The organism is Hahella sp. CCB-MM4, from assembly GCF_002260525.1.
Classification (GTDB): Bacteria; Pseudomonadota; Gammaproteobacteria; order Pseudomonadales; family Oleiphilaceae; genus Hahella.
The window spans coordinates 57,672-115,342 of the sequence record NZ_MRYI01000011.1 but is presented as its reverse complement, the minus strand read 5'-3'; the positions used below and the strand labels follow the sequence as shown (position 1 = coordinate 115,342).

Sequence of the window (57,671 nt, the reverse complement as noted above, 5' to 3'; positions counted from 1 at the left end):
AGGGCATATCCGCCAGTAAGCTGTTTTTATTCGCCATGATGATTTCAATCGATGCCAGCTCAATGCATACCTGTTCAATGGATAGAAGGGTGATCCACTAGTGCCATCTCCCCTGGTGGTGCTGGGTGGCACCTTTGATCCTGTTCATCACGCACATCTGCGTACAGCTCTGGAAATTCAGCAGTTGTTGGGGCGCGACACAGAGGTGCAGTTGTTGCCCTGTGGCGATCCCCGTCATCGTGCGGCTCCCCATGCTTCAGCCCGGCATCGTCTGGAAATGCTCCGATTGGCTGTTTCCTTTGAGCCCGGTCTGGTCGTGAGCGACCGGGAAGTAAACCGTACTGGCGCTACCTACACTGTGGATACCCTGATAGAACTGCGGGAAGAGGAAGGGCCCGAACGGCCGATCATTTTTGTGATGGGCGGTGATGCTTTTCTGTCCTTGCCGAAATGGCATCGATGGGTGGAAATTATTCAACTAGCCCATATAATGGTTATTAACAGGCCGAATTGGTCAAATAATGGACAGGGTGAATTGAGCGAACTATTGCGAAGGCATACCGCAACTAACCTGAATGAACTTACCGAACTCCCAAGTGGGCGCATAGCTGAATGTGCGCTGACTCAACTGGACATATCCAGTACACAGGTCCGAGCCTTGATTAAGGACGGCCAATCTCCCCGATTTTTAATCCCCGATTTGGTGCTGGACTATATACGTTCACACCATCTGTATGGCAGCACTGATGCTTGATCGGCTGTCGACAACCCAACCACCCCCCTCTATGAGGCACTATGGAGACTGATACTCTGAAAGATATCGTCATTAAAGCTTTGGAAGATCTCAAAGCAAAAGACATTTCGGTTCTTGATGTTAAAGACCGAACCAGCGTCACTGACTACATGATTATTGCCAGTGGTACCTCTAACCGTCATGTGAAGTCTATTGCCGACAATCTGGTGACAGAAGTCAAAGCCAGTGGTGTTCGTCCTCTCGGATCTGAAGGCGGCGCTGCATCGGATTGGATTCTGGTGGATCTCGGCGATATCGTGGTGCACGTTATGTTACCTGCGGCCCGCGAATTCTATGACCTCGAGCGTTTCTGGCGGGATGCTCCCGTTGAGGAAAGCCTGACCGGCCAGATGCACTAGATCCCGCAGCCATGCGAATCCGCATACTGGCTGTGGGCAGTAAAATGCCCCGCTGGGTAGAGGACGGCAGTAGTGAGTATCTTAAAAGGATGCCCAGAGACATGCCGCTCTCAATCCAGGAGATTGCTATGGCCAAGCGTCAGAAAAACTCAGACCCTGAGAAGCTCAAGTCGGCTGAGGGTGAGAGCATCCTGGCGCAGCTATCCTCTGCTGACCATGTTGTCGCCCTGGAGGTCAAAGGTAAGCCGTGGACGACCCTTGAGTTGTCTCGGCAGCTTGATCGCTGGCGCATGTCAGGCAAGGATGTCGCCTTACTGGTGGGAGGGCCGGACGGCCTGAGTGAGGCCTGCCGCCAGCGGGCTGACCAGCAATGGTCGTTGTCTCCTTTGACATTGCCACACCCATTGGTGAGGGTCATTCTCGCTGAGCAGATATATCGGGCCTGGAGTGTTATACAGGGACATCCTTATCACCGTGAATAGGATGATGATCCGAGCCTGTAGAAAGCTTAATGATTAGGCAATGTGAGATACCTGAAAATTTGTCTACCATGCTTGCCGGTTCTGGCGGAAAATAAATGATTACAGTCGAGTTTCCTCATATTATTTGCCGGACCACTCATTATGTCGTATCAATTTCTATACGGTTAATATCAAGCTGATCCCATGGCCTCCAGAGAATTTAAGGATCACTATCGCGAGCAGCGAATATTCTTCAACCGGACCATCGTCGCGGGACTGGTTGTATTGCTGATGCTGCTGTCGCTGGCGGCTAGATATTATTACCTGCAAGTTGTTCAGCATGACGTCTTCAGCACATTATCTGATCGTAATAGGATGCAGTTGCAGCCGATTACACCTACCCGCGGATTGATATATGACCGCAACGGGGTGTTGCTGGCTGATAATCAGCCAACCTTTTCCCTGACGATTGTCAGGGAGCGGGTGAAGGATATGGAAGAGACGCTGGCCTTCCTGTCAGATCTGATTGAAATTGCACCCGAAGACATCGAGTCCTTTGAAAAGCGTCTGCATCAGCGCCGCCGTCCATATGAATCCGTCACACTGAAGACCAGACTGAATGAAGATGAGATCGCCAAGGTGGCGGTCAATCGTCATCTGCTTGCGGGGGTTGAAGTTGAAGCGGACCTGATTCGTTATTATCCCCAGGGAGAGGACTTTGCCCATATGCTCGGTTATGTCGGGCGTATCAGCGAACAGGAGCTGAAAAAAGTTGATCCCGCCAATTACAGCGGCACTCAGTATTACGGAAAACTGGGGGTTGAAGGCCACTACGAAGAGCTGCTGCATGGACAGGCCGGCTTCCAGACAGTGGAAACCGATGTGCGGGGAAGAGTGCTTCGGGTTCTTGAAAAAGTTGCCCCGACACCGGGAGCAGATATTTCGCTGAATATTGATACTGAGTTACAAAAGGTGGCGGTGAAAGCCCTCGACGGGCGTAAAGGTGCTGTGGTTGCGATAGATCCCAAGACCGGTGGCATTCTGGCTTTGGTCAGCACACCGAGCTTTGATCCCAACCTGTTTGTGACAGGTATTGATTCCAAAACCTATAAAGAATTGCAGAATTCGCCGGCTATCCCGCTGTTCAATAGAGCGCTGCGCGGTCAGTATCCTCCCGGTTCCACGATTAAACCATTTGTGGGTGTGGCTGGTCTGGATACGGAAAAAGTGAATACAGGGACCACAGTTTGGGATCCAGGTTACTACCAGTTGAAAGGTGACGAGCGCAAATATCGCGACTGGAAGAGGCAGGGACACGGCTGGGTGGATCTTAAGGCGGCCATTGCTCAATCCTGTGATGTATTTTTCTATGATCTGGGCTATCGCATGGGGGTCGATTCCATGCAGCAGTACCTCGCTCAGTTCGGTTTCGGTCAACTGACGGCCTACGATATTGATAATGCACGTGACGGCATTCTGCCCTCCAGAGAATGGAAGCGTGGAGTCAAAGGGCTTCCATGGTTTCCCGGTGATTCAATCAATATGTCCATCGGTCAGGGTTATATGCTGACAACCCCTCTGCAGCTGGCGACAGGTATGGCAGTATTGGCTAATCGAGGACACTGGGTTGCTCCCCGCCTGATTAAAACCATTAACGAAGTGGAAGTGACCGACGTGCCTTCCCCCCCGGACATGCAACTCCACCAGGAATGGTATTGGGATTATGTTATTAAAGCGATGGAAGAGGTCATGCACGGTCGGCATGGAACGGCCCGCGGCAGCGGGCGTGGTGCCGAGTATCGTATGGCCGGGAAAACCGGTACCGCTCAGGTTATCGGCATCAAACAGGGAGAACGATATGATGCTGACGCCATTGCTGAAGAGTATCGTGACCATGGTTTGTTCATTGGTTTTGCGCCGGTCAATAATCCCAAGATAGCCCTGGCGGTGGTGGTTGAAAACGGTGGTGGTGGCAGTAGTGCTGCGGCCCCTGTTGCCAGGAAAGTATTTGATGCCTATCTGGTAGGCGAATCCACTAAACTTCAGGCGGCCAAATAGCCCCTCCTGATGAATGATGAGTACCGGTTGATGGCAAAGGTGAGTGTTTAATCGATGGCAAATGGTGATTTTCTCCGACAACTGCCAGGTGCAGAAAGCCACTTCAGCCGCCGGCCCGGATTGTCGGATATCATTCATATTGATCTGCCGCTACTCGGTTTGCTTTTACTGTTGATCGGGTCCGGACTATTTGTTCTCTATAGCGGCAGCGGGCAGAACCTGGCGGACGTTAAAAAGCAGGGAATTCATTTCATTGTGGCGTTGACACTTATGGCCACAGTGGCGCAGGTGGACCCCGCTGTCTTGAGGCGGTGGGCGCCGTGGGTGTTTATGCTGGGCTTGATCGGTCTGGTTGCTGTTCTACTGGCAGGTGCTGATGCCAAGGGTGCGCAACGCTGGCTGAAGATTCCCGGTGTCGGGGTTCGTATTCAGCCGTCTGAGTTCATGAAAATAGCCGTACCCATGATGGTGTCCTGGTACCTGGCTGACCGGACTCTCCCCCCGAGCTTCAAGCACATTGTGGGGACTTTGATCATCGTGGCGATACCTGCCGCGCTGATTATCATTCAGCCGGACCTTGGAACCTCTATTTTGATCGCTGCGTCGGGTATTTTCGTCCTGCTTTTCGCCGGGCTCGGGCTTCGCTGGATTGTCGGATTCCTGGGGGCGGTGGCTGCGCTGGCTCCTATCATGTGGTTCTTCGGTATGAAGGAATATCAGAAGCAACGTGTTCTGACGATGCTGGATCCGGAGCAGGATCCTCTTGGAGCCGGGTGGAACATCATCCAATCCAAAACCGCCATCGGCTCCGGCGGGCTGGAAGGTAAAGGCTGGCTGAGTGGTACTCAGTCCCAATTGGACTTTCTGCCGGAAAGCCATACGGATTTTATTATCGCGGTCTTTGCCGAGGAATTTGGGTTCATCGGTGTCACTGTTCTGCTGACCTTGTACCTTTTGATCATTCTCCGGGGATTGCAAATCGCCATGAACGGGCAGGATACGTTCTCCCGCCTGTTGGCAGGTTCACTGACGATGACCTTTTTTGTTTATGTCTTCGTGAATATGGGGATGGTGAGCGGTATTCTCCCTGTTGTGGGGGTGCCTCTTCCTTTGGTCAGTTACGGCGGAACATCAGTATTGACCCTGATGGTATCCTTCGGGGTTCTGATGTCTATTCAAACACATAAGAAAATGCTGCCACGCTAGCCGCTGTAGGCTATCGAAATCGCAGTTGTTGCAGGAAAAGAATAAATTAATGAAACGAGTGAAGTGGTTGATCCCCGTGTGCTTTACGCTTTTAGGTGCCGGGGTGCAGGCCAGTGACGATCTGACCTACGATCAGCGTGAAGAGACGTTGCAGTTTATTGATGAAATGGTGGCAAAACACCAGTTCGATAAAGCAGAGCTGTCGCTGCTGTTCTCAAAAGCCGAAAAGAAGCAAAAAATCATTGAAGCCATCAGTCACCCGGCTGAGCGGGTGCTGGAATGGAAGGACTACCGAAAAATATTCCTTACCGATTCCCGAATTGCCGGCGGTGTGGAGTTTTACCGCACGCATCAGAAAGCGCTGCAGGCTGCAGAAGAAAGGTTTGGTGTACCGGCAGAAATTATCACGGCCGTTATCGGTGTCGAGACTCTGTATGGGGAGCATAAAGGTCGTTACAGGGTCGTGGATGCCCTGTCGACGCTGGCCTTTGACTATCCCCCCAGAGGCAAATTCTTTCGCAGTGAACTGGAGCAGTTCCTGCTGTTAGCCAGAGAGCAGGGTTTTGATCCTCTGTCATTAAATGGCTCATATGCGGGGGCGATGGGGTTCGGACAGTTTATTTCCAGCAGCTATCGTCGGTTTGCTATTGATTTCGATGGTGACAATAAAGCTGACCTTCTGGAGAGTCGCCAGGATGCGATCGGTAGTATCGCCAATTACCTGGCAAAGCATGGATGGACGCGGGGCACGGATATTGTCGTCCGCGCTCAAGTCGAAGAATCTAATGACGCTATCAAACTTCCCAAGACGCTCAAGCTGAACTCTGACGTTGGACTCATCAGAAAAAGTGGTGTGTCGTTTCAAAGCTCAGCGCAGGAGCGCGACAAAGCCCGTTTGTTGAAGTTGGAAGGGGCTAAGGGAAGAGAGTATTGGGTTGCCTTGAACAATTTTTATTCGATCACCCGCTATAATCATAGTGACTTGTATGCAATGGCCGTCTATCAGCTTGGTCAGGCCATCAGGCAGGCGGTAGAAGTGGAAAGCCCTCCGGCGGAAGAAGCTGAGGTAAGTTCGTGACGTTGATATTTGATGAATTGAAATCTGATAAAAAAGTATATTGCTTGCCAGTATGGGCGCTGTTGGTGGCTTTCATGTTGGTATTGTCTGGCTGCGGCAGTTCACCCTCTCGTTATCATTTGTCGCAGGATCGTGGGCCGGAAGATTCCACATTTAACCCCAGCTCGGTATCTGAGCCCAAGCCACGGGCAGAACCTAAAAGTCGGGGCGGAAATAAGTCTCCCTATCAGGTCTGGGGTAAAACGTATCATGTCATGGATAATGCGGACGGGTATGTGGCTGAGGGGGTCGCCTCCTGGTACGGCAAGAAATTTCATGGATATAAAACCTCCAATGGCGAAACCTATGACATGTATGGCTATTCTGCTGCCCACCGCAGTTTGCCGTTACCGACCTATGCGCGAATCACCAATCTGGAAAACGGTGCTCAGGTTATCGTCCGCGTGAACGATCGGGGGCCGTTTCATAGTGACAGAATCATAGATTTGTCATACGCCGCGGCCAAAAAACTGGGGTATGTCAACAAAGGTACGGCGCGGGTCCGCATAGAAGCTTACCCGTTTGCTGGCACTCCCACGATTGCCGATCAAATAGATTCCACGATGCCGTCCTCAACAGGTCAAACTCCGGTTGGTGCGGAGGGATTTTTCCTTCAGGTGGGGGCCTTCAGCAACGAAGTTACGGCCATCCGAACCTTGAATCGAGTGAGTGCTCTGTTGGATGCTCCGGTATTCGTGAGCCGGGGAGGGGCCGATACTCCGGTGTACCGGGTACGGGTAGGGCCCTTTGCTGATGAGAGAGACGCGAAACGATTCCTTGATATTCTGCAACGAGCGGCTTATCCGGATGCACTGATGATCAAACGGCCACTTTCCGAGGCCAACAGCTGAGATTTTGGGGAGAGGGTACACCTCTCTTTCATATTTTTGACGTATTACGCCATGCTAACGACGGCTGGCTTTGAGGCATTACGCCATGGTAATGATGGCTGGAGGTGAATTCGTAGTCACTTTCCGATACTATTCCTCGAACCACTAACCAGTTGAACATCGACAGGTTAATCACAGTCGTTATTCATCCCTAATTAAAAATCAAAGAGTCCAGAGTTTCCCATGTCGCAACCAAGGATGAAATTCTTTCTTGCCTTCGTTTTCAGCCTATTTACATGCCAGGTATTTGCCGAACAGCCGGCAATGATTCCTGCTCCGCCCCAGATCGCGGGTTCATCATATATATTGATGGACGCTGAGAGTGGCGCCATTATTGTGGAGCATAATGCCCACGAACAATTGCCTCCGGCCAGCCTGACCAAAATGATGACTTCCTATATCCTTGATTATGAAGTCAGCAAAGGGAACGTTGGATTTAAGGACGAGGTTCCGATCAGCGTTAATGCCTGGAAAACCGGCGGATCAAAAATGTTTGTCCGCGAAGGCACGACAGTTCCTCTGAAAGAGTTATTGAAGGGGATCGTTATTCAGTCGGGTAATGATGCCAGTGTCGCGGTCGCCGAATACCTGGCTGGCAGCGAAGATGCCTTTGCATCGATCATGAATCAGCATGCTGCGCGTTTGGGGATGAAAAACTCAAACTTCATGAATGCTACAGGGCTGCCACATGAGAATCATTTCTCGTCTGCCTACGATCTGGCGCTATTGGCTAATGCCATCATTAATGATTTTCCCGAGCAGTATCCTATCTATTCGGAAAAATACTTTACCTACAACAACATTCGTCAGCCTAACCGCAATTTGCTTTTATGGCGCGACAAGAGTGTAGACGGCTTGAAAACCGGTCATACCAATGAAGCCGGATACTGCCTTGTGTCGTCTGCGGTGCGCGATGGTATGCGCCTGATCAGTGTCGTCATGGGAACCAAGAGCGAAGAGGCCCGTGCCAGGGAAACCCTGAAGTTGCTCAACTATGGGTTCCGCTACTATGAGACTCATAAGCTATACGCTGCCGGTGAGAAGCTTATGGACAGCAAGCTTTGGGCAGGTGAGGCGGATGAGTTGCCGCTGGGGCTGGCCAAAAATATCGTGGTCACCATTCCCCGCGGGCAAAAAGGCGCTCTTGAAGCCTCTGTAGATGTGGATAAAGTGATTAAGGCACCCGTCCAGACCGGTGATGAACTGGGTCAGTTGAAGGTCAAACTTGGCGATACTTTACTGGTGGATGAGCCTGTGGTCGCTTTGCAGTCTGTTGAGGAAGCCGGTTTCTTCAAACGTATCTGGCACGCCATTGTCCTGTTTTTCCTGGGATTATTTGAGTAATCCGCAGCTATCCGGGTCCGCAGGTCGGACCCGGTATCTCCCTCGATTTGCCATACTTATGGCTTAATTTACAGTGTAAATTAGCTACTGAAGCCATCAGCGGTTAAAATAAGCCCTACCTGACAGACCCTCGTACTAATTTTGGGTCTAATTCCCAGACTGCATAACGTCGCGTAACGTGCGATTGTTATTCCTGTGACTGCTTGTGATGGATGGCAGTGACGGCTGGAAGTATCGAATCACTTGAAAATATCAAATAGGTTGCGCAGTGTCCGAAACGCCTAAAATCGAGTTCCCTTGTGACTATCCCCTTAAAGTCATTGGTCATGCCGAAACTGACTTCAAAGAAGTGGTTGCCGGTATCGTCAAGGAACACTATCCGGCGTTCATCGAGTCCTCCATCGAGGTGATAGACAGCCGCAATGGCCGGTTTGCCTCACTGAGGTTTACCATCGTGGCGGAGAGTGAAGATCATGTTAAGAACTTGTTTGTGGCCCTGAAGGCCCATAAATATGTGCAAATGGTTCTTTAACGCTCTGATCAGGATGAATCATGTCTGAAATCGAAATAGCCCCTCCACAGGATGTGATCGTCCGGCAGTTCGGCGTGATGCCGTATGAGCCGGTATGGAAGGCCATGCAGGCGTTTACCCAGGACCGGGATGATGACACGCTGGATGAGATCTGGTTGTTGCAACATGAACGGGTATTTACTCAGGGGCAGGCAGGCAAAGCAGAACATGTTCTGATGCCTGGGGATATTCCTGTGGTCAAAGTGGATCGTGGTGGTCAGGTCACATATCACGGACCGGGCCAACTAATGGCGTATTTACTGTTGCGTTTACCAAGGCTGAAAATAGGCGTCCGTGAGCTGGTTACTGCCATTGAGGAAACTACGGTTGAAACTTTGGCGGGCTACGGAATTAAAGCCTACCCCAAACCTGACGCACCAGGTGTGTACGTGGATGAAGCCAAAATTGCTTCTCTGGGATTGCGGATACGCCGTGGGTCCTCCTTTCATGGTCTGGCGTTGAACATCAATATGGACCTGGAACCTTTCCTGCGCATTAATCCCTGCGGATACGCCGGATTGCAAATGACACAGGTGTCAGATTTAAACCCGGCGGCAACTCTGCCGGATGTGGCGGCCCGTTGGCTTGAAATAATGAGTATGCGGCTGGGCTACCGGAATATTATTGAAAAAAGAGGTTTACCCGAATATGAGTGATGCCATGACTGACGGTTCACTGCCAAAGGCGTCAAAAGCGCCGGTTAAGAGGGTGGAACAGGGCGTTAAGCTGAGGGGCCATGATAAGGTGGCTCGCAACCCTGTAAAAATCATTGCAACTGATACCATGCCCCGCAAACCGGAGTGGATTCGGGTTCGTCTTTCCAGCTCACCTGCTGTGGAAGATATCAAGAAAAAACTGCGCAAGCTAAACCTGCATTCTGTCTGTGAAGAGGCTGCATGCCCCAACCTGAGTGAATGTTTCAGTCATGGTACTGCCACCTTTATGATCATGGGTGACATCTGTACCCGTCGTTGTCCTTTCTGCGATGTTGCTCACGGCCGCCCAAATCCTCTGGATGAGAATGAGCCGACTCATTTGGCTCAGGCAATAGGTGAGATGGGGCTGAAATATGTGGTCGTTACCTCTGTGGACCGGGACGATCTGCGCGATGGCGGGGCGGCTCATTTTGCCAAGTGCATCAGCGAATCACGTAAATACAGCCCAGAGCTGAAAATTGAAGTTCTGGTCCCGGATTTTCGTGGACGCATGGATGTTGCACTGGAGATTCTCAAGGATACTCCGCCGGATGTGTTCAACCACAATCTGGAAACGGTTCCCCGTCTTTATAAGAAAGCCCGGCCTGGAGCAGATTACGAGTGGTCCTTGTTGCTGTTGAAGCGATTCAAGGAATTCGCGCCTGACGTTCCAACCAAATCCGGCCTGATGCTCGGTCTTGGCGAGGAGATAGAAGAAGTGAAGCAGGTGATGCGTGATCTGCGTGATCATAATGTCGACATGCTGACCCTTGGGCAGTACCTCGCGCCTTCCAAGGATCACATTCCTGTGGACCGTTTTGTCACCCCTGATGAGTTCAAGGAATTGGCAGATTACGGGTACGAGATAGGGTTCAAGCAAGTGGCCAGTGGACCTTTGGTCCGTTCTTCCTATCATGCTGACAAACAGGCGGCGGGAGAAATCGTTAACTAGGTCTAACTGGATCACTTTGAGGCCGGTAATGTGCCTGCATTACCGGTCTAATTCCCTTATAATCTCTCCTCTGAATTTCTCCGATTTCTCGGAAATTAAGACTCCTTCTGAATCTTCAGGCTAAACAGCTCCATTGTTCTTTGTCAGCAGGTAACTGCGCAGAAGTTCTTCAGGAAGTCCACACTCACTGACTAACCTCAACGACCAATACATGGCAGACAAACCCAAACATCGCTCAGTTCAGCGTATTAAAACCGGAAGTTTCGAGCGCCGTCTTAGCCTGACTCGTGCCGGCGTCATGGCGGGCTCACGTTTAGCCGGCAATATGGCCGCCAACCTGTTTTCATCCAAAGACAAGAAAGAGCAGCGTAAGCGAGATGCGCTCTCCAGGCAGGCACATTACCTGGTGGAGGAGCTTGGACATCTGAAGGGAAGTGTGGTGAAAATTGGTCAGGTGATGGCCTTGTATGGTGAGCACTTCCTTCCCGTTGAAGTCACTGAGGCTCTACATACCCTTGAGGATAGAACGACGGCCTTGGAATGGCCGGTCATGAGGCAGGTGCTGGTGCGGGAGCTGGGAGAATCTCACCTTGCCGAGCTGGACATCGATCATGAACCCCTTGGGGCTGCATCACTGGGACAGGTACACAAAGCCGTACGTAAATCCGACGGCAGAGTCCTATGCATGAAGATTCAATATCCCGGGGTCGCGGATGCGATTGACAGTGATATCAATGCGGTAGCCACACTGTTAAAAATGGCCCGTATGGTCTCACTGGGCCGGGATTTCGATGATTGGTTGGATGAAGTCCGGACAATGATGCACCGGGAAGTGGATTACCAGCTTGAGCTTGAGACTACCCGTCGTTTTGGCGAAATGCTGAAAGGTGACGATCGCTACGTAGTGCCCGAAGTTTTTCCTGAATATTCTACCGGCCACGTGATTACCACTTCTTATGAAGAGGGTGTTGGCGTAGGTGATGCTACGGTCGTTGCTCTACCGTTGGAACGGCGCAATCATCTAGCCAAGGCTGCCTTGGAGCTATTCCTGCGTGAGCTGTTTGTCTGGAGTGAACTGCAGACAGATCCCAATTTTGGGAATTACCGAATTCGATTGGGCGAGGACAAGGACCGGATTGTGCTTCTGGATTTTGGTGCCGTTCAGAAATACCCACCGGAATTCATTGAGCCAGTCTGCCAGATGATCAAAGCTTCCTATGAGCAGGATCTTGATTCCGTGATTGAGGGGGCTATCCGGCTCAGGTTTATGCGCAGGGAGTGGCCGGATTATGTTCTGAAGGAGTTTGGTGAAGTCTGTATGGCGGTGCTGGAGCCATTGGGGCCGGAGAGCTTGCATGTCCCTTCCAACTCGCTGAATGACAAAGCGGAGTATTGCTGGAAGCGCAGTGACCTACCCACCCGGATTGCAAAACGTGCCACCAGATCGGCGATTAGTCGCTATTTCCAGATCCCACCCAAAGAATTTGTGTTTCTGAACCGTAAATTGGTGGGTGTATATACCTTTCTTTCGGTCCTCGATGCCGAGTTTAACGGCAGAGAAATATTGACTCAGTATTTGTATCCTGATGACAATGGTTCGGCTAAGCAGTAACAGCTGTGAACTTCACCGTTAAACCATTGAGTAGGAACTCCGGATATGCGCTATACAGGAAGCTGCCATTGCGGCGCCGTCAAATTCGAATTTGAGAGTGAAACAATCGAGAAGGGGCTGCGTTGCAACTGTTCAATCTGTCGTCGGAAAGGGGCTGTCATGTCGGCCTTTGTGATGCCGCCGGAGCAATTGAAAATTTCAGCGGATGATAATGCGTTAGCCAAGTATGAATTTGGAAGCTGTATCGCCAAACATTATTACTGTAACCATTGCGGCATTTATACCTTTCATCAAACCTTTCGGAAGCCGGGACATTACAGGGTTAACCTGGGTTGCCTGGAAGAATTGGATTCGACGGCTTTGCCTTTTGAAGTTTTTGATGGGGCTTCGTTATAAATTTAGGCTTCTTTGCTGATTGTCTGAATAGCAGCAGGCCTGCTTGAATGTCGGCCTGCACTCCCTGGTTCTCTTTCACCAGTCTGAAATAATTTTCTTTTACCTTCTCATTTGACACTCTAGATTCTGCGGTGAATTACCCGGTCTATGATGTTCCTCACGCTATTGCTGCCTGTTATGGGGTAGTCTTTGTTTCCAGTCCCGGTATTGATGCCGGGCTGCACGATGAAAGAACAAGAAAAAAGAACTAGAAAATTACGTACAAAAAAGATAACGAACTAAAAAAAACTAACGATTAAAAAGCCTTTGTTTATGTTGTTAATCCGATTGACCGCCACTATCGGTTTGCTGTCTATTCTCGCGCTCCAGACGGGCTGCGGGACCATTAATACATTAGGAAAACCTGAACACGTTGCTGCAAAAAACCTGAAGGAAGAGGGGTCATACTGTACCAGTCTGCCGCGGGTATACAGTGGTGTCAGTTATGATCTGTGTCGGATGTATGGTCGTCCTGCACCGGTTCATGCCTGGCAGGGAACCGAAGGTGCCGCTACTCTGTGGTTGGTAGACTTGGTCGTTTCAGGTGTTCTGGATACGCTGGCCCTGCCTTATACCATGTATGACCAGTCAAAATATGGGGATATTGAGCTACGTTCAGGTACTCAGTAATCTGCACTTATCTGCCAATTACCGCTTATGAAAAAGAGGAGCCGTATAGGCTCCTTTGTCGAGGAGTGAGTCGTTGCTGATAAATGCTCCTCAAAATCGTTTAAAGGGTTAATCCTATTGCGCATCCAGTAAAGCCTGGAGCTCTGGGATACAAGAGCCGCAGTTGGTGCCCGCATTCAGGCATTTTCCGATTGCTTCGACAGAATTGAGCTGTTGCTGCTGAATCGTGTTGCGTATGGTGTTTTCACCCACGCCAAAGCAGGCGCAGACTGTCTTACCAGTGTTCGCTGCTTGATTCATCGGAATACCCGCCAGCAGACTCAAGCGATCCTTGTCAGTCAGGTTTTCTGCGTCAAACATGCTGGCCAGCCAGGACCGTTCAGGTAACTGACTGTCGGGTGCAATAAACAGGCAGCCGGTGAGCTTCCCGTCAACAAAGGCCGCTGCACGATATTTACCTGCGGAAGGGTCAGAATATTCTTGCCACTCCTCATGAGGGACGCCCGACAACAAAAGCTTCCGACTCCAATGGCTGAAGTTTTCTATGGCGGCATCACCCGCCAGTTCATAACGATAGAACTGACGTCCGCGAATCTTCACCCAGTAAGCAATGCCTTCCACTTCTAATGGCTTGCGGGAAAATACAAAGCCATGCCAATTGGCAGCAAAGGCTTCGGCCTTAACCGGCGTATGCTTGCTTTCAGGTTGTCCGGAAAACGGATCAGTAACGGGGTTGATTAGCGGCCCCATACGCCCGGCGCTAGATAGCTGACCGGTCCAGTGCATGGGAACGAAGAGTTGTCCCGGTTGCTGTGTGTCAGTAATCTGTGCCCGGGCCAGCATCTTGCCGTAACTGGAACTGATTCTGATCAGGCTGTCCTGCTCCACATTGATGGCAGCAGCATCATCAGGATGAATTTCGCAGAACGGTTCAGCAATGTGTTGATTGAGTTGTGGTGCCAGTCCCGTTCGGGTCATAGTGTGCCACTGATCCCTGATGCGACCGGTATTGAGGCTTAGTGGATATTCCTCGGATAGCTCCCCCTTTGGCAGACTGGGGATGATGGGCAGCAGTCTGGCCTTGCGATTGGAGGTAAAATACTGGCCGTCAGCAAATAGGCGTGAGGTTCCTGTGGTTTCCTGTTTATACAAAGGCCATTGGAAAGGTTGCAGCTGATCATATTGCTGCGGGCTGATATCACTTAGTGCGGCAATGTTGAAGTCACGTAGCCTGTCATCCGGGGAGTTTTCAAACCCGGAGAGAGCGGCATGTTCGATAAAGATTTCATGGCTGGATTGAAAGTTAAAACCCTCTTTATATCCCATTCTCCGGCCCACTTCACAAAGTGCCCACCAGTCGGGACGGGCTTCACCCATTGGTGGAAGCAGGGCACGCTGACGGGAGATCCGTCTCTCAGAGTTGGTGACCGTTCCGTCTTTCTCTCCCCAGCCAAGGGCGGGGAGTAGAATATTGGCATACTCTGCCGTGTCAGTGTGGTGTATGCAGTCGGAAACGATCACCGTTGCGCAGCGGGACAAAGCCTGCGCCACGCGATTGGCATTGGGCAGGCTCACGGCTGGATTGGTCCCCATGATCCAGACCGCCTTTATGCGGCCTTCTGCCACGGCTTCAAATAAATCTACCGCTTTTAAACCGGCTTTCTGTGCGATGTTCGGAGCATTCCAGAAGCGACTGACACGTTCAATGTCTTCTGGCTCGAAGTCCATGTGCGCAGCCAATTGATTTGCCAGCCCTCCAACCTCCCGGCCACCCATGGCATTGGGTTGTCCCGTCAGGGAAAACGGGCCCATGCCTGGCTTTCCGATACGTCCGGTGGCCAGATGACAGTTGATGATTGCGTTGACTTTGTCTGAACCACTGCTTGATTGGTTAATGCCTTGTGAATACACGGAGACAGACTTTTCCGTGCGGCGGAACCAGTCGAATAACGTGGCCACTTCTGCTTCTTTCAAGCCACATTTCAATGCAACTGTCACAATGTCGCCGGCTGTCTCATTGGCTGCCTTGATCGCAGAGCCGAAGCCTTCTGTGTGTCGTTCCAGATATTCGTAATCGATGGATCCCAGTCGACTGAGATACGAGAGTAGTCCGTTAAACAGGAAGGCATCGGTTCCCGGCTTAACCGGCAGATACAAGTCGGCAATTTCGCAGGTGGCTGTCCGGCGGGGGTCGATCACCACCACTTTCATTTCCGGACGCAGTTTTTTGGCCGCTTTGATGCGCTGGAATACGATCGGGTGACACCAGGCAGTATTTGACCCTGTCAAAATGACCAGATCTGCCTGTTCAAGGTCTTCATAATTGCCGGGAACGGTGTCAGTACCAAAAGCACGTTTGTGGCCGACAACGGAGGAGGACATGCAAAGCCGGGAGTTAGTGTCCACATTGGCTGTGCCGATGAACCCTTTCATCAGCTTGTTGGCAACGTAGTAGTCTTCGGTTAACAGTTGTCCGGACAGATAGAATGCAACGGCGTCGGGGCCGTGTTCGTCGATCACAGCCATGAAGCGCTGTGCCACTTGGTCCAGGGCTGATTCCCAGGAAACCTGTTGGCCATCGACCAGAGGGTGAAGAAGCCGGTTCTCTGCTCCCAGGGTTTCAGCCAGCGCAGTTCCTTTGGAACAAAGCCTTCCGAAGTTAGCCGGGTGATCAGACTGGCCTTTAATTTTTACCTGGCGAGTATCGACATCCACCACTTCCGCCGTGATTCCGCAGCCTACTCCACAGTAAGCGCAGGTGGTGTGAATGTTGGAGGCACATTGAGCTGACATGATGTATCCGATTATTTACATATCTCACTTACGATATCAGAGCCTGCCTGACACTTTGCTTAGACGTCTTGTGTAAAACGCCTGAGGAAAGGGGAAGTGATGCGGCTGGGGCGGGGACCGCAACCGCACCACTTCCGGCGGGGGAACTGATTCAACCGGTTTTGCGTTCCTGCTCCAAAGAGAGGTAAACACGGTTGTTTTCCAATTTTACCGGGTAAGCCGGTGTGCAGCCGCTGTCGAAGCCCTGTGCTTCGCCGTCCAGCAGGCTGATAACCCAGTTGTGCAAGGGGCAGGTGACGCGTTCGCCGTGTACGATGCCTTGTGATAGCGCACCGCCTTTGTGAGGGCATTTGTCCCTGAGTGCAAACACCTTGTCCTCTTTGGTGCGGAATATGGCGATATCGCCATGGACAGACTCGACAACCCGCGAGCCCAGTCTGGGGATATCCTCCAGTTGCCCAATATCAATCCACTGTGTCATAACCAATACTCTTGACAGGGCCGGCTGAAACAGCCGGCCGTTGATATACCTGCGGTAGTGACTGCCAGGTACACTCCGCGTTTTCTTCAGCTCGTGGCTTATGCCTTGTTATATCCTGAATACTTTTTTCACCGGGGTTTTTGCCCCGGGTATTCCGTTCAGGTCGGAATATTCTGCTCAGACCCGGATTAACCGACTTGGGTCAATGGAATAAATTCCTGTTTTTCCACTTCGTGGCTGGCTCTCTCAGCCCATGGATCCACCTGGGCGTATTTTTGGGATTCGAGAAAGCGTGCATGGAAGGCTTTGCGCTGTTCGGGGTTTTCAACAATTTCCGATTTGATATAACTCAGTCCGACACGCTCCACCCACGGAGCGCTTCTTTCGTTATGTCTGCCTTGTTCCCGGTACATCTGCATGAAGGCGCCTGCATACTCCAGGACTTCCTCTTCGGTGGTGACTTTGCAGAGATAATCGCAGGCGCGGACTTTAATGCCGCCGTTTCCTGCCACATACAGCTCCCAGCCTGAGTCTACTGCCACGACACCAAAATCCTTGATGGTGGCCTCAGCACAGTTTCGAGGACAACCTGAAACCGCCATTTTGACTTTGGCCGGTGTCCAGGAGCCCCAGGTCATTTTTTCCAGTTTGATACCCATTCCCGTGGAATCCTGGGTTCCGAAGCGGCAATACTCGGAACCGACACAGGTCTTAACGGTTCTCAGGGCTTTTCCGTAGGCGTGTCCGGAAACCATGCCGGCATTATTCAGATCTTTCCAGATATGCGGCAGGTCCTCTTTCTTGACGCCCAGCAGGTCGATACGTTGGCCGCCGGTCACCTTGACGCAGGGAACGTGGTATTTGTCCGCGGCATCAGCAATGGCTCTCAGCTCGCTTGGGGTGGTAACACCGCCCCACATACGGGGGATGACACTGTAAGTGTTGTCTTTCTGGATATTGGCATGAACCCTTTCATTGATGAAACGGGAACGGGGGTCATCGACTTTCTCGGTCGGCCATGCGCATACCAGGTAGTAGTTGATCGCAGGGCGGCAGACATGGCAGCCGTCACCGGAATCCCATTCAAGAAATGCTGCCACTTCATGGAATGATTTCAGGCCATTCTCGGTAATGGAGGCCCGTACACTATCGTGACTGTACTTGGTGCAGGCGCACATGGGTTTTTCGCTGGGGCTCTCGCTGTAGTTGCCGCCCACAGTCGCCGTCAGGATTTGTTCGACCAGACCTGAACAGGAACCACAGGACGCAGAAGCCTTGGTGGCAGAGCGCACGTCATCCAGGGTGAAGAGTTTGTTCTCGGTGATGGCTTTGACGATGTCACCTTTGCAGATGCCGTTACAGCCACAGACTTCCGCATCGTCCGGCATGTCCACAATGGCGTTTTGACCTTGATGGCCGGCATCTCCGACAAAGTGCTGGCCGAAGATCAGTGCGTCCCGGAAGTCGGCAACACTGGTTTTTTCCCGCATCAAGTTGAAATACCAGGAGCCTTCAACCGTATCACCGTAAAGAACCGAACCAATGATTCGGTCGTCTTTCAGCACCAGCTTCTTATAGATTCCACGGCTCGGGTCCTGGAACACAATTTGTTCGCTGTCGTTGTCACCGAGGAAGTTTCCGGCAGAAAACAGGTCAATGCCGGTCACTTTAAGCTTGGTGGACACATCTTTCTGTTTATAGATGCCGATGCCGAAGCCTGCCAGATGGTTGGCACAGACTTTAGCTTGATCCCAGATCGGTGCAACCAGACCGAATAGTTCTCCGCGGTGCTGAACGCATTCACCAACAGCGTAGATGCAAGGGTCATATGTCTGCAGGGTATCGTTGACCACAATACCGCGTTCGCAGTACAGGCCAATGGTTTGTGCGAGCTCTGTATTTGGGCGAATACCGGCAGCCATAACCACGATATCGGCCGGCAGGGTCTCCCCAGTATCGAACTTGATGCTCTTTACCTGTCCGTGTTCATCGCCCTCCAGGCAGGAAGTGTTGGCTGACATACGGAACTTCATGCCCCGTTCTTCCAGTGCCTTCTGCAGATATTGAGCGGAAACAGTATCCAGCTGGCGGTTCATCAGAACCTCCAGGTTATGGACTACGGTCACATCCATCCCCTGTTTCAACAGGCCGTTGGCCGCTTCAAGGCCCAGAAGACCACCACCGATGACGATTGCGTGTTGCTTGCTTTTGGCGGCACTGAGCATGGTGTCTACGTCAGAGATATCCCGAAACGCGATCACTCCACCGAGGTCTTTACCGGGGACGGGAATAATAAAGGGGTTCGAGCCGGTAGCCAGAAGCAATCTGTCATATACCGCTTCGGTGCCGTCGGCTGCGTATACCACTTTGCTGCGACGATCCACTTTCACGACACGCTTTTCATAACCGGCATGCAAGGTGATGTTGTTAGTGGAATACCATTCGAGGTCATTGATCATGATGTCGTTGAGGCTTTTTTCTCCAGAGAGGAGGGGAGACAGCATGATCCGGTTGTAATTGCCATGGGGTTCTGAACCAAACACGGTAATGTCGTATTTGTCGGATGCTATCTTTAACAGCTCTTCGACAGTCCTCATACCTGCCATGCCATTTCCGACAACCACCAGCTTCTGTTTCATGATCTTCTCCACATATAAATAGCAGGATCTATAGTCTCTGCGTTAAATGTTCTGTAGCCCGAGTAATCTGTAATTTCTCTGGTTAAAGCACGATTGGTGCCATTTCATTTTAGTCTTCTGTAACACGATGATATAAAAAGAAAAAATATATTTTTGCGCTGTCATGGTGCGCGATTTACGGATATTGGAGAGATGAAAATTTCAATTTATGAACCATTCGAGTGCGACAATTTGTTCGGTTGCACCAAAATCATGATCAAAATGGTGCGTACGACGAAAAAGGGAGTGCACCTAAATGGTGCATTGTGTGACTGTGAGATTATGGATGTATGCGTAAACATTTGAATTTATAAATAAAATGTCTTTATTTGTAATCTGTTGCTAACGAATTTCATGGGGTTGGCATGCCTTTTGTACTACGCATCTGCATAACCAATGAGCAGATGAGGCTTTAAATGTCATCAGAAAAACTAAATGTTCTCGATTTTGGCCAGGCCAGGATTCGTACCCTGCACTACACCTGGTTCGCATTCTTTCTTACTTTCGTCATGTGGTTTTCCCATGCCCCGATGAAACCTTTCATTATGGAAGCCTTTAATATGACGAATGAGCAGTGGAAAGCGCTGCTTATCCTGAACGTGGCTCTGACCATTCCTGCCCGAATCGTCATTGGTATGCTGGTGGATAAATTCGGTCCCAGGGCCGTATACAGCTTGCTGTTATTGGCTTCCTCATTTCTATGTTGGGGCTTTGCGTTCGCCACCAGTTTCGAGCAACTGGCGCTTTTCCGCTTCCTTTGCGGATTTATCGGAGCCGGCTTTGTTATCGGCATTCGCCTAGTGGGGGAATGGTTCCCGGCCAAAACTGTCGGTGTAGCCGAAGGCGTGTATGGCGGTTGGGGTAATTTCGGCTCCTCGGCTGCCGCCTGGACTCTCCCGGCAGTGGCTGCCTATATCTATGGAGGAGAAGAAGGCTGGCGCTATGCTATTGCGACAACCGGCGTAGTGGCTTTTGTTTATGGGATTATCTTTTACCGTAAGGTGCGCAATACCCCCAAGGGATCAACCTATTTCAAACCGAAGAAGAGTGGCGGTCTGGAGGTCAGCTCCTGGAAAGATTTCTGGTTTTATATCGCCATGAACCTGCCAATGTATCTGGCATTGGCCGTGCTAACCTGGAAGTTGTCTCCATCAGGTGTCGGCCTGCTGTCTGCGACTACCGCTCTGTTGTTATGGATTGGTTTGGTGTTGCTCTTTGTGGTGCAGTTTAGTCAGATCTACAAGGTCAATAAGGACCATCTGAAGGAAGGGGTGCCGGAGATGCAACGCTATAAATTCAAGCAGGTGGCGATTCTGGATTGGGCTTACTTTGTGACCTTTGGGTCTGAGCTGGCGGTAGTGTCCATGTTGCCTGCCTTCTTTATGGAGACCTTTGATCTTACTCCGGTGAAAGCTGGTCTTCTTGGCGGGGCATTTGCTTTGATGAATCTGGTGGCTCGTCCTGGTGGAGGGCTGATTTCTGATCGCTTTGGCCGCCGTAAAACACTCTCCATACTGATCTGCGGGCTTGCGCTGGGATACCTTGTGTTGAGTCAGATTGACAGTTCCTGGGCACTTCTTGGTGCGGTATTGGCTGTCATGGGGTGTTCTTTCTTTGTTCAGGCCGGTGAAGGGGCAGTATTTGCGATGGTTCCCCTGATCCAGCGTCGTATGACCGGGCAAATTGCTGGCATGGCAGGAGCCTACGGGAACGTTGGAGCTGTAACCTTTCTGACGGTATTTTCCTTTGTTGATGCCTCAACCTTCTTCATGACCATTGCCGGTGCGGCAGGTCTGTGTTTCATCGCGGTACAATTTCTTGAAGAGCCGCAGGGACATATGGTGGAAGTGGCCGAGGATGGCAGTGTTCAGTTAATTGAGGTTAGCTGATCAGTACCCGGCTGATGAATCTGCACATGGAAGTGCTGCATTCAACTCAGTCCATGGAACACAAAGCTTTTCATCATAGTGACCTTCGGCCACCATGTAGTAGGAGTCGGGATGCATGTGCGTCAGCAAACTAGCATCGTTGCAATGGCTCATTCAATCAGATCCAGATTATCCAGCGATACAGGAAGCAAGAACAGGTCATGGTCCTAGGAAATGTATTATCTCTTTCTGTCGATCAGTACTCTACCCAGGGAGTAAAGTCCCGTAATGAAGACTGTATCGGTATCCGTGTCCCTGATGCGGAGATGCTTAGCCTGAAGGGAGCCGTGGCACTAATTGCGGACGGGGTCAGCGCTGCTGAAAACGGCAAGGAAGCGGCAGAAACCTGTGTCATTAATTTCCTCAACGATTACTATTCCACTCCCGACTCCTGGTCCGTAAAACAATCTGCCCAAAAGGTGCTGGTTGCGCTTAATCGATGGTTATACGGGCAGGGGCTGCGGGCATTGGACGAGAGCCGTGGCTACGTATGCACATTATCCATATTGGTTCTGAAGTCCACTAAAGCCCATATATTTCATGTGGGCGACAGCCGCATCTATCTGATGCGCGACGGTGTGCTGGATCAATTGACCACTGATCACACCCATAAGATCAATGCTGAACAAAGCTATCTGGCACAGGCTATGGGTTTTTCCGCTCACCTGGAAATTGACTATCGCAGCATTGATCTGGAAGAGGGGGATGTTTTTTTCCTGTCGACCGATGGTGTTCATGACTTTGTATCTGAGCAGGAACTGACCTCCTCACTGGCCAAATTGCCGGGAAAATTTGAAGGGCTGACCCGTTGGATGGTCAATGGAGCCATGAAAAACGGTAGCGATGATAATCTGAGTTGTCAGATTGTGCGTGTGGACAGCCTTGGGTTGCAGAGTGCCAGAGACTATTGCAATGAATTGGGGCTCCTGCCGTTTCCTCCTCCCTTGAGTGTCGGGCAGAGGCTGGATGGCTATGAAGTTAAGCGTATCATTCACGAGAGTCATCGCAGCCAAGCCTATCTGGTTGAGGACGTGGAGAGCGGTGAACGCTCGGTGATGAAGACCCCCTCAGTCAACTTCGAGGACGATCCAGCCTATATTGAGCGTTTCCGTCACGAGGAGTGGATCGCCGCCCGGGTGAACAATCCCCATGTGGTTAAACTGGTCAACCCCAGTGTCGGGCGTTCGGCCATGTATTATCTGACTGAATATATCCCCGGAGTTCCATTGTCCCGATGGATTCGTGACAACACCCGGCCTGATATCAATCGTGTTATCCAGATTGTGGAACAGATCGTTAAAGGGGTGCGGGCGCTTCACCGCAAGGAAACTCTGCACCAGGACATTAAGCCGGACAATCTCCTGATTACCAATGACGACCGGGTGACCTTAATCGACTTCGGCTCCTGCTGGATTCCGGGGATTCAGGAAATCAACGCCCCCCTGGAGCGTGAACATGCGTTGGGAACAGCCTGTTACAGTGCTCCCGAATATGCCTTAGGCAAACGAGGGTCTGTGTTGTCCGAACAGTTCTCTGTTGCCGTGGTGGCCTACGAGATGCTGACAGGAGAGCTTCCTTATGGTGAGGCTTATGAAAAGGCGGCTTCACCGACGGCATTTGCACGACTCAAGTACACTCCTGCCTATCACTATAACCCTTTGGTACCGGTCTGGATGGATGGTGCGTTGAAAAAGGCCCTTCAGTTGGATCCAAGGCGGCGATATGAGAGCTTCTCGGAATGGCTCCATGATATGAAGCGGCCGAACTCTCGGCTGATGCCGGAGCATGCATTGCCACTGGTCGAGAGAAATCCGCTGGTATTCTGGAAAATTACCGCCTTGACGTTGATGGCAACACAGTTATTAACGCTCTGGTGGATACTGCACCGGGGGTAGAGGAGAAGATTCGCAACCGACTTGTTGCTGTCAGATTTCTATCGGGCATGCTAGATCCCAATGTAGGGCAAGGCCAAGTCTCTATCGGGCAAAAAGGGCAATGCCAGGTCCCTATCGGGCAAAATTAGCTTTCACCCGGCACGTGGATGATGCCTTCCAGATAAAGTTTGGCGTTACCCACCAGCATAATATTGGGCCCACGGTAATGGCTTTCCACTTGGCCGCCGCGAGGCGAAAGCTGCTGTGACAAAAGCTCGACTTTACCCAGACGGTCGGACCAGTAAGGCGTCAGGGAACAGTAGGCAGAGCCGGTGACCGAGTCTTCATTGATGCCAACACTGGGAGCAAAAAACCGGGAGACAAAATCTACTTTTCTGCCCGGTGCCGTTACACAGACGCCGAAAGCATTCAACAGTCTTAGAAGCCGGAAATCAGGTTTCAGAGCTTTGATCTGGTCTTCGTTTTCCAATACCACGATGTAGTCGCGGGCTTTGAGTACTTCGACAGGGCTGACGCCTCCCAACGCTTCCAGAAGTGCCTCCGTGGCTTCAGTTTTTTCACCTTTACGGCTGGGCAGCAACATGGAATATCCGCTCTTATGGGGCGTCACCTCAAGTATTCCGCTGCGGGTATGAAATTGGAGCCGCTGACCCTTGAATCCCTCTATTGTATAAAGAATGTAGGCAGTGGCGAGTGTTGCATGACCGCAAAGGTCGACTTCTGCCTCTGGGGTAAACCATCTCAGATCAAAGCCGTTAGTGCGGGGGACATAGAATGCCGTCTCGGAAAGGCAGTTCTCGGCGGCAATGTTGATGAGTGTTCGATCCGGCAGCCAATCATCCAACTGGCAAACGCCCGCTGGATTACCGGAGAAAACTTCACTGGTGAATGCATCAACCTGATAAAAGCGATGTTTGCTCATACGCGCCTGCAACCGAAGTCTCTGACATCTCTTTTTAACTCCAAATGCCGGGTGGATTCAATAGCAAGGCAAATGAAGCGGCCTTTGGTCAGAAAAAATAGTTTTCAATCACCCAAGGTGTATTGAAACCAATGTTGGGTTTTAATCTTGGTGAAACCCAGGTTCTCGTAAAATTTATGGGCGGCTTCCCTGTAAGTTTGCGAGCCTACTCGAATAGTAGTAAGCCCTCGTTGTTTCGTCCAATTCTTGAGTTCGGTGACAAGCCGGCTTCCGATTCCGAAGCCTCTCTTATTTTCGGAAACCACCAGATTTCCTATAACCGCACATCTGCCATTGGTCAGGGATTTGGAAGTGTAAGCCATGGCTACGCCGCATACCTCATTGGCAATTTCTGCCACCAGAAGGGCGCATTCCGGGTCGTGGATCAGGTTTTCAAGGTTAGTTTGCAGAATGCCGGCTTCCATGGGATAGCCGAGTTCGCCGACCAGCAATAGTAAAGCGGCGCCGTCATCGGGCGCCGCTGTTCTGATTGTCACGTCACTGTGAGCCATACTTCAGGCCTTAACGTGCCCGGATCAGTGTTGCAATATCTGGCTGAGGAACAACTGGGTCCGTTCGTTCTGCGGATTATGGAAGAATTCTTCAGGTTCGTTTTCTTCCACAATCTGTCCGGCATCCATGAATATGACCCGGTCTGCGACTGTTTTTGCAAAGCCCATTTCGTGGGTTACGCAAATCATCGTCATGCCGGATTCAGCCAGCTGGACCATGGTATCCAGTACTTCTTTGATCATTTCCGGGTCAAGTGCAGACGTAGGTTCATCGAACAACATGACTTCCGGATTCATACACAGACTGCGAGCAATGGCCACACGCTGTTGCTGACCACCTGAAAGCTGTCCTGGATACTTGTGGGCCTGATGGGGAATCTTAACCCTTTCCAGAAAGCTCATGGCGACTTCTTCCGCCTGCTTCTGAGGCATTTTGCGTACCCAGATTGGAGCGAGGGTACAATTCTGCAATACCGTCAGGTGAGGGAACAGGTTGAAGTGCTGGAATACCATACCGACTTCCCGGCGAACACTATCAATGTTCTTCAGGTCGTTGGTAAGGGGGATGTCCTTCACGATGATGTCCCCGGCCTGGTGTTCTTCCAGGCGGTTGATGCAGCGAATCATGGTGGATTTGCCTGAACCTGAAGGGCCACAGACAACAATACGTTCGCCCTTGTACACGTCCAGGTTGATGTCTTTCAACACGTGGAAGGTGCCGTACCATTTGTTCACATTTTTAAGCTGAATCATCTTGCTGCGGGATTCAGTTGCGTTGCTTTGAGTACTCATAAAAACTCCGCTTTAAATATGTAGCCAGTAGCTTAACGATGGCTAGTGTTCAGTTTGCGTTCCAGGGCCTGGCTGTAGCGGGACATACCGAAACAGAAAATCCAGAACATAAACGCGACGAATATGTAACCTTCGACTGAGAAGCCCAGCCAGTTAGGGTCGTTAAGCGCCGACTGTACAATGGCCAGCAGGTCGAACAGACCGATGATCAACACCAGACTGGTATCTTTGAACAGCGCGATAAAGGTATTCACGATGCCCGGAATCATCAGTTTAAGAGCCTGGGGCAGAATGATCAGGAACATGGTTTTCCAGTAGCTCAAGCCCAAAGCTTGTGCAGCTTCAGTCTGGCCTTTTGGAATCGCCTGCAGACCACCACGAACCACTTCCGCCATATAAGCACTCTGGAACATGATAACCCCGATCATGGCACGCATCAGCTTATCGGTCTCTGCACCAGCGCTCATGAACAACGGCAGCATTACTGAAGCCATGAACAATACGGTGATTAGAGGAACACCACGCCAGAATTCGATGTACACAATACTGATACTTCGAATGACCGGCATGTCCGAGCGACGCCCGAGAGCCAATAATATGCCGATGGGCAGTGATGCCACGATGCCGACAATCGCGATAACCAGCGTCAATGTGAGGCCGCCCCATTTGTGGGTTTCCACCTCTTCAAGGCCGAAAATACCGCCGTTCAGAAGATAGAAGCTGATAATCGGGAAGCCAACCAGAGTGAACAGGGAAATCCAGCCTTTCTTCGGCGTCTTTTCGATCATCAATGCAATGATGCATGCGGCGAAAATGAAGAACATCACATTGATGCGCCAGATTTGCTCTTCAGGAAAGAACCCATAAATAAACTGGCTCAGACGAGCAATGATAAAGACCCAGCAAGCGCCTTCACCACTGCAGTCATCCCTGGTAGAGCCGACAAAGTCCGCATCGAACAGGCCCCAATTTATAAACCAGCTGATCCCGAACAAAATCAAAAAGGCAGCAGCGACTGTCAGTACCGAGTTGATAGGGCCTGTAAACAGGTGGGCACGCATCCAGCCAACCGCACCAATGGTATTCGGGGGAGGTGGCTGATCCGGTAATGGTTTGAATTCACTCATCTCAGACTACCTCTCAATCAGTGCAATACGCTTGTTGTACCAGTTCATCAATGCCGATGTTGTCAGGCTCAAGGTGAGATAGACCCCCATCGTCATGAAGATAATTTCCACTGCCTGACCTGTTTGGTTCAGCGTCGTTCCGGCGAAAACAGACACCAGGTCCGGATAGCCGATTGCCGTGGCCAGAGAAGAGTTCTTGGTCAGGTTGAGATACTGATTCGTCAGAGGTGGAATGATTACGCGCATGGCTTGCGGAATGATGATCAGTCGCAACCGTTGCCCGTTAGTCAGTCCAAGAGCATTTGCTGCTTCACTCTGGCCGTGTGGAACCGCTTCAATACCTGAACGTACAACTTCGGCAATAAATGCAGCAGTGTAGATGGTCAGGGCCAGAAGCAGGGCCATCAGCTCAGGAATAATCGTCATTCCGTTTTGGAAATTAAAGCCTTTCAATTCAGGATACTCCAGGTGCATAGGAGAGCCTGAGATGAAAAAGACGATCAGCGGTAATCCCAAGAGAATGCCGAGAGAAGGGAAGAAGAGAGGGAAGGTTTTACCCGTCGTGAGTTGACGCTTCTTCTCGTATTTCACCATCCCGATAATGATGGCAATCGCCGCAAAAATGGCAATCCAGACTACGCCGAAACCATCTTCTGCAATAGGTTCAGGCATGTACAGGCCACGAACATTGAAGAATATGGAGTCGCCGAGATTCATACTCTCGCGCGGACTTGGCAATGCGCGAAGTACCGCAAAGTACCAGAAGAAAATTTGCAGCAGCAGAGGAATATTACGGAATATCTCAATATACACAGTTGCCAGTTTGGCGATCAGCCAGTTCTTTGACAGCCTTGCAATACCAATAATAAATCCAAGGACGGTTGCCAGAATAATGCCCAGGAATGAAACCAGGACGGTATTCAATAAGCCGACAATAAAGGTCCGGCCATAGGTGTAGGTCTCGTCAAACGGGACCAGGGTCTGAATGATACCAAAGCCGGCAGTGTCGTTTAAAAACGCAAAACCGGTTGTGATACCCCGCGCCTCCATATTCGTCAGCGCATTGTTAATAATATACAGGAAGAAAGCGACGACCGCCCCTACAGCAAGTATCTGGAATATAACCGAACGTACTGCAGGATCGTTCCAAAAACTGGTTTTCGCTTTTCCCTGTTCGTTGAGTTGATTTGCCACTCAGTGATCTCCCCGGGTGATGTCAAAGGAGTTGTATAATTGAGTTTTTGAACAGGTTAAGGGCGCACAGGATGTGCGCCCGAATATCAGGTCGCTTTATTAGCGGATAGGGGGAGCGTACTGCAGACCACCTTTAGTCCACAATGCGTTCAGACCACGAGAGATTCCCAGAGCAGAACCGGAACCAACATTACGCTCGAACATTTCGCCGTAGTTACCTACCTGCTTAACGATGTTGTACGCCCAGGTATCGTCCAGACCAAGGTTTTTGCCTTGTCCTGCTTCAGTACCGAGCAGACGCTGAACGTTAGGGTTAGTGCTTGACTTCATCTGGTCAACATTAGAAGTGGTTACACCCAGCTCTTCAGCGGTAACCAGTGCGAACATGGACCACTTAACGATGTTGAACCACTGATCGTCGCCTTGACGAACAACAGGACCCAGAGGCTCTTTAGAGATAACTTCTGGCAGAACCATGGCTGAATCTGGCTTGGACAGCTTGATGCGCAGAGCATACAGCTGAGACTGGTCAGAAGTCAGAACGTCACAACGACCTGCTTCGAAACCTTGTACAGTTTGGTCAGAGGTATCAAATACGACTGGCTGGTATTTCATGCCCAGCTCACGGAAATAGTCAGCCAGGTTCAACTCAGTGGTGGTACCGGCCTGAATACATACCGCAGCACCGTCGAGTTCTTTAGCGCTTTTCACGCCCAGCTCTTTGCTGACCATGAAGCCTTGACCGTCATAATAGTTAACACCAGCGAAGTTCAGACCCAGTGAACCGTCACGGGTAAGAGTCCAGGTGGTGTTACGTGAAAGCATGTCAACTTCGCCGGATTGCAGAGCGGTAAAACGCTCCTTGGCGTTCAGAGGGATGTATTTAACTTTGCTTGCGTCGCCCAAGGTAGCAGCTGCAACCGCGCGGCAAACATCAACGTCCAATCCTGTCCAGTTACCTTTGTCGTCAGGGTTGGAGAAGCCGGGGAGGCCTGTGCTGACGCCGCATTGTACGAAGCCTTTTTTCTTTACGTCGTCCAAAGTAGCTGCCAAAGAAGCGGTTGAAACCGCTACGAGACCCAGCGCCGCAACAGCGGAAACGAGTTGTTTCTTCATTGTATACCCTCGGTTGGTTGTTTATCGTTCGTTTTTATGACCCGATTTAAGTTAGCACAGTGTTTTTTAGAAAACGAGAACTGTTTGGATAAAAGAAATCGCTGTTTCGGTAATTACTTATGAGGCGCAAAGTTGCGATTCTGTCACATAATGTGTGCTTATAACTTATTGAAAATAAAGAAATAAAAAAGCTTACTTGGCAAAGGTGATAAAAAATTCGTGCTTTAAGTTGGCGCAATTTTTTGCGATCAGGACTCATAGGAGTGCACTTTCGTTTTTCGATGATGTTGGTCTGTCATCTTTGTGTATGAATTATGCTTGTTTATATCTTGCTCAAGTTGTTTGTCATTTGTTCGAAACAGTGTGAGCGATCAGGTCATCCTAATATCTAATGCTTGGCTCTTATATATATAGTGCAAAATGAAGACTTGGAAAAATTTCAGGGATATTTGAGGTGAAATATGTCCATTCGACCACGTCGCTCTGTACTGTATATGTCGGGTGCCAATTCCCGTTCTTTGGAGAAAGCACAAAACCTAAAAGTAGATAGTCTGATTTTTGATCTGGAGGATGCTGTTGCTCCTGAGCAGAAGGTGGTCGCAAGGGAAAAGGTCAGCAATGCTCTCGATAGCTTCGACTATTCTCACCGGGAAAAAGTGATTCGCATTAATACCATCGATAGCGTATGGGGAAAGGCAGATCTGGCCGCGGCGTTGTCATCAAAGGTTGATGCCATCCTGTTACCGAAAGTGGAGTCCGCGGATACGGTGAAAGAGGTGGGGGCCATGATGGATCAGGCGGATCCCAAACGCCGCATTGCTTTATGGGCGATGATTGAAACCCCTCTGGGAGTATTGAATGTTCAGTCAATTGCCACTTCGAGCCCCCGCCTGGATTGTCTGGTAATGGGAACTTCGGACTTGATCAAAGACCTTCATGCCAGATCGACTCAGGACCGTGGTCCTATTTTGGTGTCATTGCATTTATGTTTATTGGCCGCCCGTGCTCATGGCTTGTCTATTCTTGACGGTGTCCATGTGGACTTAAAAGACCTGCCGGGTTTAAAAGCTGTCGCCATGCAGGGCAGAAATATGGGATTTGACGGCAAGACGGTCATTCATCCCAATCAGATCGATATTGTGAATGAAGTATTCTCGCCATCACCGGTTGAAGTGGAGCAGGCAAGACTGATCGTTCGAGCCTGGCAGGAAGCGTTGGACGAAGGTAAGGGAGTATGTGTTGTGAATGGGAAACTGGTAGAGAAACTTCACGTGGATGAAGCCAATCGTATCCTGTCATTGACTCGGGCCATTGCCGGGCAGCAGGATTATTGATCGTTCTACAGATGATTGTTTCACAACGGCTCGCTCCAGAGATGATCGCATCATAGAGCCTATCGTTGATTTCTCGGAGTCGAAGGTTCTGAGCTGAACCTCTGGCTTCGGGAGTAAGTACAGCATCTTTAAATCATCATCATTTTTAAAACACCATCTTTTAAACTTGTCACCATTGCTTCCCGCAGGCCATTATTGTTATCACATAGATAATTAAATAATGAACAGGTAACGGAGCCCTGCATGAAGGACGCTTCCGATATCACTCTTACCAAGCCGCAGATACTGGTCGAGCTGGGTAGAGTGCTCCCCACAAATTGTATTATTGAAGATGAGGAAACGCTCCGCCCATATGAATGTGATGGGTTGTCCGTCTATTGTGAAATGCCGCTTGTCGTGGTGATCCCTGAGACGGTTCAGCAACTGCAGGCAGTCGTAAGGCTGTGTCACCAACATGCGATACCACTGGTAGCCAGAGGGGCGGGTACAGGGTTGTGTGCTGGCGCTATGCCACATGCACAGGGAGTGGTTGTTTCACTTGCCCGCTTTAACCGCATTATTGATATTGATGAAGATGCCCGGACGGCACGAGTACAGCCCGGTGTGCGTAATCTTGCTATCAGTGAAGCGGTTGGAGAATTCGGTCTTTATTATGCACCGGATCCGTCTTCCCAGATTGCCTGTACGATTGGTGGCAATGTGGCGGAAAACTCCGGTGGTGTGCACTGTCTTAAATATGGGCTGACGGTTCACAATGTTCTGGCATTTGACATGTTAACGGCAGAAGGCGACCTCGTAACCATTGGGCACCAAGGATTGGACGGCGCTGGTTTTGACCTGTTGGCTTTGCTCATTGGATCAGAGGGAATGCTGGGTATTGTGACTGAAATCACCGTGAAGTTATTGCCCAGGCCAGAGGTGGCCCAGGTGGTTATGGCCGCATTTGATGACGTGGAAAAAGCAGCAAATGCCGTGGCAGATATTATCGGCGCCGGAATAATTCCCGGGGGGCTTGAGATGATGGACAGTCACGCTATTCGGGCCGCTGAGGAATACTGTCATGCCGGCTATCCTATCGATGCTGAAGCACTACTATTATGTGAGATTGACGGTACGCTTGAAGAAGTTCAGGAACATATACTCCGGGTTGAAAATTTGTTTCGGCAACTCGGGGCGATTGCCGTTCGCACATCCAATAATGAAGAAGAGCGGATGCTTTTATGGAAGGGGCGCAAGTCCGCGTTTCCTGCTGTAGGGCGTATTTCACCTGACTACTATTGCATGGATGGTACGATTCCCCGCAGCCAGCTCTCCAATGTATTAAAGCGTATGAATGAAATGTCTGAGCAATACGGGTTGCGGGTGGCGAACGTATTCCATGCCGGGGATGGGAACCTTCACCCCCTGATTCTGTTTGACGCCAATGTTCCTGGCGAGCTGGAAAAAACAGAAGAGTTCGGAGGCAAAATTCTGGAGCTGTGTGTTGAGGTCGGTGGCTGTATTACGGGAGAGCATGGGGTGGGTGTAGAAAAGCTCAGGCAAATGCATGCTCAGTTTAATGACGAAGAGCTGTCCCAGTTCCATCGCATAAAAGAAGCATTTGATCCCAAGGGAATATTGAATCCCGGTAAGGGGATTCCTGTGTTAAAGCGATGTCAGGAATATCGATCAATTGAAGCGGCGAAGTGATATGTCGGCATCATACTAAGTGTCGATAGAAGGGCAGAACAACCAGAACGGCCAGAGACAAATAATGACGCCGGGTATTCGGAAGCAATGAACAAAGATATTTCTTCAGAGTTAGTGGATCAGGTTTCAGCTGCGAAATCTACTCTGCAACCCCTGAACATTGTGGGTGGCGGCAGTAAAGAATTTCTAGGCAGAGTATCTGAAGGCCAGCCCCTACATATGCGGGAACACTGCGGTATTGTGGACTATTCTCCCTCTGAACTGGTGATGACTGCTCGTGCAGGTACGCCGCTGGTGGACCTGATTGATCTCTTGGACCAGCACCATCAGATGCTGGCCTTCGAGCCACCGTTATATAACGGCCAAGCTACCCTGGGGGGAACCCTGGCAACCAATAGTTCTGGTCCTTCCAGGCCCTGGCGTGGTGCTGTCCGAGATTCGGTATTGGGTATTAGGCTGATTAATGGCGAGGGTCAGCATTTGAGATTTGGTGGCGTCGTCATGAAAAATGTCGCCGGTTACGATTTGTCGCGATTTCAGGCTGGTGCGATGGGATCCCTTGGCGTGATCACTGAAGTCAGTTTTAAAGTATTACCGAAACCGGCTACTGAGAAAACGCTTACCTTTGAGCTTTCGCAAGCTGATGCGATTCAAAAATTAACGCAATGGCAAAAGCAACCCAAACCCATATCGGCTGCAGTGTGGGTTGATGGCGTACTGTCCATTCGCTTGTCCGGTGCTCAGAGAGCTGTCGACGGCACCAGCAGGCAGTGGGGAGGTGAGTTAATGGACGAGAAAGAAGCCACTTTATTCTGGGAATCGATCAGGGAACAGACCCATCGTTTCTTTCATGATAGTCGCCCCTTGTGGCGTTTTTCTGTCAAGTCCTCCCTGGCAGCAACAGGCGATGATGCTATGGTGGATTGGGGGGGCGCTATACGCTGGGTTAGAAGGGAGGCATCTCTACCAAACATGGTGCAACAGGCTATTCCAATGGAGGGACAGGTGAGCCTGTATCGCAATGGTGATCGTGAAGCCGAAGTTTTTGCACCATTGCCGACACCAATGAAACAGCTTCATCAGCAGATAAAAAGGGCAATGGATCCCTACGGCATTTTCAATCCCGGACGGCTATATAGTTGGCTTTAAATAGTAGTTGGCTCTAAATAACAGCAGGCTCTAAATAATAGTTGGCTCTAAATAAAAACAGCTCTGGACAGAATAAAAGACGGCATTGAATGAAAACTGATATTCACGACAAGTACAAAAACACCCCTCAGGGGCGCGAAGCTGAATCGATATTAAGATCGTGTGTTCATTGTGGATTTTGTACAGCGACCTGTCCGACGTATCAGGAATTGAACGATGAACGTGACGGCCCGAGAGGGCGGATATATCTGATCAAACAGTTACTCGAAACTGATCGGGTAAGTGAGAAGACATTAACCCACCTTGATCGATGCCTGACCTGTCGAAGCTGTGAGACCACCTGTCCTTCTGGTGTGGAGTACGGGCACTTATTGGATATCGGTCGGGAAATCATAGAGCAAAAAATAGATCGGCCGCTAAATGAAAGGGTTATGCGGTGGGGGCTGCGTCGAGTACTGCCGAATGAGCCTCTCTTCTCATTATTGCTTAAGATCGGCCAAACGATCAGGCCGATTTTGCCTGATACGATGAGGGAAAAGGTCCCCCCTAAACAGGATCGTCCAGTGTGGCCGATACCTAAACATCCACGCAGGATGATTGCTTTAAAGGGGTGTGTGCAAGGCGCGGCGACTCCTGAGACCAATGCCGCTGCGGCCAGAGTCCTGGATCGACTGGGCATTACGTTGCAGGAGATAGCGGGCGCCGGGTGTTGTGGAGCGGTTAACTATCACCTTGCTGATTCTGGCACAGCGAAAAAGCATGTACGTCATAATATTGATGCCTGGTGGCCTCACGTGGAAGCTGGAGTGGAAGCTCTGGTTATGACGGCCTCAGGTTGTGGTGTGATGGTGAAGGATTATGGCTACATTCTGAAAGACGATGCTGAATATGCGGATAAAGCCAGCCGGATATCGGCCATGACCTATGATCTGAGTGAAATCCTCGCGCACGAAGATATCTCGGCGCTCAAGGTGAAATCAGTTGAGAAAGTGGCGGTTCATTGCCCTTGTACACTTCAGCACGGGCAAAAGCTTCCCCAGGCATTGGAGGATGTTTTCAACCGACTCGGAGTCAGTCTGGCAAAAACCAGGGACAAACACCTCTGCTGTGGATCGGCAGGAACCTATTCAATCCTGCAGCCGGAAATGAGCCAAAAACTTTTGGACAATAAACTCACTGCACTCAGCGTCGATTCACCGGACGTTATTGCGACGGCAAATATCGGATGTCAGCTCCATCTTGCGTCTAAATCCGATGTGCCGGTGAGGCATTGGATTGAATTGGTTGATCACTTTATGTCCTGATCAAGGTGCCTGTTACATTCATAAGTCGGCTCTTCAATTTCAGCTTTTTAGCCAATATCCCTAAACCCATCTCGTAAGTGTTAGTTTGTCCTGTTTGGCGGATTTTCATATTTAGCATCCTCTCTTGCTTTCTTTTTTGTCTTTTAATTTATTGTTTTGTAAGGAATAAATTTCGCAGGTAGTTTATTCCCCTACAACTTTCGTTTAGCTCAAACGCGTAGTTCAGAGCCTGTGGATTAGGCCATCTGAGGTTGAATGTCTCACATTCCTTGTAGGAAATATCTCACACGTCAATTGATTGGCTTTGGGTAAAGTTCGGACTCGTAGAGTAGTGATTCATGGAGGCAGTAGAAATGGATAACACTCAGAGTGAAATGTTTGTATGCCCTTTTTGCGAGAGTCAGAGTTTTATGGAAATGGTGCCGCTGATGGGATCCATCACCGGTTCCAATCCTCTGGAAATTCGGAACATCACCTGCTTGGGATGTCATAAAGAATTCGAATGCAGAATGTCGGACAAGCCATAAAGTCTGCCTGGGGAAACCGTCTTACCAGCAGGGCAACACAAGTCACGATATGACGTGACATCAGATTTGTATATCAATGATTGTTTAACCCGTTAGTTAATTCCCGAATCCGGGGAAGTGAGGAAGCTATGTCCGGGAGACTTAAGGCAATGGTAGTTGATTGGAAAGACAGAATCCTGAAGGAGTATGTCAGCAGGTATCATTATCTGGAGTTGCTCTACAGTGAGGTCGCGTTGATTCACTACCGTTGTGAATTGGTTCGGGACGAAATGAATATTCCTGCATACGGCGGCATGAACCGTCGGTTGTTGGCCTTTATGATTGGTGCGATTGAAGGATTTCTGAAATCCAGTTTCGCCGGATCTCAAAACTCAAAGTCCGAGATGTTCCACCTGGTGACCATCACCTATGGCTATTTGATTCTCAAAGAAGGAGTAGTTTCCAACGAAGGAGAATGGTGTGCCTATATTGCACGGGTTCAGGATGCAATGGATACTGAGCACGGGTGGTACTACAAGCTGGGAATGGAGTCATTCAATACTTCTGACCCGGAAGAGGATATCGCATTGTGGGAGGCTCTGAAGGATCAGCTACATGACTGTCGTGAAAAACAGAAACTGGCCATGCAAGAGCCACCAGCCAGATTTAACGAGAAAAGCCCAAGAGTTCGTTGTGCACTCTGTCCCACTATTGTGGTTGCCAGCAATGCTAAAAAATATATGAATGTTTTGATCTGTCCGGACTGCGGACGTGCTAAAGGTATTGAGTAAGCAGCACTGTGGTAACTTCTGTAATTCCTGTCGACTGGCATTGTGGCTGTCCCGGATGAAACTTCGGAAGTGACAGCCGTCAATCTGATGAGTGCGACAGCCCCCTAGCAAAAAGACTAGGTTCTCCCTTCTTTACTCCTTCATCATGTATGCTTGAACTCCCTATTGCCGGTGACAGGATTTCTGGCAGAGGAAAATCAAAGTCAGATGCGGAGGGGTTATGGTAATTAAAGTTGGGCTTATCGGTCTTGGACTATCCGGAAAAACCTTCCACTTTCCCTTCTATAAAGTACTTCCTGAATATCAATTGAGTGCCGTACTGAGCCGGCAGACAGACGTTGTGGCAGAAATCGCGCCCGAAGCGATCTGTGTTCAGAGTCTTGATCAGTTGCTCGTGGCGGATGTGGATTTGGTCGTCATTACAGCCCCCAATACTGAGCACTTTCCCTACGCCAAAGCGGCACTGGAAGCTGGAAAGCATGTCGTGCTGGAAAAGCCATTTGTGAATTCGGTGGCTGAGGGGCAAGAGCTGATTCAACTGGCAGAAAAAAAGCAGAGGATTCTCAGTGTCTACCACAACAGGCGCTGGGATGGAGATTTCCTGACAATTAAAAAGATGTTGTCGGAAAATAAACTCGGGTCAATTTCCCATTACGAAAGCCATTTTGATCGTTTCCGTCCTGAGCCCAGGGAGCGGTGGAGAGAAACGCCGTTACCGGGATCGGGAATTCTTTATGACCTGGGGTCTCATCTGATTGATCAGGCGCTCGTCCTGTTTGGTGTCCCCGCCACGATCTCGGCAACGGTCAAGGCGATGAGGGAAAACTCTGAGGTGGATGACTATATTCACTTGCTGCTGGAATACCCTTCCAGGCAGGTGATCTTACATGCCAGTATGCTGACACCTCTGCCGGGTCCTCGATTCTGTATTCATGGCAGTTTGGGAACCTTTATAAAGTCTGGACTGGATCCGCAGGAGGACAGGCTGAAAGACGGTGTTTTGCCGGACCATCCGGATTGGGCGCAGGAGCAGGCCGCTTCGTTTGGTCATATCACTCATGCTGACGGAAGCAGTGTGGTCGTGCCTACGGAAGTAGGGGGATATCAGCACTACTATCAAGCGTTAGGCAATGCTATCAAACACGGAGCCGCCAATCCGGTTCCGCCTGAACAGGCGTTAAGAGTGATTCAGTTAATTGAACTGGCAGGACAGTCCTATAATACCGGTCAGCGGCTGGCCGTCCCCGAACTCTAAGGCTGTAGTTTCAGCCCCTGGAAAAAACAGGAAGCGGTAGCGTTAAGCAACGCAACGCCGCCGTTTTCTTTCACGCCATCGTGATTTTCCGTCCGCGAGAGAATGAGCAGTTGTCTGCCACTTTTGGTCTGTCCTACGCTTAGCCGGTCGACGGCAAAGACGTCTAATATATTAACCCCCTGATCTGAGCATCTGACCCGGCAGGCTGAAGCATCGGAAATCGCCCGCTTAACGGGAAGTTCACACTGATAACGAAGCATCGTGAAATTGACACCGTAGGCTTTCATCAAGGCCCGTACATCTGAATCATCGTAAATGATGCCTTCAAATCCAACGGCATTGGGGATTGTAGGATCAGGAGGGGAAGTGGATACGGCTGCCTGGGAGGTTCCAAACACGAGTATCGAAAGAATGAATGGTGTCAGTGATTTTAGAATCCATTTCATGGGACCGTTCGCCTTGCTTTCTATCATCCGAATTCGAAATTTTCCAGAGTCCGCCATTGACAGACTTTGGCATCATCACCCGGAAATGAAAAAAAGAAAAGCCCTGCGACGCAGAGCTTAAGGGGCGTGAATATTTCTCAGTGTTACAAGGTTCAGGACTTGGCCCGGTTGTCCAGACTGAAAGGACCGGCTCCTGCAACCATCAATCCCAGAAAGCCTCCTGCAACTGCCAGGTTTTTCATGAACAGGATTGATTGCATTTGATCGTCGAAATTGCTGTGGAAAACCAGAGCTGCCATTAGTGTAAAACCGGCAAGCAGGAGAGCGGCCAGGCGTGTCTGGAATCCGATCACTATCAATATACCCAAACCAATTTCAGCCAGGATCACTACGGGGAGCATCATTCCCGGAATGCCAAAGGCTTGCATATATCCTTGGGTGCCTTCGAAGCCAGATATTTTGCTAATGCCTGCCATAATGAACATGACAGCCAGAAAAATTCGGGCAGGCACCAAAAACAAGGTGTTGGACAGAATCTTATTCATCGCGAAATCCTCCTCTTCAGTTGATGAAGGTAGATTATATCCGTTGTGGTAGAAAGAAAATGTGCTTATTTTTATTAAAATATTCTAAAAATTAGAAAGAATGCTGTTCTAGGAGTTTTATGGACCTTTCTCATGTGGACCTGTCTCGCATGGATCTTCCATATATAGATCTTTCATACACAGATCTTCCTTACGCAGATCTTTCTTGCGTGGATCTTTCACGCATATATGTTTAGGCCCTTCAGCTCCCAAATGGTGCCTGACGTATCATATTCAAAAAGCCGAATCTGCTCATAAGTGCTATCCGTGAACATGGCCGGATGGCCTTTTCTTTTTTGAATATGTCCACGAGTGCTGATTTGAATGCCCCTCGCGGATAGTTATTGAGTACAGTCTCTCTATCAGGCTTGGCAATCGAGCCATAACGGAGCCCTATAACATCGCAGGCAGTGCCTGCATTGAGGTAATGCGCCAGCCACCCATGTTCGTGCCCGCACACGGCCGGGTTCAGGTGTAATGTGATTGCGTTGTAAATAGTATCTCTGGTCGAGTTATCTACGTCGTGCTGAAGCATGAATTGGTCGCCGGCTTCAGCACTTTCCAATGTAAAACATTCAGCCCCTTCCATTTGATCATGAAAAGAATCCGTCAGACCTAAATCGTGAAACAGGCAACTGAGATAAAGGGTTTCATCGTCCATGCTTTGCCTGTCCGCCAGTTTTAACAGACTGCCCCAGAAATAAGCTCGGATACTGTGATTGAACAACTCATCACTGGCCAGGCCGCGTACATACTCCTGTGAAGCTTTTACCAGGATGGTGTCCGGCACTGAAACGCGATCCAGTAACGCCTCTGTGGATTTCCAGGACTTGTTTCGGGAAATGACTGGAAGGTTGGTTTTCAGTTGGACTTTTATGCTTGAGCGAATGTAGTGCATCTGGTCCCAAAAGGTCATTCGACCTTTGCTTGTCAGTGCCCAATGCCTGGTTCCTAAACGAGTTGCTGCCATAACGCCTCCTGAAATGTCTGCTCAAGAACATATCACCTGTTCCAGATTTTGAGGGAGGGAGTTTGTGACATCGATGAGGGCTTAAGTGCCATTGGGAACAGGGATGCTTTGCGCCACTGAGTGTCACTGCCGCCAATGGCGATCAAGTGGCACAAAAAAAGCCTGTCATACGACAGGCTTTCTCGTTAAGAACCGCTGCTGTTGCTTATCAGGACGACGGTCTATTGAAGCTGCCGTTTATCGGCAGTGCTGATCAATGAACATGCTTCCCTGGACGATAACTACCACTGTAACGAAGCACCGGTTTGATACTCGGTGACCCGGGTTTCAAAGAAGTTCTTTTCCTTTCTCATGCTGGCTTGTTCATCCAGCCAGGGAAGGGCATTGGTTGCTCCCGGGAAAGGCTCTGCCAACTTTAGTTGCTTGGCTCTGCGGTTGGCGATGAATCGGAACTGTTCTGTATGGTCCTCAGCGGTATAGCCCAGAATAGGTTCTTTCAGCAGGAAGCGGGCATAGGCGTTTTCAGCGGCTTCTGCTTCCTCCCACATATGTTGCAGGGCTTTAGGATCAAGGACGACGTTCTCCTCTTTGATGATCTGCTTGACGACTCTGATGCCGAAGGCGCAATGCATGACTTCGTCGCGCATGATGTATTGCAATTGCTCGCCGGTACCTTTCATCAGACCGCGTCGCTGTAAAGCGAATATCGGGCTGAATCCGTTGTAGAACCAACAGCCTTCAAAAATTCCGGCAAAGAATATATAGGCCATGACGAATGTATGCAGATCGTCACGATTTCGAAGATCGATATCCGGGCGAAGCAGGGCGCTGATCCGCTCGTTACCCATCTTGATCTTTCGATGAATAGCGGGAATCACCCGATAGCGGTTATAGATTTCACTTTGATCCAGACCGATGGTTTCAATGCAATGCTGGTAGGTCCAGGTATGCAGAGACTCTTCATAAACCTGCCTGGCTTGGTAGATCTGCAGCTCCGGAGCACTCATTTTCTCCATGACAGCCAAACCGATATTGCGCATGGCCAGGATATCGGAGGTGGTCAGGTAAGCGAGCACGTTTTCGTAAACATGCCGCTCTTCCAGCGTCAGTTTGTGATGATAATCGTGAACATCCTGGGACATATTGATGTCCAGCGGAGTCCAGTGATTCTTGTTGGCGTTGAGGAAAAACTCCCAGGCCCAGGGGTACTTGAACGGTGCCAGTTGGTTGATATCTGTCAGTCCGTTGATAACCCTTTTGTCTTCCGGATTCACCGGGGCAACGGACTCCGGTGTTTCCTCGGATAATTCAATCTGTGGTGTGGCAGCCTTCGTTGCTTCCGTTACTGGGGATTCTGCAAATGTTGGTGCAGGTACAGAAGGAATTGTCGCTGCCAGAGGATCGTCCCAGTTGGGGGTAAAGTTGGAATATTGGGTAGTCATTGTCTTGATCTCTTTTGTCTGGTCTCTGATCAGGGCCTATTGGCAGGCTTCACAATCCGGGTCGAGAATGGAACAGAATTTGGGTTCAGGCTGGCCGGCCCCAAGTTCAAACTCGTCCGATTCAGGCAGGGGTTCTTTCTCTTCCGCCTGTACTGAGACTTTTTCCATTTGTGTTGCCCCGAGCGATCTCAGGTAATAGGTGGTTTTCAACCCGCGTGACCAGGCTAGCTTGTATAGGTTGTCCAGCTTTTTGCCGGATGGCTCCGCCATATAGAGGTTCAGACTCTGTCCCTGATCAATCCATTTCTGGCGGCGTGCAGCAGCTTCGACCAACCAGCGGGGATCAATTTCAAAAGCGGTTTTGAAGAGTACCTTTACTTCGTCCGGAATTCGGTCGATTTGAGCCACTGAGCCGTCAAAGTATTTGAGGTCGTTAACCATGACGGAGTCCCACAAATTGCGACTCTTCAATTCTTTCACCAGCCAGGGGTTGATAACGGTGAACTCGCCAGACAGGTTCGACTTTACAAACAGGTTCTGATACGTCGGCTCAATCGACTGGGACACTCCGACAATATTGGAAATAGTGGCGGTTGGGGCGATCGCCATAACATTGGAGTTGCGCATTCCCTGGTGCTTAATTTTTTCCCGCAGACTATCCCAATCCAACTGGGCCGCTTTGTCCAGCACCGCATAGCGACTGCCACGGGACTCTTCCAGCAGGCGTAGTGAATCAATGGGAAGTATTCCCTGGCTCCAGAGGCTGCCTTCGTATGTTTCGTAGGAACCACGTTCAACTGCCAGATTTGTCGAAGCCTGTAAAGCAAAGTAGCTGATCAGCTCCATGGACTGATCGGCGAAGTGCACCGCTTCCACACTTTCATATGGCAGGCCCAACTGATAGAGAGCATCCTGGAAACCCATCAGTCCCATACCGACAGGACGATGCCGCAGATTGGCTCGTTCCGCCTGGGGAACCGCGTAGTAATTGATATCGATAACGTTATCGAGCATACGGACTGCGGTGTTGACGGTTTTTTGCAGACGGTTGCTATCGAGTTCACCGTTTCGGATATGGTTGACGAGATTGATGGAACCCAGGTTGCAAACCGCAATCTCGTCTTCACTGGTATTCAGTGTGATTTCCGTGCACAGGTTGGAGGAGTGCACAACACCTGCGTGTTGTTGTGGTGAGCGAAGGTTGCAAGGATCTTTAAAGGTGATCCAGGGATGGCCGGTCTCAAACAGCATGGACAGCATTTTGCGCCATAGCGTCTGAGCCTGGACCTTTTTGTACAGAGTAATCTGGCCGGACTCCACCAGTTGCTCATAATGGTGATAGCGGTCCTCGAATTCCTGGCCATAGAGATCATGCAGATCCGGAACATCGCTGGGAGAAAACAAGGTCCAGTGGCTGTCTTCAAAAACACGTTTCATGAACAGATCCGGGATCCAGTTTGCACTGTTCATGTCATGGGTTCTGCGACGTTCGTCTCCGGTATTCTTGCGAAGTTCCAGGAACTCTTCAATGTCCAGGTGCCAGCTTTCCAGATAGGCACATACAGCTCCTTTTCGTTTGCCGCCCTGATTCACTGCAACAGCTGTATCGTTCACCACTTTCAGGAAAGGGACGACCCCCTGGGATTTACCGTTAGTACCTTTAATGTGGGAGCCCAGAGCCCTGACCGGTGTCCAGTCATTCCCAAGGCCGCCGGCCCACTTGGACAATAGAGCGTTGTCCTTCATGGCGTTATAGATGCCTGAGAGATCGTCCGGCACGGTGGTCAGATAGCAGGATGACAATTGTGGTCGATTGGTGCCGGCGTTAAAGAGTGTCGGTGTGGAGCACATGTAATCGAATGACGACAGCAGTTCATAGAATTCAATCGCACGAGTATTAATATCGTCTTCCTGCAACGCCAGCCCCATCGCTACCCGCATGAAGAATACCTGTGGCAGCTCCAGACGGTTATCATTCCAGTGCAGGAAGTAACGGTCATAGAGAGTCTGCAGGCCGAGATAATTAAACTGCCTGTCCCGATCGGCTTTCAGTTCCTGTCCCAGGCGCTCCAGATCGAACTCCTTCAGTTTTGGGCTCAGCAGCTCCAGTTCGATGCCTTTCTCGATGGTCTGCTGGAAAGTTGTGGGATACAGCCCGGCCATTTCAGATTCTGTTGCCGCATCGGTCAAGCCAAGAAAGCTCAGGACTTCAGATCGTAACCCGTCCAATAACAATCGGGCGCTGACCAGTGAGTAGTTGGGCTCGGCTTCAATCAGCGGACGGGCAGCCATCACCAGCGCGGTATTCACTTCTTTGAACTTCACACCGTTGTAAAGGTTCTTGAGGGCGCTGGAGGTTATCTTCTCTGCATCAACACCTTCAAGGCCTGAGCATGCGTCCTGAATCACGGTACGCATGCGGGCGATATTCAAAGGCGCCTGGGAGCCATCGGCATTGACCACATTAATGCTGGGGTGAGCTTCTTCGGGGGCGACAGGCGTGCTCAGGCGTTGCTTGGCATGTTCTTCGCGATAGAGCACGTAGGCCCTGGCTACTTTATGGAATCCCGAACGCATGAGGCCCAGTTCCACCAGATCCTGAATTTCCTCGATATGGACGGTTCCGCCCTCCGGCAGGCGTCGTCTGATGCGTGCCGAAATGTCTTTTACCAACGCGTTGGCCGCGTCCCTTACCCGGGCTGAACCGGAAGCCGGATCACCTTCAACGGCGAGAAACGCTTTGGTAACGGCTAGGGCAATCTTTTGATCTTGATAGGGAACAGCCTGACCATTGCGTTTGATCACGTGAAGTGTGCTGGCCTGGGAAGTGTTACTGGTCTGGGAGATATTACTAGTCTGGGAGATATTAATAGGAGGCTGGGACGGCAACCCGGTGTCAGTCATATCATGTACCTGTATCGCGTAAAAGGTTGTACTTCGCGAAGACAGGAGCTGATAGTCGCATGTCGGACGTTGCCGATTCGGTTGCCAGAATTTGGCCGTAACGAATTCAAAAGCCGTCAGATATACGGAGTAGCTGCGCTATCTCTAGCCCTGGTTCGCGAAGGCTTGTTAGCTGGCCGGAGGCTCCGGCGATATCTTTGGCAGGTCTTCGGACTCAGGGGCGAGAGAGGTGGTATTTCACCACTTCACCTACGACGACGGCTTCCCATTGCATTAACGATTTTCGTCAAGTGGACAACAGTGCCATTAGGTGAGCATCTTAAAACGATGCCCTTGTCGTCTTCGTTCCCCTATACCGCTGCGCGTCAGTTCCGGATTCTCACCGGATTCCCTCTTAGTGCGGCGTCCATATCTCTACGTCAGAGCTTTCGTCAGGTATGACAGTAATATGCCCATCGGTTATTCTTTGGACTAGATATGGGTGGCAAACCAAAGTCTGGGTACTATATATAGTTGTCTTTGGGTTGTAAATACTGCCTGGTGTCGAGCCTGCTTTCCGGACCGCCGATTAGGTGGCATATCATCCATTTTCCCTATTGGTTTGGTGGGATAATCCGGGTAGTCTAGGCCGTCAACGCAATGATATGTCGGTTAGTGAGCACTTTTCTGAACAGAATTCGGATAACGCGATTGAACAGAATTCTGGATAACCAGCGGTTATCTGTTCTGAATCAAAAAGGCTGACTGAATCTTTGTTATGGTTTGCGCACCAACTCCCACGCTATCTGGCCGTTAAACTGAAAGCAGTCTTTCAGTGAAAAGTACGATTCAAATAAAAGATTGCGTTTCAAAATAAGAGAAAATGTGCGTTGGTTGGCGGAATCGGACAATGGAAATTAACTTTGTGTGCCTCTTGTTACATCGTATATAGTAGCGCCCTGTGAGTAGTCTATGCTTGACAAAATGTCGTGATTCGATGAGGTCATCTGCAGATGACTGATATCCATAGTTTTTGACTGACTGACATGTGCTCGCGTTGTTGTTTCGGAAGCAGGCTTTGAGAAGTATGTCCTGTTTTTTGAAACGAACTGTCGCAAATTGGCGACAGTGTAAGTTTTTGATCCAGAAGTTATTATCTAACCACCTTGGGTAATCTGTCGCCAATTAGAAACATATATCCGATACGCTGTGTATCTTTCGCAGTGGCAGGTGCGGAACAAAGATAAGAAAACTTCATTAAGCTGTTGAAACTTGAAGGATTTAAGATTTTGGCATTGGATATGCTGTTGTTTGGCGTGTGTCGTTCAGAGCGATAGGTTAAGGACATCATCCCTTGAAACCATGAGCTTGAATGGAAGCAGAACTATAGGTGTCCAACTAACAGAATAAAGGTAACTGCCGTGTTAGCAGAAAAAAAGGGTTTGTATTCAACGCCGCCACTGGAACCACTTCTCACCGCCTATGGAAGACCTGTTTCAGTATTGAAGGCTGACAGCCTTCGACATAAGGAAGAAGTTTTTAAGATTCGATACGAGGTGTACTGCAAGCATCTCGCCTATGAAAGTTCACAGAAGAATGCGAGAGGGCTTGAGACAGACATATATGATGGCTGGTCCAAGCACTTTCTGGTCAGGGACGAGTTGAGTGGTCGTTATGTCGGCACTCTTCGGCTGGTGATGCCGCACTCCCGCTCCTCTCAGGCCATTCCTATCGAGAATGTTTATACCAATGAATATTTCTCACCTGAGTTGGCTCCTTCACGTCTGGATTCCGGAACCTATATTGAGATCTCGCGCTTGGCCGTACTGCCGGACGCGGCAGCTATATCCAGTTCCTATTCCGTAGAGGTGTCCCGGCTTCTGTACCTGGGGGCTCTGGCGTATGTGCAGGAAAATCCAAAACTAAGGCATGTTTATTGTCTTATGGAAAAACGTCTGGCCAGAAGACTGTCATTTCTTGGAGTTCCCTTTATTCAGATAGGGGAGTATTTCGAGTTCAAGGGACAGCGGGCTCCGTTCTACGCAGGTAAGGGTGTGGTTAAGGAAAGCCTGAAAGGGGACTCAAAAATTATTTATGAACGCCTGCTGGCCAAAGAGCAGGAAGAAAATGAAAGTGCGTTGTCCTACAAGGTAGCCTGATTGCTCACCTTGTTCACTGCTGGCTGATTGTTCTGCATTGGTGGTCATTCTGGACTATTATGCCTGGGTCTGTTGCAGTTTTTTGCAGGCCCCGGATATAGCGATCTAGACCACTGCCGCGCTGATAACTGCCTGAATGGGAGTCCTCTCCTGTTTGGTTATAGCGGCCTATCATCCTCTGGAGGTTGATATGGCAAGAACTCCGACCGATTTACAGATCCTTGATCTGATTTTCGAACACCATCTTCCCGACTATCTTCGAGCCCCTCATAACGACCCGGTGAGACAGCATAAAAGCTATGTTCCTGTTGATCTGGAGTACGTTGCCAACTTTCTGGGTATTGACCTGACGCTTCTGACGAGTCGTCTGCTGGATCATTTGGATAAGAAATACCGTTATCAGGTAGAGAAGGATAGCTATGTTTTTCTGTTTTCTTCAGCCTTTGGACGGGGAGCCAGGCAGGACCAGTATGTTGTCAATTTTCCCTATTTGTCTTCAATTATCGCGGGTATGAGGGATGACAGCCGAAAATACCGGATCGCGACCAGTATGGCAGGAGTGTCATTGGTCATTTCAGTGACGTCTTTCCTGATTTCTGTGCTTGGACGCTAAATTTGAATGACGGGAAACTCTGTTAAATAGCGCTTAAATGATAACAAACCGTCATACCTATATTTTCGGGAGATATCATTCATGTCTGCTCAAGCTGCTAAGTCCAATGCTTCCCTTACCAGTTATATGCTGTTGGTCGTCTGGGCTATCTTGAGCGTGATTCTCTTGTCTGCTGTCGTAGTGGATGAGGCTGGCATTATGCCGTCCTTCGGAACGCCTCAATTTGACCATGTCATGGAACATTCCCAAACGGTCGAACAGTCCTTACATTTCAGTTGAATATCTATTTCCAATTAGCCTCCCATTTTTTGTTAAGTTGCTAGTTCTCTGCTTCGTAATCAGACAGCTGTTCTGGTAATGCTGTCGCCTACGGGCAAGTGATTGTTGTTAAAAAGAAATTGCCCTGAATCGCGGTTGCAGCATGGACTTCGGGGGCGTATATTCTGAGGCGATAAGAACCGCTTTACAGAACAATCACCAAGGATTCCGACATGAAATCACGTGCTGCGGTAGCATTCGCTGCCGGAAAACCCCTCGAAATTGTTGAAGTCGATGTGCAAGGCCCAAAAGCCGGTGAAGTCATGGTACAGATTGTGGCAACCGGTGTTTGCCATACGGATGCCTATACGTTGTCCGGAGATGACCCTGAAGGGCTGTTTCCCTCCATACTCGGTCACGAAGGTGGCGGTATTGTTGTTGAGGTTGGAGAAGGGGTGACTTCCGTAAAGCCAGGTGATCATGTGATTCCCCTTTATACCCCTGAATGCGGCAAATGTAATTTCTGTACATCAGGTAAAACCAACTTGTGTCAGGCCATTCGTGCGACTCAAGGACAGGGTCTGATGCCGGACGGCACTTCTCGTTTTTCCTACCAGGGCAAACAACTTTTCCACTATATGGGAACCTCCACCTTCTCTGAATATACGGTGCTGCCTGAAATTGCAGTGGCCAAAATCAACCCGGCTGCGCCACTGGATAAAGTCTGTTTGCTCGGTTGTGGTGTCACCACGGGGATCGGAGCTGTCTTGAACACTGCCAAGGTTGAACCCGGAGCCTCTGTGGCGGTTTTTGGCCTGGGCGGTATCGGTCTGAGTGTCATTCAGGGAGCGGCTATGGCGAATGCCGGTCGCATATTGGCTGTCGATGTTAATCCTGACAAGTTTGAAATGGCGAAAGCATTGGGCGCAACTGATTGTGTTAATCCCAAAGACTATGATGTTCCCATTCAGGAAGCGATTGTTGAATTGACCGGTGGTGGGGTTGATTACTCTTTTGAATGTGTGGGGAATGTCAACCTGATGCGTTCTGCACTGGAATGCTGCCACAAAGGCTGGGGAACCTCAGTGATTATCGGGGTAGCCGGTGCAGGACAGGAAATTTCCACTCGTCCTTTCCAGCTGGTCACAGGAAGAACCTGGAAGGGAACCGCCTTCGGAGGTGTAAAAGGACGTTCACAACTGCCCGGATATGTGGATAAATATATGAGTGGTGAAATTAAAGTGGATCCCATGGTGACATACACCATGCCGCTTGAAGATATTAATAAGGCATTTGAGTATATGCATGAGGGCAAGAGTATTCGCTCTGTCATCCTGTTCTAATTCCGGATGCCTATGCATTTTTGATGGATGGAGCGTCCAATGAGTTTTGAGCTGATTCAGCAAAACCGGTGCCAGGGGGGCTACTGGAAGCAATTCAGGCATGATTCCGAGACCTGTGGTTGCGAGATGGTGTTTTCCGTATATGTTCCGGAAATCGCGACAGAAGTGGTCAGGAATCTTCCCGGACTATTTTGGCTGTCTGGTCTGACCTGTTCTGACAGAAACTTTGTCGATAAGGCGCACGTGGAAGCGAGAGCCAACGATCTGGGGATGATTATCGTGGTTCCCGATACCAGTCCGCGAGGCGTCAACCTTCCAGGAGAGGGCGACAGTTACGATTTCGGATCGGCTGCCGGATTCTATCTGGATGCGACGGAGTCTCCCTGGTCAGCTCATTACAAAATGTATTCTTACATCACTTCTGAGCTATATGAGCTGGTGTTATCCCGCTTTCCTATAGATCATGAGCGGTTGGGGATATTTGGCCACTCTATGGGAGGTCACGGAGCCCTGACAATCGCGCTCAAGAATCCGGATAAGTTCCGCTCAGTCTCAGCCTTTGCACCCATTTGTGCGCCCTCTCAATGTCCATGGGGGCAAAAAGCTTTAATGGGGTACCTGGGGGATCATCCGCCGGCCTGGCGTCGCTATGATACCTGTGCCCTGATTACTGATGGTCATCGGGTTGACTCTATACTGGTGGATCAGGGGATGGACGACCAGTTTCTTGGGGAGCAGCTGATGCCAGAGGCTCTGGAAGCGGTCTGTGTAGAAAAGGGAATTGAATTAACCCTCAATCGTCGTGAAGGCTACGACCATAGTTATTTCTTTATCAGCACGTTCATTGAAGAACATTTGCGCTACCACTACCAACAGTTGAACGGCTGAAGGCTATAATCGGCTGGCTGGTAAGTGGCTGATATGAATCAATCGTCGTTCGATATCGTCGGGCGACGGTTGGAGCGCTTATCGTCCCAGTCAAGGTCTTCCGGGTCGTACCATCCGATAACTGTCAGTACTTCGCGACGGGTTGAGTCAGACAACGTATCCCAAAGCTCTTTGAACTGTTCAAGGCCTTTATCCCGGCGCTTGGCAATCTTTCCTGACAGCTGAGACACAATGGTGGGTAGTTTTAATGCTTCCCCTAGCTGTCCGGGCACAACAATTTCCTGCCCCCATATTTTCTTCCTATGAGTACGTGCAGCCAGTACCTGTTGCAATGCCTGCGCTGCCTGTAAGGCAGTTTCTGTGTCGAATTCGTTACTTTGCATAAAGTCCGGATAAATACCAGAGAGAGTGTCGATCGGCCGATAATCCATAGCGGCCCAAAACCTATAATAATAGCGGATTATTCGGGGTCCATTGAAGGCAAAATAGGTGGGAAAATCATTTGTCGGCTTTGATCAATGATCGTGTCTGGAGGGATCTTTCATGATCTGTCGTGAACGTGCAGGCTAATGGAGTCAGCGGGTAAGAATCTTGATGAGAATCAACAGTGGGTATTGATCTCGATGAGCGATGGAAAATAATCACCGTATTCTTCTGGTGTGTAGCACAATAATCGGGACAGTTCTTTCTCTGCTTTGGCCCATTGCCTGGTTTGCCTGTTTCTGATCAATTGGAGAAGGCGGGCTGTCTCGGTAGACGCATTTGTATGGAAGGTCTCCAGCAGCAAATCCAGGTCATTGGCTTGCCCTAATCTTTCTGTCGTTTGTTTTAGCCGTTTGTGTCGCTTGCGGATGAACTCATTCCAGCCAGGTTTGACCAGTCGTAGACAGTACATCTCATCCTTAAGGCATTTTCTCAAATCATGGTACAGGGGAGCAGAGGGGGTCTGATTTGCCTTTGAGTGCGCTTTTCTGCCGCGTAGGTAAAGCCAGCGGTAGCGTTTCATAGCCCATGGGTAATCGATATCTGAGTGTTGGAGAGATATTTGTACGGGCTCGGATCGAAGTAGTAGTTGATGGGTAATATCGATGAGTCGGCTAATGAATTCCTCTGGCGTCTCCGGATCAGTACCAAGGCTGCACTCGGGTCTTATCAGTTCTCTTGGCAAAGGGGGAAGAGCTAAACGTTCAGGTAAATGACTCTGGAATGATTGCCAGACCGATTGCAAAACATACTGATCCCGGAATTGCCCCAGATCGGTTGCCAACTGTCGAAGGTATTGATGGTAATCGGTGGCTCGATTTCCGGTAAGAGGCTTGCTCATTCTCAGGAAGGCGCGAATTTCCTTAAGTAACTTCCTGGCCTGATGCACGGAGGCATCAAAATTGATGGAGGTTCTCAACAGGGTAATCAGCAGCTTGTCATTCCGTTGGATGAAGTGGTGCTCCAGTAGTCGGGGTGGAAGGTGCTTGGAGCGCTTCATGGCAGATCTTTATCCGTTGTTGTAGACATTCCAAATGGGCATACACTTTCTATCGCTCCTTCTATGCTATTGGTTGCCGGGTAGTGAAATCAAATCAGTCATTTTGTACGGCATGATATGGATCAACCCTTGGTTAATTATGGCTGTTGCCTATACTAAAAAAGACAGGTGGCTGTTAAAGCCGGGTTAGAAGCTGACCTGGATGTCATCTATGGCGATGGTTAATACCATTGGATTCCGGCTTCAAAAAACGTAAATACTCATATTGCATTACGCTGGGGGTCTATGAGGCCGACAACTGTATTTCGGCAATTTATGCTGTTGGCAATATTCTTCTTTGCGCTTGTTGCACAGGCCGAGGAGAGTTATATCGTCGTAACCGGTGCCGATAGTAATCCGCCTTTTAGTGGCCCGGAGCTTCCGCAAGGCGGTTTGATTACAGAGATCATCCGGGAGGCGATAGCCCGAATGGGGGCTGAGAGTCAGGTAGAATACCTGCCATGGAATCATGCCTATCGGCGGGCTGATTCAGCGTTGGTGCTTGGCGCTTATCCTTATGTGAAAGATGCTGAGCGGTTGCAACACTTCTTTTTTTCCACGCCCTTGTATGTCACGGTTGAGCGCTTCTTTGTGGTTCATGACTCGGACATTACATTTTCCCGGGACAGTGATCTGCAGGGATTGATCCTCTGCCGCCCGTTGGGTTATAGCCTGGAAAGCGTCAATCATCTCATTGAGCAGAATGTAGTCAGACTTTGGGCTCCCAATGACTTGGCAACCTGTTTTCAGTTGCTGGCAGCAGGGCGAGTGAACCTGGTGCCGATCGGTGAGGAGACCGGATATTCTGTGATTGCCGAAAACTTTCCTGCACCGGATGATTTCAAAGTGCTCACCAAGCCTATCCAGGTAAACGGTTACCATTTGATGGTATCGAAGGAATATCCCCATGCCACGGAGATTTTGCAGCGTTTCGATGATGAAGTGATGGGGATGTGGAACGAAGGACGTATTGCGGCACTCTACGCCAAACACCACACTGCTTTACCTCCCGTCGAGATGTTTCATCTGGCGCCATAGCCGGCGCCGTGGCAGAGGGAAGGGCAGACGTAGGAGAATTCAGGAATGAGACTTCAGGTGTACAAATAGGGTCTGACTGCAGACCCTAATCTTCCATTTCCTCTTCTTCAGGCTCGGGTTTTTCCGGGCAATGGTAGCTTTTGGTCGCCTTATCTCCATCCACAGATACCAGATGGATATCGAATCCCCAGAGCCGGTGAATATGCTTGAGTACTTCCCCCACCTCTTTATCGTAAAGAGGTACCCGATCAATGGGGGTATGCCTTAGCGTGAGGGAGCGATCTCCACGGATATCCACGTCCCAGACCTGAATGTTAGGGTCTCTGTAGCTCAGGTTATACTGCCGGGCAAGCTGCTCTCTGACGGCTCGATAGCCATTCTCGTCGTGAATAGCGGTAACCTGGTACTCATTTTCCGTATCATCATCGAGAATGGTGAAGAATTTGAAGTCTCGGATGACTTTGGGAGACAGGAACTGGAGGATAAAGCTCTCATCTTTAAAGTTGCGCATGGCGAAATGAAGCGTTTCCAGCCAGTCTGATCCGGCAATATCCGGGAACCACTTTTTGTCTTCTTCTGTGGGGTGCTCACAGATTCTTTTAATGTCCTGGAACATCGAGAAACCAAGAGCATAAGGATTCATGCCGCTATACCAGGGGCTGTCAAAGGGTGGCTGATAGACGACGGAAGTATGGCTCTGGAAGAACTCCAGCATAAAGCCGTCAGTCACCAAGCCTTTTTCATAAAGCCGGTTCATAAGGGTGTAGTGCCAGAAAGTGGCCCACCCTTCGTTCATGACCTGAGTCTGCCGTTGGGGGTAGAAGTACTGAGCTACCTTGCGGACGATACGTACCACTTCCCGTTGCCAGGGCTCCAGTAACGGGGCATTTTTTTCGATGAAATACAACAGGTTTTCCTGCGGTTCGGCAGGGAAGCGCTGTTTGTTTTTAATCTCTTTGTCCCCGGCTTTGAGCGGGATGGTGCGCCAAAGATCGTTCACCTGCTTCTGCAGATATTCTTCCCTTTCCCGCTGGCGTTTGGCTTCTTCAGCGGCTGAAATCGGGGAGGGGCGTTTATAGCGATCAACACCGTGGTTCATGATGGCGTGGCAGGAATCCAGAATTTGCTCTACAGCCTCAATACCATGTCGGCGTTCGCATTCTGCCAGATAGTTTTTGGCAAAAATCAGATAATCAATAATGGCGCTGGCATCAGTCCAGGTCTGGAACAGATAATTGCCCTTGAAGAATGAATTATGACCATAGCAGGCGTGGGCGATCACCAAGGCCTGCATCATCATGGTGTTTTCTTCCATCAGATAGGCGATACAGGGGTCGGAGTTGATGACGATCTCGTACGCCAGCCCCATTTGTCCCCGCTTGTAGAGTTTTTCCGTCTGCAGGAACTGTTTGCCGAATGACCAGTGGTGATAACCCACCGGCATGCCGACAGAAGAATAAGCGTCCATCATCTGCTCGGCGCTGATGACCTCAATTTGATTGGGATAGGTCTCCAGCTTGTACTCTTTGGCACAGATGGCGATGGCTTCGTCATACTGACGGATCAGATCAAACGTCCACTCTGACTCGGTGGATATCGGCTTCCGCTCTACCGGTTTGGGGGCTTCCGGTTCCGGCTGTCTGTCGATCAGGTCGTTGTCTACAATCTCTGACATTACTCACCCTCAAGCAAGGTGTTCGGCTTGTTTCTGGAACAGTTTGCGGAACACTGGATAAATATCTGCTTCATCCATGATCTGTTGCATGGAAAAACGTTCCTTGTAGGACTCCATCAGTTTTTCATATTCATGCCACAGCATCTGGTGCTCGTGCGGGGTAATTTCTATGTAAGAGTAGTACTGCACAAAAGGCAGAATGCTCTCGGCCAACAGTTTGCTGCAACGCGGGGAGTCATCGTTCCAGTTATCCCCGTCAGAAGCCTGGGCTGCATAAATGTTCCAGTCTTCTGTGGGATAGCGCTGTTCCATGATCTCGCGCATGAGCTTCAATGCACTGGAGACAATGGTCCCACCGGTTTCCCGGGAGTAGAAGAACTCTTCTTCGTCCACTTCTTTGGCACTGGTGTGGTGGCGGATAAACACCACGTCGATTTTCTGGTAGTTTCTCTTCAGGAACAGATACAGCAGGATGAAAAAGCGCTTGGCGATATCCTTGTGAGTCTGGCTCATGGAGCCGGACACGTCCATCAGGCAGAACATTACTGCTGCAGTGGCAGGCTTGGGCTGCTTGATATGCTGGTTGTAACGGATATCGATTTCGTCGATGAAAGGAATACGCTGTATACGTCCCTTCAGCCGCTTGATTTCATCCTCTAGCGCCTGAATCTGATCTTCCTTGCTGAATACAGGATCCGGTGGCATCGGGCTACGTTTTATCGCTTCCAACTGTTCCTTCAGATCGCTGATTTTCTTACGGGCATTCCCGGATAACGCCAGTCTTCGGGCATAGGCGCCACGCATACTGCGAATGACGTTGATCTTGGCCGGGGTTCCATGAGTGGTATAACCGGCGCGGACATATTTAAAGTTAGAGGTCTCCTTGAGCTGCTTCTGTACCAGATTTGGCAGGGCAAGGTCTTCAAACATGAAATCGAGAAACTCTTCCTGGGAGATCTGGAAGACAAAATCATCCATTCCCTCACCCTGGTCGCTGGCCTGGCCCTGACCGGAACCTCCGCCTCCGCCGCCTCCGGGTGGGCGGGGGATGGTATCCCCGGTGACGAATTCCTTGTTGCCTGGATGAGTCTGTGCGCGGCGTCCCCCCTTTCCGTGCCGGAAGTTGGGTTCACCAATGTCTTTACTGGGTATTGAGATGCTTTCGCCCCGATCGATATCGGTAATAGAGCGTTTGTTGACAGCATCAGCCACCGCTTTCTTGATATGCTCGCGATAGCGTCTCAGGAAGCGCTGTCGATTGACAGCGCTTTTATTTTTGCCGTTCAGACGACGGTCAATAACGTGGGTGACACCCATAGCGTGCTCCCGTGTCAGGAGAATTTAATGCGTTACTGCGATTTACGGACCCGTAAATACCATTCGCACAACAGCCGCACTTGTTTCTCGGTGTAACCGCGCTCGATCATCCTGCGCACAAATTCCTGGTGTTTCTTCTGATCTTCTTGAGAAGCTTTTGGATTGAATGAGATAACCGGCAGCAAGTCCTCAGTATTGGAGAACATTTTCTTCTCGATTACCGTCCGAAGTTTCTCGTAGCTCAGCCAGGATGGGTTTTTGCCCTGGTTATTGGCCCGTGCCCTCAGCACAAAGTTCACCACTTCGTTGCGGAAATCTTTGGGGTTGCTGATGCCGGCTGGTTTTTCAATTTTCTCCAGTTCATCGTTGATGGCCCCCCGGTCAAAGATTTCGCCGGTTTCCGGATCCCGGTATTCTTGATCCTGTATCCAGAAGTCAGCATAAGTGACGTAGCGGTCGAAAATGTTCTGGCCATATTCAGAATAAGATTCCAGATAGGCTGTCTGGATTTCCTTACCGATGAACTCAACATACTGTGGTGCCAGAGATTCCTTGATGAATCTCAGGTAGCGGTCGTGAACCTCCTGTGGAAACTGTTCCTGTTCAATCTGTTTTTCCAGCACATAAAGCAAGTGAACCGGGTTGGCTGCCACTTCTGTGGTGTCAAAGTTGAACACCTTGGAAAGGATCTTGAAGGCAAAACGGGTGGACATGCCTTCCATACCTTCATCGACACCAGCGGAATCCTTGTATTCCTGAATCGACTTGGCTTTAGGGTCGGTATCCTTGATGTTTTGGCCGTCATAAACCTTCATCTTGGAATACACGCTGGAGTTTTCAGGTTCTTTCAGGCGCGATAGGCAGCTGAACTGAGCTAGCATGTTCAACGTGTCCGGAGCACAGGGGGAGCCCGCCAGAGAGCTGTTGCGCAAGAGTTTCTCGTAAATTTTGACTTCTTCGGAGACTCTCAGGCAATAAGGCACCTTCACAATATAGATACGGTCTAAAAATGCCTCATTGTTTTTGTTGTTTCTAAAGGTTTGCCACTCGGATTCGTTGGAGTGGGCCAGTACGATGCCCTCGAAGGGGACGGCACCCATGCCTTCAGTGGTGTTGTAATTCCCTTCCTGTGTTGCGGTTAACAGGGGGTGCAGCACTTTGATAGGAGCCTTGAACATCTCGACAAATTCAAGCAATCCCTGATTCGCCTTACACAACCCTCCGGAGAAGCTGTAGGCGTCCGGGTCGTGCTGGGGAAAATCTTCCAGCATCCGGATATTAACCTTGCCGACCAGGGCTGAAATATCCTGGTTGTTTTCATCACCCGGTTCGGTTTTGGATATGGCTGTCTGGTTGAGAATGGAAGGATACAGCTTAACAACCTTGAACTTGCTGATATCGCCGTTGTATTCGTGCAACCGCTTCACTGCCCAGGGGGACATAATGAAGCGCAGGTATCTGGTGGGAATACCAAATTCCTCTTCCAGTATTTTGCCATCTTCTTCAGGATCAAACAGGCCTAGAGGGGATTCGAAAACCGGGGAGTCCTTGATGGCATAAAAGGGTTGTCTTTCAAAGAGGTATTTAAGCTTTTCGGCGAGGGAGGACTTACCGCCACCGACGGGGCCAAGCAGGTAAAGAATCTGTTTCTTTTCCTCTAATCCCTGGGCTGCATGTTTAAAGAATGAGACGATCTGCTCGACACACTCTTCCATGCCATAAAATTCTTCAAATTCGGGGTAACGCTTGATGACTTTATTGGAAAATATCCGGCTTTGTCTGGAGTCCCGGCTGGTATCGATCAGTTCAGGCTCGCCGATGGCCAGTAACATGCGTTCTGCTGCGGATGCGTAAGCTGTAGAATCCTGCTTACAGATGTTCAAGTATTCTTCGAGAGTATACTCTTCCTCCTTCCTGGCTTCATATCGGTTTGCGAATTGACTGAAGATACTCATAGAGGCCCCCTCTGCTATTAACTCGATGGTTCTGCAGGCGCTGAGCTAAACCGGCTGCTGTCCGGTGGTGCATTTAAATCATCATAGTTCCTTAATGTTTCACGATTTGGTCATCAGCAGGTATTAGAATCGCCTCGCGGATGCAATTGCACGAACCATTCCGCTTATGATTTAGAATAGATCATGTATCGCAACTTGGATAGGTATAATTTCCCCACTCACCATTAAAATTTTTTATATTTCATTCCGTTACGTAAAGTAGCAATGTGTAGGTCGAATTCCGCGGAGGTATAGCGTTATTTCGAAAATTGCATTTTTCAGGAAGTGTCGGAAAAGCCTTTGCACCAATCTGATGCAAGTCGTTGAACTGATGTAACAAAAGAGAACCCTGAGCCCTAAATTGATTCACGCTCAGTTGAATGGAAGAGAAAAAAAGCCCCGAATCAAGGATTCAGGGCCGCCTGCCTTTTTACAAATTGAGACAGATGGTCAATGGCAAAAATTGTGACCTGTTTTGACCTTTTTTAGTGCTGAATATTCCCTGACGCGTCCGGGGCATTGAATACGGATTTACAGGGGGGAATCTGCCTTGCGTGTCATGGTAAATATGCCTTGGGCGTTACGGCTGTCAAATCTCAGATCCATTTGGGTATTGCCCCGATCACACTTGATATCGTTGCGCTGGATAAACTCGAAAAATGAGCCCGGAACTTCGTGCGTCTCCAGTCCATCCGCCGTTTTGAACTGACGATTAACCATGGTGGCGCGATAAGCTGTCTGCAGGATATTGGCGTTCTGTGCCACCTCAATGACGGGCTTCATTGGCCGGCCAAGTGCCCGCTGTTCTGCGTCCAGCCTGTTCAGGTCTTCCACTCGGTCGGTGCCATGGTTGAAAGCGTTGCCTTCAGTGGAGATCCAGGCCATTTCCGCCGATTCCTTCAATAGAGTCTGGTAATCATTCCAGTAAGGTTCGGAGTGCTGGCGATCGAAGCATCCAACTAGTACTGGCAGCAGTTCTGAGGACTCTGTCGGTGTCAGCCACCCTTGTGTCGAGAGTCTATCCAGAAGCGCCATATGGCTGGGTTGTAGCGGATCAACTGATGTGGAGACGATCCGGTCGACAGCAGCCTGGAACGGTTCGGAGAACTCCTGGGGATAAAGTTCGCTGACGAAAAATTGGGAAATACTCTGTGGTAAGTCGCTGTGACAGTAGACAAAACCACACATTTTCAATTTGCTTAGCGGATATTCTCCAGCCATTTCAAATCCCAGGGGTTCCAGGATTCGGGAAAAAGCTTTGTAACCGGAGGGCAGGGCCTGGTTGTCCCAGCAGACGGTGCGCAAAGCCCCGTGGTCGAATACCACTTTATCGCCACCAGCGACCTTCTCCTGTACATAGATCTGACCCTCAGGGACTCGCTGTAGCAGATCCTGCAGTAATAACAGGTTCATGGCATGGGCCAGTATCGCCCTGGGAATCTGGTGTTCGTTGTCTGAATCCAATAGGGTTGGGTGGTGTTCAACGGAGTGCAGCAACTCCTCAACCTGATCGGAAGAGCGGACTGTCAGGAGCAATTTGCCTAATGTGGAACTCAATAACTGGTTTTTGCTGTTGCTAGATACTTCTTCAGCGTGCATAGGTACTGCCATACGTAAAAGGGTGGGCATATTAGCCCACCCAAATATAAAGAAAAATGACGTTTAAGGTGATGTTACAGGTCGAACTTGATTCCCTGAGCCAGCGGCAGTTCGGTGGAGTAGTTCACTGTCGCAGTTGCCCGGCGCATATAGCCTTTCCAGGAATCGGAACCGGACTCGCGACCGCCGCCGGTTTCTTTTTCTCCTCCGAAAGCGCCACCGATTTCTGCACCGCTGGTGCCCACGTTGACGTTGGCAATGCCACAGTCACTGCCGACGGCGGACAGGAACAACTCTGCCTGACGCACATCA

Annotated in this window: 52 protein-coding genes and 1 riboswitch (2 of these 53 cut by a window edge); of the genes, 30 read left to right on the top strand and 22 right to left on the bottom strand. The window is 50.0% G+C overall.

Going from position 1 to position 57,671, the window contains the following annotated elements; translation table 11 throughout:
* From BTA51_RS18255 to BTA51_RS18185, 15 genes are all read left to right on the top strand, one after another.
* Nucleotides 1–19 carry the end of a glutamate-5-semialdehyde dehydrogenase gene (locus BTA51_RS18255; protein ID WP_094709856.1) on the top strand. The gene continues 1,238 nt to the left of window position 1, outside the view, so only the last 19 of its 1,257 coding nucleotides appear in the window; its start codon lies off the left edge, out of view; its stop codon occupies nucleotides 17–19.
* Between the two features lie 81 nt (nucleotides 20–100).
* Complete coding sequence (gene nadD, locus BTA51_RS18250; RefSeq protein WP_094709854.1) at nucleotides 101–754, top strand: nicotinate-nucleotide adenylyltransferase; 654 nt, start codon at nucleotides 101–103, stop codon at nucleotides 752–754.
* Nucleotides 755–795: 41 nt separating this feature from the next.
* Nucleotides 796–1,152, top strand: a complete 357-nt coding sequence (gene rsfS / locus BTA51_RS18245; RefSeq protein WP_094709852.1) for a ribosome silencing factor — start codon at nucleotides 796–798, stop codon at nucleotides 1,150–1,152.
* Nucleotides 1,153–1,163: 11 nt separating this feature from the next.
* Complete coding sequence (rlmH, locus tag BTA51_RS18240) at nucleotides 1,164–1,634, top strand: 23S rRNA (pseudouridine(1915)-N(3))-methyltransferase RlmH (RefSeq protein ID WP_094709850.1); 471 nt, start codon at nucleotides 1,164–1,166, stop codon at nucleotides 1,632–1,634.
* Between the two features lie 183 nt (nucleotides 1,635–1,817).
* Nucleotides 1,818–3,671: a penicillin-binding protein 2 gene (mrdA, locus tag BTA51_RS18235; protein ID WP_094709848.1), complete on the top strand. Its 1,854-nt coding sequence runs from the start codon at nucleotides 1,818–1,820 to the stop codon at nucleotides 3,669–3,671.
* 54 nt (nucleotides 3,672–3,725) lie between these two features.
* Nucleotides 3,726–4,877: a rod shape-determining protein RodA gene (gene rodA / locus BTA51_RS18230; protein WP_094709846.1), complete on the top strand. Its 1,152-nt coding sequence runs from the start codon at nucleotides 3,726–3,728 to the stop codon at nucleotides 4,875–4,877.
* Between the two features lie 49 nt (nucleotides 4,878–4,926).
* Nucleotides 4,927–5,955 carry a lytic murein transglycosylase B gene (gene mltB, locus BTA51_RS18225; protein ID WP_094709844.1) on the top strand — a complete coding sequence of 343 codons (1,029 nt, stop codon included), beginning with the start codon at nucleotides 4,927–4,929 and terminating at the stop codon, nucleotides 5,953–5,955.
* 74 nt (nucleotides 5,956–6,029) lie between these two features.
* Nucleotides 6,030–6,845 carry a septal ring lytic transglycosylase RlpA family protein gene (locus tag BTA51_RS18220; protein WP_094710012.1) on the top strand — a complete coding sequence of 272 codons (816 nt, stop codon included), beginning with the start codon at nucleotides 6,030–6,032 and terminating at the stop codon, nucleotides 6,843–6,845.
* A 222-nt stretch (nucleotides 6,846–7,067) separates the two neighbouring features.
* Nucleotides 7,068–8,228 (top strand): D-alanyl-D-alanine carboxypeptidase family protein, encoded by a 1,161-nt coding sequence (locus tag BTA51_RS18215; RefSeq protein ID WP_168188213.1) that lies wholly within the window; start codon nucleotides 7,068–7,070, stop codon nucleotides 8,226–8,228.
* 268 nt (nucleotides 8,229–8,496) lie between these two features.
* Nucleotides 8,497–8,760: a YbeD family protein gene (locus BTA51_RS18210; RefSeq protein WP_094709840.1), complete on the top strand. Its 264-nt coding sequence runs from the start codon at nucleotides 8,497–8,499 to the stop codon at nucleotides 8,758–8,760.
* Between the two features lie 20 nt (nucleotides 8,761–8,780).
* Entirely contained in the window at nucleotides 8,781–9,455 is a 675-nt protein-coding gene (gene lipB, locus BTA51_RS18205) for a lipoyl(octanoyl) transferase LipB (RefSeq protein ID WP_094709838.1), read from the top strand.
* Nucleotides 9,448–10,446 (top strand): lipoyl synthase, encoded by a 999-nt coding sequence (lipA, locus tag BTA51_RS18200; RefSeq protein WP_094709836.1) that lies wholly within the window; start codon nucleotides 9,448–9,450, stop codon nucleotides 10,444–10,446. The genes lipB and lipA overlap by 8 nt, the downstream gene beginning before the upstream one ends.
* Nucleotides 10,447–10,657: 211 nt before the next feature.
* A complete protein-coding gene (locus BTA51_RS18195) occupies nucleotides 10,658–12,058 on the top strand; it encodes an AarF/ABC1/UbiB kinase family protein (RefSeq protein ID WP_094709834.1) in 1,401 nt (466 codons plus the stop codon).
* Nucleotides 12,059–12,103: 45 nt separating this feature from the next.
* The gene (locus tag BTA51_RS18190; protein ID WP_094709832.1) at nucleotides 12,104–12,454 is read left to right on the top strand and encodes a GFA family protein; all 351 of its coding nucleotides are present in this window, start codon (nucleotides 12,104–12,106) and stop codon (nucleotides 12,452–12,454) included.
* Between the two features lie 312 nt (nucleotides 12,455–12,766).
* The gene (locus BTA51_RS18185; RefSeq protein WP_094709831.1) at nucleotides 12,767–13,123 is read left to right on the top strand and encodes a YceK/YidQ family lipoprotein; all 357 of its coding nucleotides are present in this window, start codon (nucleotides 12,767–12,769) and stop codon (nucleotides 13,121–13,123) included.
* 114 nt (nucleotides 13,124–13,237) lie between these two features.
* Here BTA51_RS18185 and BTA51_RS18180 read toward each other — a convergent pair whose 3' ends face one another.
* The 3 genes from BTA51_RS18180 to nirB all read right to left on the bottom strand — a co-directional run bounded on the left by BTA51_RS18180 (nucleotide 13,238) and on the right by nirB (nucleotide 19,036).
* Entirely contained in the window at nucleotides 13,238–15,916 is a 2,679-nt protein-coding gene (locus BTA51_RS18180; protein ID WP_094709829.1) for a nitrate reductase, read from the bottom strand.
* Between the two features lie 151 nt (nucleotides 15,917–16,067).
* Nucleotides 16,068–16,397 carry a nitrite reductase small subunit NirD gene (gene nirD, locus BTA51_RS18175; RefSeq protein WP_094709828.1) on the bottom strand — a complete coding sequence of 110 codons (330 nt, stop codon included), beginning with the start codon at nucleotides 16,395–16,397 and terminating at the stop codon, nucleotides 16,068–16,070.
* 188 nt (nucleotides 16,398–16,585) lie between these two features.
* Nucleotides 16,586–19,036: a nitrite reductase large subunit NirB gene (gene nirB, locus BTA51_RS18170; RefSeq protein ID WP_094709826.1), complete on the bottom strand. Its 2,451-nt coding sequence runs from the start codon at nucleotides 19,034–19,036 to the stop codon at nucleotides 16,586–16,588.
* A gap of 455 nt (nucleotides 19,037–19,491) precedes the next feature.
* On the opposite strand from nirB, the gene BTA51_RS18165 reads away from it, so the two are divergent.
* A complete protein-coding gene (locus BTA51_RS18165; protein ID WP_094709824.1) occupies nucleotides 19,492–20,964 on the top strand; it encodes a NarK family nitrate/nitrite MFS transporter in 1,473 nt (490 codons plus the stop codon).
* On the opposite strand, the gene BTA51_RS30230 is transcribed toward BTA51_RS18165, so the two are convergent.
* A complete protein-coding gene (locus tag BTA51_RS30230; protein ID WP_168188212.1) occupies nucleotides 20,965–21,117 on the bottom strand; it encodes a hypothetical protein in 153 nt (50 codons plus the stop codon).
* 47 nt (nucleotides 21,118–21,164) lie between these two features.
* On the opposite strand from BTA51_RS30230, the gene BTA51_RS18160 reads away from it, so the two are divergent.
* Nucleotides 21,165–22,898 (top strand): bifunctional protein-serine/threonine kinase/phosphatase, encoded by a 1,734-nt coding sequence (locus BTA51_RS18160; RefSeq protein WP_094709822.1) that lies wholly within the window; start codon nucleotides 21,165–21,167, stop codon nucleotides 22,896–22,898.
* 124 nt (nucleotides 22,899–23,022) lie between these two features.
* On the opposite strand, the gene BTA51_RS18155 is transcribed toward BTA51_RS18160, so the two are convergent.
* The 6 genes from BTA51_RS18155 to BTA51_RS18130 form a co-directional block, all read right to left on the bottom strand.
* A complete protein-coding gene (locus BTA51_RS18155; protein ID WP_094709820.1) occupies nucleotides 23,023–23,820 on the bottom strand; it encodes a PhzF family phenazine biosynthesis protein in 798 nt (265 codons plus the stop codon).
* A gap of 104 nt (nucleotides 23,821–23,924) precedes the next feature.
* Nucleotides 23,925–24,371, bottom strand: coding sequence for a GNAT family N-acetyltransferase (locus BTA51_RS18150; RefSeq protein WP_094709818.1), 447 nt, complete (start codon nucleotides 24,369–24,371; stop codon nucleotides 23,925–23,927).
* A 24-nt stretch (nucleotides 24,372–24,395) separates the two neighbouring features.
* A complete protein-coding gene (locus tag BTA51_RS18145; RefSeq protein WP_094709816.1) occupies nucleotides 24,396–25,163 on the bottom strand; it encodes an amino acid ABC transporter ATP-binding protein in 768 nt (255 codons plus the stop codon).
* A gap of 32 nt (nucleotides 25,164–25,195) precedes the next feature.
* The gene (locus tag BTA51_RS18140; RefSeq protein ID WP_094709814.1) at nucleotides 25,196–26,290 is read right to left on the bottom strand and encodes an amino acid ABC transporter permease; all 1,095 of its coding nucleotides are present in this window, start codon (nucleotides 26,288–26,290) and stop codon (nucleotides 25,196–25,198) included.
* 6 nt (nucleotides 26,291–26,296) lie between these two features.
* A complete protein-coding gene (locus BTA51_RS18135; protein WP_094709812.1) occupies nucleotides 26,297–27,484 on the bottom strand; it encodes an amino acid ABC transporter permease in 1,188 nt (395 codons plus the stop codon).
* A 99-nt stretch (nucleotides 27,485–27,583) separates the two neighbouring features.
* Entirely contained in the window at nucleotides 27,584–28,600 is a 1,017-nt protein-coding gene (locus tag BTA51_RS18130; RefSeq protein ID WP_094709810.1) for an amino acid ABC transporter substrate-binding protein, read from the bottom strand.
* A 461-nt stretch (nucleotides 28,601–29,061) separates the two neighbouring features.
* Here BTA51_RS18130 and BTA51_RS18125 point away from each other — a divergent pair, with 461 nt between their 5' ends.
* The 6 genes from BTA51_RS18125 (at nucleotide 29,062) to BTA51_RS18100 (ending at nucleotide 36,628) form a co-directional block, all read left to right on the top strand.
* Nucleotides 29,062–29,934, top strand: a complete 873-nt coding sequence (locus tag BTA51_RS18125; protein ID WP_094709808.1) for a CoA ester lyase — start codon at nucleotides 29,062–29,064, stop codon at nucleotides 29,932–29,934.
* A 243-nt stretch (nucleotides 29,935–30,177) separates the two neighbouring features.
* On the top strand, nucleotides 30,178–31,623 hold the full coding sequence (locus BTA51_RS18120; RefSeq protein ID WP_094709806.1) for an FAD-linked oxidase C-terminal domain-containing protein: 1,446 nt from the start codon (nucleotides 30,178–30,180) through the stop codon (nucleotides 31,621–31,623).
* 87 nt (nucleotides 31,624–31,710) lie between these two features.
* On the top strand, nucleotides 31,711–32,772 hold the full coding sequence (glcE, locus tag BTA51_RS18115) for a glycolate oxidase subunit GlcE (RefSeq protein ID WP_094709804.1): 1,062 nt from the start codon (nucleotides 31,711–31,713) through the stop codon (nucleotides 32,770–32,772).
* 89 nt (nucleotides 32,773–32,861) lie between these two features.
* Complete coding sequence (glcF, locus tag BTA51_RS18110) at nucleotides 32,862–34,076, top strand: glycolate oxidase subunit GlcF (protein ID WP_094709802.1); 1,215 nt, start codon at nucleotides 32,862–32,864, stop codon at nucleotides 34,074–34,076.
* 676 nt (nucleotides 34,077–34,752) lie between these two features.
* Entirely contained in the window at nucleotides 34,753–35,373 is a 621-nt protein-coding gene (locus tag BTA51_RS18105) for a hypothetical protein (RefSeq protein ID WP_094709800.1), read from the top strand.
* 220 nt (nucleotides 35,374–35,593) lie between these two features.
* Nucleotides 35,594–36,628: an oxidoreductase gene (locus BTA51_RS18100; RefSeq protein ID WP_094709798.1), complete on the top strand. Its 1,035-nt coding sequence runs from the start codon at nucleotides 35,594–35,596 to the stop codon at nucleotides 36,626–36,628.
* Here BTA51_RS18100 and BTA51_RS18095 read toward each other — a convergent pair.
* Nucleotides 36,625–37,074 (bottom strand): hypothetical protein, encoded by a 450-nt coding sequence (locus BTA51_RS18095; RefSeq protein ID WP_141215631.1) that lies wholly within the window; start codon nucleotides 37,072–37,074, stop codon nucleotides 36,625–36,627. The two genes, BTA51_RS18100 and BTA51_RS18095, sit on opposite strands and share 4 nt — an antisense overlap.
* A 152-nt stretch (nucleotides 37,075–37,226) precedes the next feature.
* Nucleotides 37,227–37,619, bottom strand: a complete 393-nt coding sequence (locus BTA51_RS18090; RefSeq protein ID WP_094709794.1) for a DoxX family protein — start codon at nucleotides 37,617–37,619, stop codon at nucleotides 37,227–37,229.
* 119 nt (nucleotides 37,620–37,738) lie between these two features.
* Here BTA51_RS18090 and BTA51_RS30910 point away from each other — a divergent pair, with 119 nt between their 5' ends.
* Nucleotides 37,739–37,855, top strand: a complete 117-nt coding sequence (locus tag BTA51_RS30910; RefSeq protein ID WP_094709792.1) for a pentapeptide repeat-containing protein — start codon at nucleotides 37,739–37,741, stop codon at nucleotides 37,853–37,855.
* A 5-nt stretch (nucleotides 37,856–37,860) separates the two neighbouring features.
* Here BTA51_RS30910 and BTA51_RS18080 read toward each other — a convergent pair whose 3' ends face one another.
* The 3 genes from BTA51_RS18080 to BTA51_RS18070 all read right to left on the bottom strand — a co-directional run bounded on the left by BTA51_RS18080 (nucleotide 37,861) and on the right by BTA51_RS18070 (nucleotide 42,974).
* On the bottom strand, nucleotides 37,861–38,628 hold the full coding sequence (locus BTA51_RS18080; RefSeq protein ID WP_094709790.1) for an HD domain-containing protein: 768 nt from the start codon (nucleotides 38,626–38,628) through the stop codon (nucleotides 37,861–37,863).
* A gap of 281 nt (nucleotides 38,629–38,909) precedes the next feature.
* Nucleotides 38,910–40,070, bottom strand: coding sequence for a ribonucleotide-diphosphate reductase subunit beta (locus BTA51_RS18075; RefSeq protein ID WP_094709788.1), 1,161 nt, complete (start codon nucleotides 40,068–40,070; stop codon nucleotides 38,910–38,912).
* A 36-nt stretch (nucleotides 40,071–40,106) separates the two neighbouring features.
* Entirely contained in the window at nucleotides 40,107–42,974 is a 2,868-nt protein-coding gene (locus tag BTA51_RS18070; RefSeq protein ID WP_094709786.1) for a ribonucleoside-diphosphate reductase subunit alpha, read from the bottom strand.
* A 181-nt stretch (nucleotides 42,975–43,155) separates the two neighbouring features.
* Nucleotides 43,156–43,400: riboswitch (cobalamin riboswitch) on the bottom strand.
* A gap of 974 nt (nucleotides 43,401–44,374) precedes the next feature.
* Here BTA51_RS18070 and BTA51_RS18065 point away from each other — a divergent pair.
* The 5 genes from BTA51_RS18065 (at nucleotide 44,375) to fghA (ending at nucleotide 48,214) form a co-directional block, all read left to right on the top strand.
* Nucleotides 44,375–45,112 (top strand): GNAT family N-acyltransferase, encoded by a 738-nt coding sequence (locus tag BTA51_RS18065; RefSeq protein ID WP_168188211.1) that lies wholly within the window; start codon nucleotides 44,375–44,377, stop codon nucleotides 45,110–45,112.
* Between the two features lie 190 nt (nucleotides 45,113–45,302).
* On the top strand, nucleotides 45,303–45,725 hold the full coding sequence (locus BTA51_RS18060) for a hypothetical protein (RefSeq protein ID WP_094709782.1): 423 nt from the start codon (nucleotides 45,303–45,305) through the stop codon (nucleotides 45,723–45,725).
* 81 nt (nucleotides 45,726–45,806) lie between these two features.
* Entirely contained in the window at nucleotides 45,807–46,004 is a 198-nt protein-coding gene (locus BTA51_RS18055) for a hypothetical protein (RefSeq protein WP_094709780.1), read from the top strand.
* Nucleotides 46,005–46,216: 212 nt separating this feature from the next.
* A complete protein-coding gene (locus BTA51_RS18050) occupies nucleotides 46,217–47,326 on the top strand; it encodes an S-(hydroxymethyl)glutathione dehydrogenase/class III alcohol dehydrogenase (RefSeq protein WP_094709778.1) in 1,110 nt (369 codons plus the stop codon).
* Nucleotides 47,327–47,365: 39 nt separating this feature from the next.
* Nucleotides 47,366–48,214, top strand: a complete 849-nt coding sequence (fghA, locus tag BTA51_RS18045; RefSeq protein WP_094709776.1) for an S-formylglutathione hydrolase — start codon at nucleotides 47,366–47,368, stop codon at nucleotides 48,212–48,214.
* A 38-nt stretch (nucleotides 48,215–48,252) separates the two neighbouring features.
* Here the strand turns inward: fghA and BTA51_RS18040 are convergent, their stop codons facing one another.
* Complete coding sequence (locus BTA51_RS18040; RefSeq protein WP_246841085.1) at nucleotides 48,253–48,645, bottom strand: hypothetical protein; 393 nt, start codon at nucleotides 48,643–48,645, stop codon at nucleotides 48,253–48,255.
* A 170-nt stretch (nucleotides 48,646–48,815) separates the two neighbouring features.
* On the bottom strand, nucleotides 48,816–49,697 hold the full coding sequence (locus tag BTA51_RS18035; RefSeq protein ID WP_094709774.1) for a CHAD domain-containing protein: 882 nt from the start codon (nucleotides 49,695–49,697) through the stop codon (nucleotides 48,816–48,818).
* Between the two features lie 285 nt (nucleotides 49,698–49,982).
* Here BTA51_RS18035 and BTA51_RS18030 point away from each other — a divergent pair, with 285 nt between their 5' ends.
* The gene (locus tag BTA51_RS18030) at nucleotides 49,983–50,774 is read left to right on the top strand and encodes an ABC transporter substrate-binding protein (protein WP_094709772.1); all 792 of its coding nucleotides are present in this window, start codon (nucleotides 49,983–49,985) and stop codon (nucleotides 50,772–50,774) included.
* Between the two features lie 85 nt (nucleotides 50,775–50,859).
* Here the strand turns inward: BTA51_RS18030 and BTA51_RS18025 are convergent, their stop codons facing one another.
* The 5 genes from BTA51_RS18025 to BTA51_RS18005 all read right to left on the bottom strand — a co-directional run.
* On the bottom strand, nucleotides 50,860–52,449 hold the full coding sequence (locus BTA51_RS18025) for a SpoVR family protein (protein WP_094709770.1): 1,590 nt from the start codon (nucleotides 52,447–52,449) through the stop codon (nucleotides 50,860–50,862).
* Between the two features lie 9 nt (nucleotides 52,450–52,458).
* Nucleotides 52,459–53,766: a YeaH/YhbH family protein gene (locus BTA51_RS18020; protein WP_094709768.1), complete on the bottom strand. Its 1,308-nt coding sequence runs from the start codon at nucleotides 53,764–53,766 to the stop codon at nucleotides 52,459–52,461.
* 32 nt (nucleotides 53,767–53,798) lie between these two features.
* The gene (locus BTA51_RS18015) at nucleotides 53,799–55,721 is read right to left on the bottom strand and encodes a PrkA family serine protein kinase (RefSeq protein ID WP_094709766.1); all 1,923 of its coding nucleotides are present in this window, start codon (nucleotides 55,719–55,721) and stop codon (nucleotides 53,799–53,801) included.
* A gap of 570 nt (nucleotides 55,722–56,291) precedes the next feature.
* The gene (locus BTA51_RS18010) at nucleotides 56,292–57,389 is read right to left on the bottom strand and encodes a 2-oxoadipate dioxygenase/decarboxylase family protein (RefSeq protein WP_246841084.1); all 1,098 of its coding nucleotides are present in this window, start codon (nucleotides 57,387–57,389) and stop codon (nucleotides 56,292–56,294) included.
* A 44-nt stretch (nucleotides 57,390–57,433) separates the two neighbouring features.
* A protein-coding gene (locus tag BTA51_RS18005; protein ID WP_094709762.1) for an aldehyde dehydrogenase family protein crosses the window boundary here: on the bottom strand, nucleotides 57,434–57,671 show its 3' end. 1,262 nt of this gene lie beyond the right edge of the window; 238 of the gene's 1,500 nt are visible here — the last part of the coding sequence; the start codon falls outside the window, past its right edge; its stop codon occupies nucleotides 57,434–57,436.

Coding starts and splice junctions, on each gene's coding strand:
- rsfS (WP_094709852.1), top strand. CDS start 796: ATGGAGACTGATACTCTGAAAGATATCGTCATTAAAGCTTTGGAAGAT.
- rlmH (WP_094709850.1), top strand. CDS start 1,164: ATGCGAATCCGCATACTGGCTGTGGGCAGTAAAATGCCCCGCTGGGTA.
- mrdA (WP_094709848.1), top strand. CDS start 1,818: ATGGCCTCCAGAGAATTTAAGGATCACTATCGCGAGCAGCGAATATTC.
- rodA (WP_094709846.1), top strand. CDS start 3,726: ATGGCAAATGGTGATTTTCTCCGACAACTGCCAGGTGCAGAAAGCCAC.
- mltB (WP_094709844.1), top strand. CDS start 4,927: ATGAAACGAGTGAAGTGGTTGATCCCCGTGTGCTTTACGCTTTTAGGT.
- BTA51_RS18220 (WP_094710012.1), top strand. CDS start 6,030: ATGTTGGTATTGTCTGGCTGCGGCAGTTCACCCTCTCGTTATCATTTG.
- BTA51_RS18215 (WP_168188213.1), top strand. CDS start 7,068: ATGTCGCAACCAAGGATGAAATTCTTTCTTGCCTTCGTTTTCAGCCTA.
- lipB (WP_094709838.1), top strand. CDS start 8,781: ATGTCTGAAATCGAAATAGCCCCTCCACAGGATGTGATCGTCCGGCAG.
- lipA (WP_094709836.1), top strand. CDS start 9,448: ATGAGTGATGCCATGACTGACGGTTCACTGCCAAAGGCGTCAAAAGCG.
- BTA51_RS18195 (WP_094709834.1), top strand. CDS start 10,658: ATGGCAGACAAACCCAAACATCGCTCAGTTCAGCGTATTAAAACCGGA.
- BTA51_RS18190 (WP_094709832.1), top strand. CDS start 12,104: ATGCGCTATACAGGAAGCTGCCATTGCGGCGCCGTCAAATTCGAATTT.
- BTA51_RS18185 (WP_094709831.1), top strand. CDS start 12,767: ATGTTGTTAATCCGATTGACCGCCACTATCGGTTTGCTGTCTATTCTC.
- BTA51_RS18180 (WP_094709829.1), bottom strand. CDS start 15,916: ATGTCAGCTCAATGTGCCTCCAACATTCACACCACCTGCGCTTACTGT.
- nirD (WP_094709828.1), bottom strand. CDS start 16,397: ATGACACAGTGGATTGATATTGGGCAACTGGAGGATATCCCCAGACTG.
- nirB (WP_094709826.1), bottom strand. CDS start 19,036: ATGAAACAGAAGCTGGTGGTTGTCGGAAATGGCATGGCAGGTATGAGG.
- BTA51_RS18165 (WP_094709824.1), top strand. CDS start 19,492: ATGTCATCAGAAAAACTAAATGTTCTCGATTTTGGCCAGGCCAGGATT.
- BTA51_RS30230 (WP_168188212.1), bottom strand. CDS start 21,117: ATGAGCCATTGCAACGATGCTAGTTTGCTGACGCACATGCATCCCGAC.
- BTA51_RS18160 (WP_094709822.1), top strand. CDS start 21,165: ATGGTCCTAGGAAATGTATTATCTCTTTCTGTCGATCAGTACTCTACC.
- BTA51_RS18155 (WP_094709820.1), bottom strand. CDS start 23,820: ATGAGCAAACATCGCTTTTATCAGGTTGATGCATTCACCAGTGAAGTT.
- BTA51_RS18150 (WP_094709818.1), bottom strand. CDS start 24,371: ATGGCTCACAGTGACGTGACAATCAGAACAGCGGCGCCCGATGACGGC.
- BTA51_RS18145 (WP_094709816.1), bottom strand. CDS start 25,163: ATGAGTACTCAAAGCAACGCAACTGAATCCCGCAGCAAGATGATTCAG.
- BTA51_RS18140 (WP_094709814.1), bottom strand. CDS start 26,290: ATGAGTGAATTCAAACCATTACCGGATCAGCCACCTCCCCCGAATACC.
- BTA51_RS18130 (WP_094709810.1), bottom strand. CDS start 28,600: ATGAAGAAACAACTCGTTTCCGCTGTTGCGGCGCTGGGTCTCGTAGCG.
- BTA51_RS18125 (WP_094709808.1), top strand. CDS start 29,062: ATGTCCATTCGACCACGTCGCTCTGTACTGTATATGTCGGGTGCCAAT.
- BTA51_RS18120 (WP_094709806.1), top strand. CDS start 30,178: ATGAAGGACGCTTCCGATATCACTCTTACCAAGCCGCAGATACTGGTC.
- glcE (WP_094709804.1), top strand. CDS start 31,711: ATGAACAAAGATATTTCTTCAGAGTTAGTGGATCAGGTTTCAGCTGCG.
- glcF (WP_094709802.1), top strand. CDS start 32,862: ATGAAAACTGATATTCACGACAAGTACAAAAACACCCCTCAGGGGCGC.
- BTA51_RS18105 (WP_094709800.1), top strand. CDS start 34,753: ATGGTAGTTGATTGGAAAGACAGAATCCTGAAGGAGTATGTCAGCAGG.
- BTA51_RS18100 (WP_094709798.1), top strand. CDS start 35,594: ATGGTAATTAAAGTTGGGCTTATCGGTCTTGGACTATCCGGAAAAACC.
- BTA51_RS18095 (WP_141215631.1), bottom strand. CDS start 37,074: ATGAAATGGATTCTAAAATCACTGACACCATTCATTCTTTCGATACTC.
- BTA51_RS18090 (WP_094709794.1), bottom strand. CDS start 37,619: ATGAATAAGATTCTGTCCAACACCTTGTTTTTGGTGCCTGCCCGAATT.
- BTA51_RS30910 (WP_094709792.1), top strand. CDS start 37,739: ATGGACCTTTCTCATGTGGACCTGTCTCGCATGGATCTTCCATATATA.
- BTA51_RS18080 (WP_094709790.1), bottom strand. CDS start 38,628: ATGGCAGCAACTCGTTTAGGAACCAGGCATTGGGCACTGACAAGCAAA.
- BTA51_RS18075 (WP_094709788.1), bottom strand. CDS start 40,070: ATGACTACCCAATATTCCAACTTTACCCCCAACTGGGACGATCCTCTG.
- BTA51_RS18070 (WP_094709786.1), bottom strand. CDS start 42,974: ATGACTGACACCGGGTTGCCGTCCCAGCCTCCTATTAATATCTCCCAG.
- BTA51_RS18060 (WP_094709782.1), top strand. CDS start 45,303: ATGGCAAGAACTCCGACCGATTTACAGATCCTTGATCTGATTTTCGAA.
- BTA51_RS18055 (WP_094709780.1), top strand. CDS start 45,807: ATGTCTGCTCAAGCTGCTAAGTCCAATGCTTCCCTTACCAGTTATATG.
- BTA51_RS18050 (WP_094709778.1), top strand. CDS start 46,217: ATGAAATCACGTGCTGCGGTAGCATTCGCTGCCGGAAAACCCCTCGAA.
- fghA (WP_094709776.1), top strand. CDS start 47,366: ATGAGTTTTGAGCTGATTCAGCAAAACCGGTGCCAGGGGGGCTACTGG.
- BTA51_RS18040 (WP_246841085.1), bottom strand. CDS start 48,645: ATGGATTATCGGCCGATCGACACTCTCTCTGGTATTTATCCGGACTTT.
- BTA51_RS18035 (WP_094709774.1), bottom strand. CDS start 49,697: ATGAAGCGCTCCAAGCACCTTCCACCCCGACTACTGGAGCACCACTTC.
- BTA51_RS18030 (WP_094709772.1), top strand. CDS start 49,983: ATGAGGCCGACAACTGTATTTCGGCAATTTATGCTGTTGGCAATATTC.
- BTA51_RS18025 (WP_094709770.1), bottom strand. CDS start 52,449: ATGTCAGAGATTGTAGACAACGACCTGATCGACAGACAGCCGGAACCG.
- BTA51_RS18020 (WP_094709768.1), bottom strand. CDS start 53,766: ATGGGTGTCACCCACGTTATTGACCGTCGTCTGAACGGCAAAAATAAA.
- BTA51_RS18015 (WP_094709766.1), bottom strand. CDS start 55,721: ATGAGTATCTTCAGTCAATTCGCAAACCGATATGAAGCCAGGAAGGAG.
- BTA51_RS18010 (WP_246841084.1), bottom strand. CDS start 57,389: ATGCCCACCCTTTTACGTATGGCAGTACCTATGCACGCTGAAGAAGTA.